Below are 55927 nucleotides of genomic sequence, written 5' to 3' on the forward strand. Positions count from 1 at the left end.
GGGGCCACGCGATGGAGAACCGATACGCACCCACGCCCAGGTCGCGCATGAGCGCGATGTCCTCCCGATAGCGGTGGAAGTGATCATCGGCGACGTCGCCGGTGGAGCCGTCGGCGATCGCGCCGCGACGTCGCGCGAAGGTATCCCAGATGCTGATGCCCCGTCCGCCCTCGTGGACGGCGCCCTCCACCTGGTACGACGCGGTCGCGGTGCCCCACACGAAGTCCGTCGGCAGGTCGGCGCGGCGCATCATGCCTCCTTTGCCGGAGCCAGCCAGTCGCCGTCTCCGTTCTCGGAGAGCGCGATCAACACGTCATCGCGGCGCAGCCCGAGCGCCGCGATCCGGTCCGCGATCAGAGCCGCACCTCGTTGCTTCACCTCCGGGCTATACCCGGTGAAGGCGAGGATCTGAATGAGGATGATGTCGGAGCGTTCCGCATCCGGATACGTGCGGCTGTAGAACAGGTCGCCGGGCTCGTGCACCGTGAAGATCTGGAAGAGGTCGTCGGCCGGCATCTCCCACCCGTCGACGAGAGCGGAGTGGATGGCGGCGCTGAGTTCCGTCCGGCGCAGGGCCAGATGCGTGTGAATGTCGACGCGGACCAAGGGCATGAAGTTCTCTCCTGTGGGGATCGGGTCAGTCGCGGTAGTCGAGCCAATGCGCGCGAGGCGGGAGGAGCGACTCGAGCTCCTCCCAGAGGCCGTCGGGGAGGTCGGCGCTGGCCGCCGCGATCGTCGGCTCGACCCGCTCCGGCTTGCTGATGCCCACAATGGTGGAGGCGAACCGCGGATCACGGGTCGAGAACCGCAGCGCGGCCGTCCGCAGATCGGTCGACCATCGCGTGCACGCGTCCCGCATCGCGGTGATCGCCTTGAGGGTCGCGGGTGGCGCCGGCCGGTAGCCGTAGCCCGTCGCGCGTCCGGAGTCGTCGGCGAGGATGCCACCGCCGAAGACGGCTGCGTTCACGACGCCCACGCCGCGTTCGAGCGCGTCGTCGATGAGGTCGCCCCCGCTCCGGTCGACGAGCGTCCACCGGTTGTGGACGAGGAGCACGTCGAAGACGCCCAGGTCGAGATAGCGCCGCATGTCCTGAACGCGACCCCCCGCGAGCCCGATGTGCGAGACGGCGCCGCTCTCCCGCGCCTCAACGAGAGCGTCGACCGCTCCGCCCAGCGCGGTGAGGTCCGCGAAGTCGTGGAACTCGGGATCGTGCAGGTGGACGAGCGGCAGCGGCCCGGGCAACCCGAGGCGCTCCCGGCTCTCACGCAGCGAGGCGCGCACCCGGTCGCCGGAGTAGTCCCGTCCGTCGGCGTCGACCTTGGTGACGACGACGACGTCGTCGGGTAGTCCGAAGCGGGCGATCGCGGTGCCGATCCGGCGCTCGCTGCGCCCCGCCGAGTAGCCGTTCGCGGTGTCGATCGTGCGGATCTCGCTGCGCAGGACGTCGCCCACCAGCTCGATCGCCTGCTCCTCGGCGACCTCGTATCCAAAGTTCTCGAGCATGCTGCCGAGCGGCCCGCCGCCGAGCGTCACCGACGAGAGCACGAGACCGGTCGATCCAAGCTCCCGATCGGGCAGCCGACCGCTCATCGACGCGCCGAGAGTAGGAGGAGGCCGTCCGGGTCCGTGCTGACGCTCCATCCATCTACAGTGGGCTCGCCCCCCTCGGGGGCCGGATCCAGCTCGATGCCGAGGAATCCGGTGGCGTCGAGCAGCGGACGCGCGGGCAGGAGCTCGGCCCGCGCGAACGTGAAGACCTCGAGCACCAAGTCTCCCGAACGCACGTACGCGATCTCGAAACCCCGCGGGTCGGAGGGCTGATGAATGCCGGCCATGTGCCGCCAGCCGAGACCGCCGTAGTAGGCGAGCGTCCGGTCGAGATCGGCCACCGTCTCGGCGACGTGGTCAAGTCGTGGGCGGTCCGGCACTCCTGCCGCCCAGTCCTCGTCGACCGCGTCTCGATCGAACACCTCGTGATACTGCAGCGCACCCTCCACCAGTTCGAGGAGCGTGCCGTCGGGGTCGTAGAAGAAGGTGATGCGCACACCGCCCTCGGCGTCGATGGGCTCGAGGTGGAACGACACGTCGGCGTCGCGCAACCGGGTGACGAGCGGCTCGAGGGAGGCCACCTTGAACCCGACGTGCCGAAATCCGGCGTGCAGATCATCGGCGACCCACGTGGATTCCGCCGGCTGTTCGACGTGACGCAGCCGGAGCGTTCCCGTGACCAGATCGAGGTCCGCCCCGGACGGGGTCACGGCACTGAGAGGGACCGCGCCGAGGAACCGTGTGTAGAAGTCCACCGAGCGAGCGACGTCTCGGACATTTAGGAGCACGGATCGGATCGTCACGCCAGGGCCCTTCGCCATTGAGGGAGCGCTCGAGTCGGCGTCCTTTCTTACTTTATGATAGTTAGTTCACCGACCGCAACGACTGCGTCGAGAAGGTCCGTCCGATCAGTCCCTGCCGACGACCATGTGCGGGGTCAGGGACTGCTGCAGGGCGAGGGCCGCCGCGCCGACCGCCGCGGCATCGCGCGCCGGATCGGAGAGGACGACTTCAACGCCGTGGATGTCGCGGGTGCGCGCGAACCGCGTGACGACGTCGCGGATGACTTGGAGGTAGATGGGACCCGCCTCGGCAAAGCCCGGGCCCGCTAGGTAAACGCGATCGAGGTCAAGCAGATTGACCACGGAGAGCATCGCCTGCGCCACGTACCGCGCCGAGCCCTCGATCAGGGTCGCGCAGGCGGCGTCGCCCTGCGCGGCGGCGCGTCCGACGGCCGCGAAGTCGCGTCGGACGTCGGCCTCGGCCCCTGACAACTCGAGTCGGGCGGCCAGCGCCGGATCGGCCATAGCGAGGGAGATCACCCGACGCGGGGCGGCGAGCATCTCCAGGCACCCACGGGATCCGCACCAGCACGGAGGCCCGTCTACCTCGACGACCATGTGCCCGATCTCGCCGACGTTCGACGAGGCGCCGCGCGCGAGTGCCCCGTGTTCGACGATGCCGCAACCGAATCCGGTCGCCATGTAGAGGGTCGCGAAGCTCTGCGCCGCCGACAGCCGGCCGACCCAGAACTGCCCAATGGCCGCGCAGGCCGCGTCGTTCTCGCGCACGACCGAGAGCCCGGACGACGCGGCGAGCGCGTCGACCACGGCGAAGGTCTCCCACTCCTCGGCGTTCGTCGTTGACGATTCGACCTCGCTCGAGGTCGGACCGCAGGTCGGCACGGTCGCGGACCAGGTCGTTGCGGGCGGCCGCTTTGGCGTCGCCCTTGGGGATCAGACGCAGGTGGAAGGAGATCGACCGGACGAATTGGATGTCGGACCCGATCAGCAGATCCAGGGTCCAGAGCTGGTTTCGGGATCCGACCGCGAGGTCCTCCGACCGGATCGCGGCGGTTCGGTGCCACCACTCCACGGCTTCCCCGCTGACGGGATCGCGGTCGCTGACCACGGTGGCTGAGAACTCATCCCGAGAGCGGAGCCCAAGGCGGGTGGGTTCGACGTCGGGGAGGTAGTCGATGGGGCGGCTCGGGTTCTGCTGATGCTGCATCACCGCTACGACCTTCCGAGCCGTCAGGGCCTCGACCTCGCCCAGGCGCGCGTCGGTGAGGCCGCGGAGTGTGGAGGCGATCTCCTGCCGCATGAGTCCTCGCCATCCGTCCCGGCCGGCGCCGTACTTGCGAGCCGCGTCCATGAACGCCGCGCCGAGCGGCCATCGAGCGGTGATGTAGTGCCGCTGCACCATCGCATCCATCCCGGTGAGCCGGAGAACGTCGTCGTAGGAGGCGATCGCGTCCGCGGGGACGGTGTCGTCGAGGGACTCGAGGATCCAGAACTCCTGCAGGGCCGAGTCGGCCGGTAACACTCGGGTGAGGGTCTGGATCTCGCCGATGAGGTTGGTGGGTGCGGCGCGGGAGGCGAGGAACAATCCCCACGCCTCGGCTGCGCGGCGCATCGCAGATGCGGACTCGACACCGTGTGCTTGCCCGGTGACCGCGAAGACGACGGAGAGGTAGGGCTCCTCGCCGAGTGGCGCATGCCATGCGATCCCGGGTTCGCGGGAGCTGGATTGCAGCCACCCCATCCCGTCGGCGCCATCCGGGTGGGTGCGCATCGCGGCCAGCTCTCGCGCCGCGCTGGCGCGCTCGGGCTTGGTGCCGGAGCGGGCTGCCGCCTGTATTTGGTCCCAGCGGGCTTGGTCGAACGGCTCGAATCGATCCGTGCCCGCCAGCTGACGCTGCCGCCACCGCCGTCGTCGGACCTGGCGCTCGATCAGAGATCCGCGATGGGTGCGGAGGGTGACGAGGATCACCGTAACGCCCAGGGCCACAGCGATCGCGAGGCCCCAGATACCGAGCACGGGAGTGAGTACCAGCATCGCCAGAAAGGCGATCGCCAGGCCGATGACCCGCCCCTTGGGTTGGGTGCCGCCAAAGAAGCCGCGGTGTGCTCGCTCTCCACCGATCTGGCGATCGACGCCGGAGCTGGTGAGCTCGTCGGCCGGGGTATGGGTGTCGGTCATCGGTCAGTTTTCTCCCGACTCGCCCATGGTGGCGACGGCGTGGTCGCTCGCCGCCTGAGCGACTGACCCGACGGCGCTCCCTGCGGCCATCGCCCCTGCAGCGATGAGGGTCGGGACACCGATCGCGGCACCGGCTCCGGTCGCGGATTCCGCGGCGCCGGTCGCGGCGATGCCGCCAGCTCCCGTGGTGCCGCCCGCCACTGCGCCCCCGCCGCTCGCTCCTGTTGCGGCGCGGGACGCGGCCGCGCTGAGTGACCCACCTCCGGAGGACGCGGCATCGCTGCCCGTAGGCGCACTCCCCCCGCCTCCGCCACCGAAGGCCATCGCCGGCGTCGGGCTCCCACCACTGGAGCTGCGGTAGCGGTCGAGGGCATCGCTCATGCTCGATGGCCCCCAGGAGCCGGGCCGCACGCCCGGGCCTTGGCTTCCTCCGGAGCCGGTCGGGATGATCGGGGCGAACTTCATCAGCAGCAGCGGGCTGGCGCCGGCGATGAACATCGCGATGATCGCGGCGAGCAGCTGCACCAGCTTCTGCAGCGACGCGTCGTTTCCGAGGAAGTCGATGGAGCCGCCAAGCATGTTGAACGCGAATCCGAGCAGGAAGAACAGCAGCGGGTGCGCGGCGAGCACGCCGATCCACAACCCCACCAGTCGCATGCCGAACTGACGCCGTCCCGGATCGATGATCCACACCAGGGCGAGGGGAATGAGAACGCCGGTGAAGTAGAGAGCGACCAGTTGGACGATCAATACGAGCAGCACGAAGAACAAGGCGCAGAGCATGAGGAACATCAGCAGCACCGCGACCGGGACGCCGCCGGCGATGCCCGTGCCGTCAGCGTCGCTGAGCATCTGAGTGAACTGCTTGTTCACCTCATCGACGGTCGAGGTGATGCCCCACGCTGCGAACGAGTCAGAGAGGGCGCCGAAGAAGGTGACCAGCAGCCCGCCGATCGCGGGCCCGAACATCGCCCCGAGAAGAAACAGGGGGAAGTACATTCCGATCGACTCGACGAGGTCGCGCCCGCTCTGCGCTCCTCGCGCGGTGCGGAGGATCTGCGGAATGAGAAGGAGGATCGCGGCGAAGATCGCCGTGGCGAAGGAGATCTCGTAGGCCTTCACGAACCAGTCGACCGTGAGATCCGGCAGCGTCGCGGAGGTCAGCTGCGGAAGAAGCTGCGTGGCGAGCCCTTTCGCGGCGTCGCGGAGGGCCTCGTAGGTGTTGCCCCATGGGTCGGACCAATAGGAGACGGCGCCGGCGGCGCCGTTCACCGCGTCCCCGATTCCGTTCGCCACGTTTCCGACACCTGTCGAGACGCAGGTAAAGAGGTTGTCGCAGTTCGAGCCGTTGTCTGCCATCAGCACCCCCCGGTGAATGGTGTTCCGATCTTGAAGAGGTCCTCGGTGGTGTGGGCAAGGCTCCCGCTCTGTACGCGCCAGCCCCCGTCTTCCCACTCGAGGACGTAGGTCGTAGAGGTCCGCAATTGCGGATTCACGGCACCTCCGATGACGTAGCCGGCACCGATGGACACCGTGACCTTGTCGGGTGCGGCGCTGTCGACGTAGTAGACGCCGGGTGCGGTGGAGACGTAGAAGTCGGTGCCATCGGCGACGGCGCCGCCCGACGGGTTCTGGTTTTGGGTGACGGCGGCACCGAGGTCCTTGAAGTCCGGGCTTGCGTCGCTGGCGATGATCTGCGGCGCCACAGCGTCCGCCTCATCTGCTGTCGCCGTCGGATGACGCAACGTCCAACGGACCACCGCGGCGGCGAACTCGACTGCCCCGTTGGTCGTATGGGGCGCTGTCTTCTGGGCGGCCAACAGCATGGTGTTGTCGCGGTTGCTGCCGCCCAAGCACCCGGTCGGCGCGACACCTGCGGATGGGCTGGCCGTCGCGGTTGCGGTCGGGGTCTTCGAGGGCGACGGGCTCGCCGAGGGGTGCATCGCCACCGTGAGGGTGATGGCCACCGCAACGACGATGACGACGAGGACGACTCCGACGATCCATGGCCAGCGCGGACGACGAGGACGAGTGGGGGCGAGGGTCATGGCTTATGAGAACACAGCGAGGATCGCCCCGACGATCACCGCGAGAGCAGCGAGCAGCCCCAGCGAGATCGCCGCCCACACCGTCTTCTGACGGCCGACCTTGTACTCCATCGGGTTCGTTGCCGCGGAAGCGGTGGCCATAGATGCGATGCCGATGATGAGGAAGATGACGGCGGCGACGATCGCGATTCCCCAGGCTCCGGCAAGGAGTTTCTGCCAGAGGGCGGTGAATTGGACGCCGAAGATCGAGAAGTTCGGCAGCAAACCGTTCAGCGGGTTGTCGATGATGTGGACGATGGCGTGCATTCCTGATCTCCTCTAGTTCTTGGTGCCGGTGGTCGGCTTCGTGGCGATGGGCTGGTTCTGCATGGTCTGCACGATGCCGGCAGCGAGGTGCGTGAACGCATCTCGGGTGGCGGGTGCGAGCTTGGCGAGTGTGATGGGGCCGCGTTCGGCGATGTGCGCATCGAACGGGACCTCGAACACCTGCTCGACGCGGTGCTGCTGCAGCAGCTTCGACAGGCGCTCGTTCAGTTGCGGGTTCTCGGCGCGCCCGTCGATCAGCCGCACGATGGTCGCGGTGTCCGCGAGCCGACGGTTCGCGGTACCACCGGCGCGGAGGTAGTCCAGGAGGGAGATGGCCTCCAGGACTGCTTCGGCGGAGTTCAGGACCGGGATGACGAGCGCATCGGTGGCGGCGAGGGCGCCGTCGAAGGCGCTGCTGGAGGGCTGGTTGCCGGAGTCCATGACGCGGATCGCGTAGAACTCGTCTACCACCGCCGCCGCGTGAAGGACGTCCGTCGCGACGAGCTGCGGGCGAACGCCGGTGGTGCCGATGACGGACGCGAATGAGGTCTGCGGGGCCGTGTAGGAGGCGAGCTGACCTGCGGATCGGATCTGGTCGTGGTCGACGACGAGCTCGCCGATACCGCGAGTCGGGTTGCCCTCGGTGCGGTAGGTGAGGGTGCCGGGGTCGTCGGAGACCTCCATGACGGCGACGGAACCGCCGCGGATGGAGGCCAGGATGCCGCCCAGGATCAGTGAGGTCGGCGTCTTCCCGACGCCGCCTTTCCTGTTCGCGACCAAAATCCCGACCGCGCGCGGCCAGGTCGTCTGCCGGATCACGTCCTCGTCCGCCTTCAACCGCGCAGCACGCGCGAGAGCTGCCAGCTCGGACCTGCCGGGTGCGAGCTTGACGCCGGTGCGGGCGATCAGGCCGCGCACCCCGGTCCGAGCGATCGGCGAGGTGTCCGTGGCGGTGAGGGACGCGACATCGATCTCCTCGATCGATCCCGACGCGGTGTCGACTTCGTCGACTTCGTCGAGCGCCGCATCCGAAGGTTCGACGGGAGGTGCGGGGTCGGCGGGACGCCGCCGGGCGGTGTCCTCTTCGACGTAGGCGGCAGCGCGGGCGGCGCCCCGAAAGGGTGCGGTCGTGCTCATTCGATTCCTTCCTCTTCTCCACGTGAGGTGGCAGTGGTGTTCGACGAAGCGGCTGCTCCGAGCTCTGGGGTGGCTTGCGGGAGGGCGCGGAAGGGGGCGATCGCTCCGCCCTGCACGAGCCAGAAGGCCCCGTCGGCTGCTTCGCGGACGTCCTGCGGTGGGATGACGTACGTGTGTTGTGCTCGGGCGGATCGGAGTTCTTCGCCGGTGGCGGCGCCGGAAGACTCCATCTGCATGACCGTGCCGGCGTACTTGACGACGTCTTCCGGATCCTTGGAGCGCCCGAAGACCAGAGCGGCACCGGAGGTCAGGGCCCGGCGGCGGCGGATCTCGTCGTTGGAGAGCCCAGCTGGAGACTGAGTGGCCAAGACCAGTCCAACGCCGGCGGAGCGCGCGGTCTCGAAAAGGCTCCCCGCAGTGTCCCCGGGGTCGGACGTGTCGGTGACCAGCTGCGGGAACTCATCCACGACCACCAGCACCGGCGACTTGTCGCCGCGCGCCAGGCGGGAGGCGAGGTAGTTGCGAAGATCCAGCAGCAGCAGATCCCCCAGCCGTGCCTGCGCGTCATCGACGGGTGACAGGGGGACCACCGTGACGTCTGCGGTCGGCCTGTCGTACGACCACCCGACGGCGTCGAGATACTTCTCCAACGGCCGGAGCGCGACGAGGAGCGCTTGCAGCGCGCGGGTGCCGGAGGTCTGGTTGCCGGTGCGGTCCACCGGGGCGGTGACCATGTCGAGGTCGTACTGGTCCCGCACCCACGGACCGGGTCGCTTGAGCCGCTCCCGCAGGTCCTCGACCGAGGCGACCGGTGAGGCGTCCTGGACAGCCTGCAGGACGCCGCGGATCTCGTCGAGGTAGTGCTGGTTGGCTCCGTCGGGTGACGGCATCAGGCGCATCAGCTTTGCGGTGATCTGGTCCGCGGTGCCGTTGAAAAGGTTCCAGGCGCCGGCGACCTCTGCCGTCTTGCTGCGCGAGGCAGCGAGGGCGGCGAGGTGAGCCGCGTCCGCTGGGTCGCCCTTGGCGTCCAGGAAGAACACTGGCCACCCGTACTCGAGGGCGCACAGGATCACCGAGTCCAGCAGCACGGTCTTGCCGGAACCGGACTCGGCGATCACGAGCGCTCGCACCGCGGACGATGTCCGCGGCAGCACGAGCAGATCGCCGGCCGGCGAGATCCAGTCTCGGACCTGGCGGCGCTCGAGGAACCGCTCCACAACGGTCGTCACGGTGGGGCGGGTCACGAACGCGAATGCCTCCCCCGCAGGAGTGGTGTGCGGCGCAGTGACCAGCCCCTTACGTGTGCCGGTGATCTTTCCGGTCGCCGGATGAACGGTGACGCCGATCCGCGCGGCCGACACGGCGTCGGCGGCGCGCTTGCGGGCGGCCTCGATCCGCGTCTGCCGGATCACGTCCGAGATCCGACGCGTCCGCACGAGCTCGGCGATCCTTCGCCGGTGCAGCAACCACGCTGCGGGAAGCAGCAGCAGCCCGGAGACGAGGTTGGCGATCGCCCACGGCAGAAGCTGCACGACCAGGTGGAGTCGCCACGCGATTTGCCCGTCGCGGATCCCGGCCACCAGCAGCGTCAGTTCGACCCCGATGAGCGCCAGGACCAGGGCGATGCCGACCGGCGCGGTGACCGGTTGGCGGCGGGACGTCATCCAGAACCTGGCTCGGGTGGCGATCTGCTCCCCCGCCACCCGCGTCACGACCACGGGTATCACCAGCGGAAGCGCCACCATAACCGCGGCGATCACGGCGGCGGCGATGACGACCTTCTCGATCAGGTCCTCGACAGCGCCCTGTCCCTGCGCGGCCGGGGTGGTCTGCTGCGCCCCGGTCACCGGATGCTCCAGCCCAGGTCCGAGCGGCTCGCACGGAGGCTCGCCGGGCGCCTGACGGAGCAGGCGCGGAGCGAGGGGCCGCCCCTGCGGGGCGGAGGGGTTTGACCTTTCCGGCCGGCGATCGTACGTCGCTGCTGCCGCTGCGTGCCCGGCTTTCGCGGCATATCCTCCCGCGCTGCGCTTGGTCCGGTATTCCACGACCGCGCACTTCGCGTTGCTTGCTCCCTCTCGATCTCTGTGCCGGAAGGCAAACAAAACGATCGATCCGAGAGGACCCCACCATGCCCACCACCGACACTCGGCTCCCGTCCCCCGAGGTATGCGCACGCGTCGCGCTCGCCACCGCGGGCCTCGGCGGCAACCGTCACATTGGCGCTGCGATCCGCGACCGCGGCTCCGCCGTCGACCTGGTCGCCGCCGCCTACGACAACGACCCGTTCCTCGAACTCCCCGCCGACATCTCCACGCGCCTGCGCGCTCTGGGCGGCGGCCACACCGTCGCCGCGGTGTTGGAGATCACGATTCAGCGCGGCTACCGCATCCTCACCCCCGGCCACGACGAATGGCCCGCGCAGGTGGAGGTACTCGGCACCGCCGCACCGGTTGCGTTGTGGGCCTCGGGCAGCGGCGCGGCGCTGCACGATCTTCCCGTCGTCGTCACCGGGAGCACCTGCCCGGATCCGTGGCTGCGCCACGACGTCATCGACCTCACCACACGGATCGCCGGCGATGGGTGGACCGTCGCCACGGCCGCGCGCCCGGGAGTGGACAATCTCGCGCACCAGTCCACGCTCGCGATGGACGCGCCTCTGGTCACCGTCGCCACGACCGCCCGCGAAGGCCACGCGCGCGGCGAAGTCGTCATCAGCGAGAACCCGCCCCTGCTGCCGGTCGTCCTCGCCTCGGCGCTGCGGACACCGGTCATCCTTGCGGCCCTCGCCGGCAAGGTCCTCGTCGCCGGCGGTGAGGCGGGGTCCGGTGCAATGCGCACCGGCATTGCCGCGCACGCGCTGGCGCGGCCGCTCGGTGTCGTCGGCGGCAGCGAGGGGCGTGCGGGCGGGAACCGACTGCAGGAGCAGTTCGGAGCGCCACTGATCCAGACGCTGGCCGAGGTCGAGCGACTGGTCTGAACTTCGCATCGCGCTCATGCGATGCCCCGATCCCACAGCTCCGATGATCCGCCCACGGCGCATCATCCGCGCCGACCCACTCGCCGTGCACGTTGAACACCGGCAACGCGACCACCCTCGGACGCAAGTCGCGGAACAGGTGCACATCCGCTTCGCGCAGCACCATCCGCGCTGCATCCTCGGTCCCGAGATACACCACGCGGGTCACCCCCGAGCTCGTGAGCCGTTCAGCGTGATTGCGGAAGATGCCCCGATATCGGTCACTGACCTTCGGGGTCAGCTCCACCTCGATCAACTCGAGCGACCCCTGCTTCATCGCGACACCGTCCGCCTGGTGATCCTGCAGCGACATCGGCCGACGATCCCGCGTCCACCGATACCCGCGCCCCAAAAACCGCGCCGACGTCAACGCCACCGCGAGCTCATGGCGAGTGGTCTGCCGAAACAAGTTCGGCCCCGGTCGCCCCGTCGCATGGTGGCTCGGCCACACGATGAAGTTCCCGTGAGACGACAGCCGGCCACGCTCGACCAGCCCCACCTGATGCATCCGGGCAACCCACCGCTGCGCCTTCCGCAGATGCACCGGAGCCACCTCGACACCACCTCCAGGCACCGCCGGGAGCGCCCACCGGATCGCCTCGGTATCGGCCAACCTCACCGATCGCAGCCACTCCAACATCGCCTCATCGCGAACCGTCAACTGCACCACGCGGAGCTCACTCCCCTCCGGTCCGATCGCCCTCTGCCTGCAAACCACCACTGCTTTTTCTTGTCTGTGCCACCACCCGTCTGTATGTCCCAACCTCTCGTAGACACTCACGGTGGGTGGGAGAGGTTGGGACGCGGCCGCAGGCCGAGACGGGTGGTGGCACAGACAAGAAACCCCCAAAAACTGTCGTTCGCCTAGTCGCCGTCGACGCCTACCCCAACGACAAAAGCAACTTGCCGACAGCGTCACCCCGCCACCCCCAGACGGGGGTAGAACGACACGCCGAGATCCCGAATTCGGCTCAAGTGACGATTGAAAGTTAGTCACCGCAACGACCTCAACAGCGCCGCCTCATCGTCGCCGGCAACCTTCTCGACCCGCGCGAGTAACACGTCAATGGCGACACGGATCAGGGTGTTCTCCGTGATGCGCACGCCCGTGTTGCGCTTGGCACGATTCAAGCGCCGCGCATGCACTGTCAACGCCTCGAGCTGGTCGTCCCGCAGCCGAATGTCCTTCCGCACGAAACCGAGATAGCGCGCTTCAGGCGAGCCAGACGACGACTCCATCCGGGTCTCCGTGGGCACCCGGCGCGGCTTCGGCTCAGCTCGATGCGAGACCTCCGGGGGAGTAGCCGGCACCGCTGCCGGGGTTGATCGTGGCTCATCAGCGGGGAGCCGGCCGAGCAGGCTCGACAGGTCGGCGCGCGCCATCAGGCGTCCCCATTCGCCCACAGAGACATGAGCTCCAGCGCGACGGCGCGGTAGTCATCGATCGCCTTGATCGTCTGCCGCGCCTCGGGGTACTGGGTCACCACCAGCCCCTCGATGGGCGCGTCGGAGTGGATCTTGTAGCGGCGGATCGCGCGCCGAAACCTTGGCAACTGGATCTCATCCACCAGCCGCTCCGCGTCCTCCAGCTGACCCGGGACACGCATGTCGATCTTCGAGAGCAGCACTCGAAACGACGTGCGGGAGGGCTGGACCAGCTCGCGGATCGTGCGGACCATCGGCGGCACGCACAGCGCCTCCGGCTCCGTCGGGATGATCGCGAAGTCTGACGCCGCCAACACCGAGCCGAGGATGTCGCTATCGGTGAGGTTGCCCGGGGTGTCCACGAAGACCAGGTCGTAGGGCAGGTCCCGCATCCGCGACAAGTTCGCCACGGTCGTGTCGGCAGCAAAGTCGAACGGAAGGCGGTCGCCGGCCGCAGCCGCCCACCAGCTCGTCGACTGCTGCGGATCGACATCGATCACGAGCACTCTCGAGTGCTCGGCCGCGACGGCGGCGAGGTTCATGGTGGTGGTGGTCTTTCCGGCGCCACCCTTCTGGTTCGCGATCGCGACGATCCTCATTTGCGCACTTCCAATCTCCCGCAGTGCGGAACTCCCGAACTTCTCCACCACGCGAGTCCCGACGTCCGGAACCTCGCGACATCCGAACTCCGCACCTCACGAAGTCCGAAACTCCCAACCCGACGAAGTTCCGAACGTCCGAGGTTCGGAATCACCACGCGGCAGAGATCAGTCCGTTCACCGGTCGCGCCTGCTGCTCGGTAGCTGGTCATCCTGATTCCCTCCTGCTCTCAAAGGGGACCGATTTCTCGCCCCCTGCTGGTCGACAAAACTGCCCCCTCAGAGGGCTAGAAACTTGCCCGCTGCACGGGCGGCCGAGTCGCCCCCTGCCCCGAGCTGTCCACAGGGAACAGATACGTGTCGCCCCGCGCACGGCGCTGTCTCGCTATCGGCACCTGCAGCTCGTACTCGGCTGCCATGCCGTTGCCGCCATGCCGCACGCGCCTGATCGCGCCCTTGTCCACGAGCTCCTTGACAGCCCGCTTCACGGCGCGGAACGCCGATTCCGATCCGTTCTCGGGAGCCTGGAAGCCGAGGGCGATCGCGGAGAACTCCCGCCGACCGAAATAACGACGAGGGGCGGCGCCAGCCGGATTGTCCTCGTCGTCCCAGCACTCCAGAGCCATATGCAGGAACAGCCGAGCAGCCGTGTTCCCCAGCTCCAGCCGCGCCGCGACGATCACCGCGCCCTTGGCCGCGTAGAGCCCCACATCGACACCTGGGATCTGCTCGAGGCTCCTCACGCCAATTCCCGAATGCCCTGCCTGACGCTGCCCTCAATCCAGGCAACGACTTCGGACCGCTTGTAAAGGACCGTCCTAGGCGTTGGCTTGTAGTAGCGCGGCCCAAGCCCTCGATGCCGAAGCTGCGCGAGCGCGGCGATCGAGACTCCGGTGAGGTCCTGAACCGCAATTGGCGGCAAGTAATCGTCGTCCATCAAACTCTCCTTGTCAAAATGACAGTGATTGCGTGTTATTAATGTCATAGTGACATGGTGCAAGTTTTGTCAAGTCGGCGCGCCTGCGCGCGATACGGTGTCGAAATGGCGGACTATGCGGCAGCGGGCAGCATCGGCTCCCGCATCGCGGCAGCCCGTCGGTCCAGGGGCTATCGATCGGTCGCCGAGCTCGAATCAGCTCTCGCAGGTACCGGTATCTCGCAAGCCGTCCTCGCCAATATCGAGTCAGGCAGGAAGGCCGACCTCGACGTCAGCCAGGTACTGAACATCGCAAGGGTCCTGAAGGTGCCCGTCAGCTTTCTCCTCGCGCCGATGTCACGACCGAACGCCCCCCTAGACCTGCCCGGGCTTGGGCCCATGTTCGAGGGCATGAGCTCCGCCGAATTCGATGCATGGTTGAGCGCCTTGCCTTCCGCCACCTACGTTGCGGGGTCGAGTGACGAACGGGTTGACCGAGCTGAACTGCAGGCGTTCCGAGAGCTTCGTGTCTTGGAACGGGAGCTCTCGCGGCTGGAGACAGTGCAACGAATCGAGTCGACTCACAACGGTGAACTCCAGGACGGAATGAATCGTCGGCGGGCCGCAGCCGAGGTTGAAATCGATCAACTTCGGAAGTTCCTGACTTCGGCAGGGTGGGACATCTGAACCGTGGCCACGATCGAGCCCTATGACACCAATGGCGGCCGACGCTACCGAGTGCGCTACCGCAAGCCGGACAACTCGCAGACTGACAAGCGCGGTTTCAAAACGAAGCGAGAAGCTGAACTTTTCCTCGCTGAGATCGCGATAGGTCGCTCAGCAGGAACGTTCATCGATCCAGCGCTGGCGCGCGCGACCATAGCAACGGTGGGAGACGCTTGGCTCGCGTCCCGATCGGGCCTCAAGCCTTCCTCGTTGGCCGTGATGGAATCGGCTTGGCGACTGCACGTTCGACCCCACTGGGGCTCGGTGCAGATCGGGAAGGTCCGTCGAAGCGACATCGAGGCCTGGGTCGTCGAACTTCGCAGGCCGGACCGCGGTCGACCCCTCTCACCCGCGACGATCCACCGCTGTCACGGCATTCTGTCGGCCGTCCTGGAAGCCGCAGTCCGTGACCGGAAGATCTCGAACAATCCGGCTAGGGGGATCAGGCTGCCGGCTCGTGAGCGCAGGGAACACAATTACCTTTCCCACGAGGAGGTTTTCAGGCTCGCCTCTGAATCGGGATCGAGGGGAACGCTAGTCAAGCTGCTCGCCTACACAGGCCTCCGATGGGGCGAAGCATCCGGACTTCGCGTGAAGGATGTGGACCTGGACAGAAACAGACTCTGGGTTCGCCAGAACGCGGTCTACGTCAAGGGCTTCGTCATCGTCGGCACCCCCAAGACGCATCAACAGCGAATGGTGCCGTTCCCGAGCTTCCTCAGCGATGAGATCACGAGTGCACTCCTTGAACGACGTGACGACGATCTCGTCTTCCCCGGCCGCTTCGGACAGCCCCAAATCACACCGACCAAGCAGGATGGTTCTTGGTTCGAAAGGGCGCTACGTCTGGCGGAGCTATCTCCGATGACGATCCATGACCTTCGGCACACTGCTGCCAGCCTGGCGGTGTCGGCCGGTGCGAACGTGAAGGCAGTGCAGAAAATGCTCGGTCACAAGTCCGCCGCAATGACCCTGGACGTCTACGCCGACCTCTTCGACGATGACCTGAGCGCCGTTGCCGAACGCCTCGATGACGTCGTGCGTTCCTCGATTGTGGGCAAAACGTGGGCACTGGATCATTCGGGCCGTTCCCACGTCGGGTCGAAACGCCTAAAAAGCCCGGAAATCCGGGCTAGTAGCGAGGGCGGGACTCGAACCCGCGACACCACGATTATGAGCCGTGTGCTCTAACCACCTGAGCTACCCCGCCGGGGGAACCCCCACCGCCGCTTGGTGCACCGACAGGGGCTCGCGAGCCCCGAGTCAGGATTGAACTGACGACCCCTTCCTTACCATGGAAGTGCTCTACCACTGAGCTATCGGGGCGCGCCGCGACGCGCGCGGCAACCCGAAGACTCTAGCATCCGGCGACCGGGCGCCCGCCCGCGCGGGGGCCGGCGCCGGATGCCCGACCGGCCCCCGTTCCGACCGTTTCGACAAGGTCCCCGCGCGGCCATAGATTCGAGCGGATGTCTCCCTCGCACGACTGGTGGCGCACCGCCGTCATCTACCAGGTCTACCCGCGCTCGTTCAGCGACTCGACCGGCGACGGCGTCGGCGACCTGGACGGGATCACCGCCCGCCTGGAGGCGATCGCCGAGCTCGGCGCCGACGCGGTCTGGCTCTCGCCGTTCTACGTCTCGCCCCAGCGCGACGCCGGCTACGACGTCGCCGACTACACCGACGTCGACCCGCTCTTCGGCGACCTCGCCGGATTCGACCGCCTGCTCGCCCGGGCGCACGAACTCGGGCTCAGGGTCGTCGTCGACATCGTGCCGAACCACAGCTCGAGCGAGCATCCGTGGTTCCAGGCGGCGCTGAAGGCGGCGCCCGGCTCGCCCGAGCGCGCCCGCTACCTCTTCCGCGACGGCCGAGGCGCGAGCGGCGACGTGCCGCCGAACAACTGGCAGTCGGTGTTCGGCGGACCGGCGTGGACGCGCGTCACCGAGGCCGACGGGCGCCCCGGCCAGTGGTACCTGCACCTGTTCGACACCTCGCAGCCCGACTTCGACTGGACGAACGGCGACGTGCAGACGTTCTTCCTCGGCGTGCTGCGGTTCTGGCTCGACCGCGGCATCGACGGCTTCCGCATCGACGTCGCGCACGGGCTCGTGAAGGCCGCCGGGCTTCCGGACTACACCCCGCCGGCCGACGAGGCCTCGATGGGCGGCGACGACACGGCGCCGATGTGGGGGCAGCCCGGGGTGCACGAGATCTTCCGCGACTGGCGCCGGCAGGTCGCCGAGTACGGTCCGGACCGGGTGCTCATCGGCGAGGCGTGGGTGCGTCCGCTCGACAAGCTCGCCGAGTGGGTGCGGCCCGACGAGCTCCACCAGACCTTCAACTTCAGCTACCTCGAGACACCGTGGGAGGCCGCCGCGCTGCGCGACGTGGTCACGCAGTCGCTCGCCGCGTTCGGGAGCGTGGGCGCGCCCTCCACCTGGGTGCTCTCGAACCACGACGTGATCCGGCACCGCACCCGGCTCGCGCTCACGCCGCCGCCCCCGCAGGGCGAGGGGCTGGGTCCGCGTTCGCCGTGGCATCCGGATGGCGTGGTCGGCCTGCGCCGGGCGCGCGCCGCCACGCTGTTCATGCTCGCGCTGCCGGGGTCGGCGTACCTCTACCAGGGCGAGGAGCTCGGCCTGCCGGAGGTCATCGACCTGCCCGACACGGCGCGCGAGGACCCGACCTTCGCCCGCACCGGCGGCGCCAACTACGGCCGCGACGGCGCCCGCGTGCCGTTGCCGTGGATCGCGGGCGCGCCCTCGCAGGGCTTCGGCCCCGGCGAGGCGAGCTGGCTTCCGCAGCCGTCGACGTGGGCCGCGTACGCCCGCGACGTGCAGGACGGCGAGCCGGGCTCCACGCTCCGGCTCTATCGCGACGCCCTCGGGCTCCGGCGCGAGCACGAGCTCGCGAGGCAGACCCTGCAGTGGATCGCGTGCGACGACCCCGAGACGCTCGCGTTCCGCGTGGGCCGGGTCACGGTGCTCGCGAACCTCGGCACCCGGCCGGTCGCCGCGCCGGACGGTGTCGTCCTGCTGGCGAGCGAGGCTCTCGTCGAGGGCACCGACGGCGCCATCCGCGTGCCGGGCGACACGACGGTCTGGCTGCACGGCTGAGGTGAGCCGGCCGGCGCGCGAGAGCACCGGCCGGCCGACCTCCTAGCCCTGGGCGCGCAGTACCGCCGTCACGGCGATCACGAGGGCGATCAACAGCTCGATGATGCCGATCGCGACGGCCCAGATCGCCAGGCCGCGACCGCGACCGCCGTGCTCCCGGATCTGGAAGACGGCGATCGCGCCGAGCACGATGCCGCCGATCGCGGTGACGAACGACAGCACGAAACCGACGATCGCGAACACGTTGAACGGGCCTGTCGGATGTTCGACGGCCTTCGTGCCTCGCACGCGGGAGAGCGCGTCGACGGATGCGGCGAGGATCAGCACGCCGCCGGTGACGAGGAGGTTCACACCGCTCGGCAGGTTGAGCAGGCCGAGGCCGTTGGTGATCACCGAGATCACGAGCGCGCCGACCGCCGCGTGCATGAGGCGTCCGCGGCCGCCGAAGAGGCTGACGCCGCCGACGACCGCCGCGGCGACGCCGTTCAGCACGTCGTTGCGACCGAAGGCGGCATCCACGGATCCCACCTGGCTCGCGGCGAACAGGCCGGAGATGACGGCGAGGCCCGAACAGACGACGAACGCGATCCAGCGGATGCCGATCACCTTGATGCCGGCGCGACGTGCGGCCTCCTCGTTGCCACCGATCGCGTAGAGCCAGCGGCCGTACTTCGTGCGGTCGAGCACGAAGGTGCCGATCCACAGGATCACCAGGGTGATCGGCACGACGATGGGCACGCCCGTGACGGCGAGGAACGCGGTACCGCGGTTCTGACTGAGCGCGAAGATCACGACCGCGCCGAGCACCGCAATGACGCCGAGCCGGACCCACATGAGCGCGATCGTGCGGTTCGGAACGCCCGCGCGGGTGCGACGGGTTCGATCGACCATCGACGTCGCGAAGGAGATCGCGAGGATGATCAGCAGCATCACCCAGCCCATCCAGACCGGCATGTTGTTGTTCTGGATCGCCAGCACCGCGGGTTCCTGGATGCGGTACAGGCCGCCGGGACCGATGATGATCAGCTGCGCGCCCTGCAGGCCCAGGAACAGGCCCAGGGTGACGACGAACGATGGGATGCCGATGCGCGATCGGAAGAAGCCGATGAACGTGCCGATCGCGAGGCCCGAGGCGAGCGCGATGAGGAAGGCGATGATCCAGTTCAGATGCGCACCGCCGGGATCCGACAGCACCACGAATACCGCCATCGTGACACCGGCGGTGACACCGGCCGACAGGTCGATCTCGCCCAGCAGGATCACGAACGTGAGCGCCATGCCTAGCATGACGAGCGACGCAGCCTGCGTGAGCAGGTTGGCGAAGTTGCGCTCGGTGAAGAAGAACGGGCTCAGGAAGCTGAACAGCACGACGAGCACGATGAAGCCGGCGATCGCGGGAAGCGCTCCCATCTCGCCGCCGCGGAGCCGGCTGAGGTACGCGCGCGCCTGATCGACGATCCCGCCCTCCTGGCCGCTGCCGATGAGGTCGGAGTCGGTGGCCGCGATGGCGGTGGTGTCGAGCGTGGCGGCCGGTGTACCCGGCTCCGGTGTCTCGGGGGTGTGGGTCACGCTCATGCCGCGGCTCCTCTGGCTTGCGTCTTGGCGCCGGTGATGTAGCCCACGACGTCGTCGCGGGTGGTCTTCGCCGTCTCGACCTCGGCGACCATCTGGCCGAGGTAGAGCACGCTGATGTAGTCGGCCACCTCGAAGACGTCGGCCAGGTTGTGGCTGATGATGATGACCGCGACACCCTGCTCGGCGAGTCGGCGCACGAGGTTGAGCACCTGCTCGGTCTGGGCGACCCCGAGGGCGGCGGTCGGCTCGTCGAGGATGACGAGTCGGGCCTTCTTGAGCACCGAACGCGCGATCGCGACCGTCTGACGCTGGCCTCCGGACAGCGACGAGACCTTCTGGCGCACCGACTTCACGGTCCGCACCGAGAGGGAGCGCAGGGTCTCGGACGCCTCCCGCTCCATGCGGCCCTCGTCGAACGTGAGCAGCTCGGTCTCTTCGCGGCCCAGGAACATGTTCTGGACGATGTCGAGGTTGTCGGCCAGAGCGAGGTCCTGGTACACGACCTCGATCCCGAGCGCCGACGCGTCGCGCGGGGTGTGCAGCGTGACGGGCTCGCCGTCGAAGATGATCTGGCCCTCGTCGTAGGGCTGCACGCCGGCGAGGCCCTTGATGAGGGTCGACTTACCGGCACCGTTGTCGCCCACCAGGGCTGTCACCTTGCCCGGATAGGCCTTGAGAGCGACGCCCTTGAGCACGCTCACCGGGCCGAAGCCCTTCTTGACGTCGACCAACTCGATGAGCGGCCGGAGTTCGGATGACTCCGCCATGACGGCGATCTCCCTTTCGGATCAGCCAGGAGGGGCTCCGCCCGGGCGAACCGGTGCGGAGCCCCTCTCGGTGTGTGGGACGGACTCTACTTGACGCCGTACTTGGCGCAGGCGGCCTGCACCTCGGCGGTGCAGATGTCGGACGCCTTCGCGTCACCACCGTCGATGACCTGCTGGACCTTGTCGGCCGTGATCAGGATCGGCGTGACCGCGATGAACGGCTTGCCGTACAGGGAGTCGGCCACGGAGGGCTTCTTCCCCTTCAGCAGCTCGATCGCGAGCTTCGACGCCGCGTCGGCCTCGAGCTTGAACGGCTTGTAGACCGTGGAGGTCTGCTTGCCGAGCAGCACGTTCTGCAGGCCGGCCGTCGACGCGTCCTGACCGGAGACCGGAACCGTGAGGTGGTTCTTGTCGAGGATCGTGATGACGCCCGCGGCGTTGGTGTCGTTGGCGACCCAGACCGCGTCGACCTGGCCGCCGAGCGAGGTCAGCGCCTGCTCGAAGTTCGTCGCGGACTTCTGGCCGTCCCAGATGCCGACCGGCTCGGCCGCCGGCTTGATGCCCGCAGCGCTCATGGCCTTGACCGCACCGTCGTGGAACAGCTTCGCGTTGCCGTCGGTCGGGTCGCCGCCCATGTAGACGACCTTCGCGGTCGCGGCGTCCTTGCCCGCAGCCTTCAGCCCGTCGACGATCGACTGGCCCTCGAGCTCTCCGACCTTCACGTTGTCGAACGACACGTAGTAGTCGGCGAGCATCTTCGGGTCGCTCGCGTCACCGGTGGTGATGGGGCGGTCGTAGGCGATGACCGGGATGCCCTGCTTCTGGGCCTTCTGGGTCACGGCCGTCGCGGCGCCGTTGTAGTCGACGAGGACCATGACGCCGCAGCCCTTGGTGAGCTCCTGCTGCGCGATGGTCGCGTACTTGCCGGTGTCGCCCTGCGCGTTCTGGATGTCGGCGTCGAAGCCGGCGTCCTTGAACGCCTTGGCCAGAGCCGGGCGGTCGCCGTTCTCCCAGCGGGGCGACGAGGCCGAGTCGGGGAGGATGACGCAGGCGCGGGTGGACGCCTTGTCGCCGCCGGATCCGCCGGATCCGCCGCTGGAACAGGCTGCCAACGCGAGCGATGCGACGCTTGCGACGACGGCCACGGCGATGAAGGACTTCTTCATGGCACTCCTTCGTGCTGTGGTGGTGGGGAGGTGCGAAACTTTCGCCCTGCGTCGAGCGCTTAACCCGACGCGTCCCGAACGATACGGCAGCCGGGGCTGACTTGCGAAACGTTCACATGTAACGAATTGCTAACGCAGGCCCCGGAAACGCGGAAGCCGTTTTCCATTCAACTCGCGTTCGCGTCCAACCACGGGATGGGGTCGATCAGCTTCCCGTCGACGTCGAGCTCCAGGTGCAGATGGGGCGCCGTGGTCTCCCCCGTCGCGCCGACCAACCCGACGAAGTCGCCGACCGCGAGCTGCTGACCGACCACGAGCGGCGAGGAGCCCGCCTGCATGTGCTCGTAGATCGCCTTCACCTCATGGCCCTGGTAGTGGCCCACGATGATCGCGTAGTTGCCGTAGGTCCAGCTGCCGCCGGAGCGCTCCGTCACCGTGCCCGCCATGATGGAGTAGATGGGATTGCCGTTGCCGCCGTTCAGGTCGACGCCGCGATGGAAGGGCGCGCAGGTCGGGCATCCGGCCACCGCCCCGCGCGGACCGAACGGGCTCAGGATGGCGACCCTGTACGGGAACGGCCAGCGCACCGGACCGGTGAACGCCCCGCCCACCCCGCCGCGGTACTTCTGGGCGAGCAGCTGCGCCTTGGTCGAGGCCGTGTAGTCGCTCGTGGTGATGGGGATGGTGGCGCCCTCCGCATCGACCTCCGCCTTCTGGTGCGATCCGGCGACGACATGGGCCGCCGGGTCCGCCGACGCCGAGGAGCCCGAGTAGAAGGCGTTCGCCGGCACCGAGAGCCCGACCACCATCGCTCCGACGAAGAGCAGCACGCCGGCGGTGAGGATCCGGTGGGCGATGCCATGACGCGTGCGGCGGCGCGGCTGCGGGGCAGGCGGCGCGGCGGGCGGCGCGGCGGGCGGGGCGGCGGGCGGGGCGGCTCGCACCCGCGCCTCGCGCTCCCGCGCGAGGGCCTCGCGCCGGGTGAGCGGCGCCTGCGACCCCTGGCTCATGACCCGGCTCATCCTAAGCCGGGAGGTCCCAGGCGGTCACCCCCAGCCCGTCGAGCACGGCGGCGAGCTCGGAGGCCAGACCCGGGGCCGCGGCGAGCGTGAAGTCACGGCCGGCAGCGGCATCCCCGCGCCCGGTGACGATGGCCCCGGCCTCCCGGGCGATGAGCGCCCCGGCCGCGTGATCCCACGGGTTGAGGGTGCGCTCGAAGTACGCGTCGACCCGCCCGCACGCGACGAAGCAGAGGTCGAGCGAGGCGACCCCCTGGCGCCGGATGTCGCGCACCCGGGGCAGCAGGGCCGCGACGACCGCCCCCTGCCGCTCGCGCGTGTGCGCGTCGTACGCGAACCCCGTCGCGACGAGCGCCTGCTCCAGGGGTGGTCGCGGCCCCACGACGATCGACCCGTCGTTCAGGCGGGCGCCCCCGCCCCGCTCGGCGTGGAACAGCTCGCCGAGCGGCGGCGCATGCACGGCTCCGGCCAGGGCTGTCCAGGTCGCCGGGTCGGGGTCGCCCTCGACGACGGCGATGCTCACCGCATAGTGCGGGATGCCGTAGAGGTAGTTGACCGTGCCGTCGATCGGGTCGACGACCCAGGTGAGACCGCTCGTGCCGGCGGTGCCGCCGCCCTCCTCGCCGAGGACGGCGTCGTCCGGTCGCGCGTCGGCGATCCGGCCGCGCACCAGGTCCTCGACCTCGCGATCGGCCGCCGTCACGACATCGACGATGCTCGACTTGGTGGCCGCGACCTCGACGCCCTCCGCGCGGCGCCGCGCCGCGAGCGCCCCCGCCTCGAGCGCGATCGACCGCGCGAGCCCGAGCAGCTCGCTCGGCACGCTCAGCCCTCCGCGATCGTCGTGTCGTGCGCGCCGATCCCGTCGACGCCGACCTCGACCCGGTCGCCGGCCTGCAGGTACGGGAACCGGCCGCTCATCGCGACGCCCTGCGGCGTGCCGGTGTCGATGACGTCACCGGGTTCGAGCACCAGGTACTGCGAGAGGTCGTGGACCAGCTGCGCGACGGAGAAGATCATGTCGGCCGTCGTCGAGTCCTGCCGCGGCTCGCCGTTGACGCGCGACCAGATGCGCAGCCCCCGCGGGTCGACCTCGTCGGCGGGGACGACGACCGGACCGAGCGGGTTGGAGGTCGGCATCGACTTGCCCTTGCCCCACTGCGGCCCGCCGCGCTCGCGCTGCCAGACCCGTTCCGACACGTCGTTCGCGACCGTGTACCCGGCGATGTGCGCGAGCGCCTCCTCCGGGCTCGCGAGGTACGACGCCCGCCGGCCGATGACGACGGCGAGTTCGGCCTCCCAGTCCAGCTGGGTCGCGCCGCGCGGCATGACGATCGGGTCGTTCGGCCCCACGAGCGTGTTCGGGTGCTTGAAGAACAGGATCGGGTTCGTCGGCACGGGGCTGCCCGACTCCGCCGCGTGCGCCGCGTAGTTCTGCCCGATGCACAGGATCGCCGTGGGCCGGGCGACGGGCGCGCCCACGCGCATCCCGTCGGCACCGTCGAGCACCGGCAGCGTGCCGGCGGCGAGCGCACTGCGCACGCGTTCGACGCCGCCGTCCCAGAAGTCCCCGTCGAGGTCGGAGGTGAGGGGTCGCAGGTCGTACACGACACCCTCGGAGCGGGCGGCCGGGATCTCGTGGCCGGGGGCGCCGAGGCGGAGCAGTTGCATGGGGCCCAGTCTGGCAGTCACGCGTATCAGCCCCGGGCGACCGGGAACATCTCGCGCAGGCTCAGGCGGGAGTACTCGACGTGGCGCACGAGCGGGTCGGCGGCGCGCGCGGCATCGGTGATGCCCAGCAGCGAGTGCGTCTCGCTGTGCAGCCGCACGAACCCCTCGGCGAAGTTGACGCCGGCCAGCCGGCCCATCTCACCGTTGTTGGACTCGATGAGCTTGCGGGCGAAGAGTCCGGCATACCCCTGACTGGCGAAGCAGTCCATAGCCGCGATCTTGCGATCGACGACCGGCGTGATGTCGATGAAGCAGTCGTTGCGCATGCCGTAGTGACTGAGCGCATCGTTCGCGGTGACCTGGAGCGAGGTCAGGAAGACCTGCTTGACCGCGGTCTCGGGTCTCCCGTCGAGGTTCTGCAGGTAGAAGCCCGCCCGGGCGATCCCGGCGAGGGCCATGGCGCTCGCGGCGGTGTGCGCGTCCATCGTCATGACCGGGTTCTTCGGGTAGTCGCAGATCACGACGTCCGGCTGCTCGCGGGCGACGTGCTCCGCGATCTGCTCGATGACGTCCTCATGGAGCGTCGCCATCGTGTCGTCGTGATCCAGCGTGATCAGGGTGCGGATGCCGACGATCTCGGCGGCCCGCTCGAGCTCGTGCTTCTTGTGGTCGATAATCGCCTGGAGGTCGGCCGAGACGACCGACTCGTCCGGCGTCTCCTTGCGCCATTCCTCCGCGTAGCGGTTGGCGTGGATGCGGCCGCCGTGCGTGAGGATGAGCGCGGTCACGTCGTCGCCCGCCTCCGCATGCCGCGCGAGGGTGCCCCCGCAGTTCGTGATCGTGTCGGCGGGATGGGCGTAGATGGTCAGCAGTTTCACGATGTTGCTCCGTTGTTCGAGGGGGTGATGGGACGGGTTCCGGACCTCAGCGCCAGTCGAAGACGACGCCCATCCAGTCCGTGCCGGGGTCGTGCATGGCGGCGAACATGGTCTCCGCCTCGGTGTACGGCACGACGTGGGTGATGAGGTGGTCGAGCCGCAGGGCGCCCTCGACGATGAGGCGCTGGACCGCCCGCCGGTTGCGCGCGCGGCTCCAGGGCCAGTAGACGCTCGCCTCGTTCATGTCGGCCTCGTAGGTGCCGAGGATCGTCAGCTCGCGACGGAGCAGCTCGTCCTGCAACCGGATCTCGGCGGTGCCCGGGATGCTCGCCACGAGCGAGACCGTGCCGCGCTTCGCCGCCATCTCGAGGGCGGCCTGCAGCGTCGATGGCGCGGGCGCGCACGGGAACACCGTCTCCGCGCCACCCGCGGTGATCTCGCGCACCGCTGCGACGGGATCGCTCGCCGCGGCATCCACACGATGCGTCGCGCCGCTGGTCCGCGCGCGTTCGAGCCGCCGCTCGACGAGATCGACGGCGACGATCGGCTGCATGCCGGCGATGCGCGCCAGCTGGATGACGAGCTGCCCGACGAGGCCGCAGCCGATGACGGCGGCCGACTGGTCGATCTGGGGCTGCGCCCGACGCAGGCCGTGCAGGGCGACGTCGCCGAGCGTGATGAAGCCGGCCTGCTCGCCGGGGATCGCCGGATCGAGGCGGTCGATGTACCACGACGGACTCTGTGCGCCGTCCCGATCCTCGTCGAGGTCGACGAGCCAGTGGCTCTGGTGGAACGCGTTCGTGACCACCCGCTCGCCCACCGCCCACTCGGCGACCTCGCCGCCGACGGCGACGACCTCGCCCACGGCCATGTAGCCGAGCTGGTCCCGCACGAGAGGGCCCGAGTCGGGATGGAGCCGGAAGAAGTTCATCTCCGTGCCCGCGCTCACGTGGGTGAAGTCGTTGCGCACGAGCACCTGCCGCGATCCCGGATCCGGCAGCTCGAACGGCTCGATGTCGATGCGGTGGTCGGAGCGGAAGATCAGCCGCTGCGCTGCGGTGCTCATCGGGGTTCCTCAGGTCTCGTGGTCGGTGCTCAGGCGGCCTGGATGCGGTCGAGGGCGTCGAGCGCTTCGCGGATCATCGCGATCCGATCGGCGATCGAGCCCGCTCCGGTGAGCCAGCTGAGCTTGACGCCGATCCAGGGCTCCGATCCGACCTCGGAGAGCACGGGGGCGAGCAGCTCCTCGGTGAGGAGGGAGGTCGGATCACCGTGCGGGTGCAGGTCCGACCGGCGGAAGGCGTTGTGCACGTCGGCCCACGGGCGATCGAACGACCCGACGCGATCGGATGCACCCGAGACGACGTAGCCCCGGAGCAGCCCCGCCCGGCGGGCCTCGCCCACGTGCTCGATCGCCCGGGTCGCGTCGTGGAACTCGATGGCCGAACGGCCCCAGTTCAGCACGACGCCGACGTCGGCCTGCGCGTCGCGGATCGCGGCCAGCTCGTCACCGAGCGACAGGAACCCCTTCTCCGGATCGTGGCCCGGCACGAGCGCGTCGCTGTGCTCGACGAGCACCTCCGCCCCGCCCCAGTCCCAGCCCGCGAGCTCCCGCAGGGAGCGGGCGAGGGACCCGGCGCTGGCGTGCGACCCCCTCGGCCCGGGGTGCAGTTCGACGCCGCGCACGACGCGGCGGCCCATCCGGTCGTCGAAGCGATGCACGTCGTCGCGCAGCGCGGCGACATCGCGGAGTGCGCGGACACGCCCCGCCTCATCGTCCGAGGCCAGCCCGTAGTGCTCGTCACCCTGCGTGATCGTGAGGAACACCCTCGGGATGTCGGTGAGCACGACATCCAGGCGCGCGGGAAGGTGCGCGAAGAGCCACTCCTCGTCGCGGGGATGCAGGGCCCCCGTCCACGGCATCTCGAAGCCGGCGATGCGGGGGTCCTCCGCGAGGGTTCCGAGATACGCCGCCTCGACATCCGGATCCCATGCCGACGCCGTCGGCGACGCGGCGTACGCGCCGACGACGTAGCCGCGCGTCATCGGGCGGCGTCGGGAAGGGCGACGATCACGTCGGCCTCGATCTCGAAGCCGTTCAGGTCGGCCTGGATCGTCGTGCGGGCCGGATACGGCTCCGCCAGGAACTCCTTCGAGAGCTCGTTCAGGGCCTGCCAGTTCTCCATGTTCTTCAGGTAGACGCCGAGCCGGACCGTGTGCCGGAGCGAGGTGCCGGCGGCGCGGGCGATCGCCTCCAGGTTGCGGAAGGTCTGCCGCAGCTGCTCGGCGAAGTCGCCCTCCCCGACGAGCGCGCCGGCGCTGTCGAACGGCCCCTGGCCCGCGACGAAGAGGAACCCGCCGCTCACGATGCCGGGCGAGTAGGCGCCGGCGGCCTTCGGGGCGTCGGGCGAGGTGACGAGCTGGTTCATGGTTCTCCTTGGATGAGGGGGCTTCAGTGGCGACCGACGACCGGCCAGACGTCGGCGACGACGCCGTCCTCGATCGCGAAGACGTGGGAGTGCATGTTCGAGAGTCCGCAGGCGTGATTGGGGCGGACCCGGATGAGGTCGCCGACCCGCAGGCCCGTGGAGCCGCGCACGAACCCGTGCTCCTCGTGCCCGGTCGCGATCAGGCCCCCGCCGCTCGAGACGATCGTGCCGATGCGTCCGTCGCCGTGCATCGAGCCGTCGGCGCTCATCGCCTTGGTGCCGGCGTCGACGAGCACGGGCTCGCCGCGCTGGACGCTGATGACGCGGCTCTGGACGGTGATCGCCGTGTCGGCCTCGGAGATCGTGCCGATCGCGACCTGGTTCTCATCGCCGTAGACGTAGGTGCCGGGGCGGGCCTCGGTGATCCCGGATGCCGTGGGGGCCGACCGCGCGCCGGCCGTCGACCCGACCGAGACGCTCGTGAGCGGGATCCCGTCGGCGCGGATCGCCTCGGCGACCTCCGCCGTGGTCCGGCCGGCCGCCAGACCGACGGCCGCGCGGCGCTCCGGATCCGCCCCGAGTCCCTGCACGTGACCCTCGTGCGTGTAGACCCCCTCGAGCCGCACGCCGTCGAGCGCGTGGAGGACGCGGGCCAGCGCCACCGCATCGTCAGGTCGCACCCCCATGCGGCCGAGGCCCGTGTCGATCTCGAGCCGGACGTCGACGACCGTCCCGTTCGCGACGGCGGCCGCGGCGAGGCCCGCGATCGCCTCGAGCGAGTCGACGCCGACGATGAGGCGCGTCCGTTCGGCCGCGGCGAGCGCCGCGGCGACGCGATGAGCGCCGACGGGCGGATACGCCCAGAACACATCGGGGATGCCGGCCTCGGCGAGCGCCAGGACCTCGTTCGCCGTCGCGGCCGTCAGGCCCACGGCACCGGCGGCGAGCTGCATCCGGCCGACCTCGAGCACCTTGCTCGTCTTCCAGTGCGGCCGGAGCGCGACGCCGAGCGCGTCGGTGTGGGCGGCCATCTCCGCGATGTTACGACGCAGCGTCGGCAGGTCGACGAGCACGGCGGGCGAGGGCAGATCCTCGATCGGCGCGCCGACGAGGTGGGACCATCCGGTCACGCGGCGGACTCCGTCCGGATCGTGGGCATGCCGAGGTCGAGCGGGTGGTGGCAGGCGCGGGAGCGTCCGTCGCCCACCGGTTCGAGCGGGGGCACCACTTCGGCGCACACCTCGGTCGCGCGCCAGCACCGGGTGCGGAAGCGGCATCCGGAGGGCGGGTTCGAGGCCGACGGCAGCTCGCCCTGCAGGCGGATCCGCTCGCGGTGCTCGTCCGGCGAGGACGGCGGCGTCGCCGACACGAGCGCGGCCGTGTAGGGGTGCAGCGGATGGTCGAGCACCTCGTCGGCGGGGCCGGTCTCCACGACGACGCCGAGATACATCACCGCGATCCTGTCCGTCACGTGCCGGATCACGTCGAGGTCGTGGCTGATCATGATGTAGGCGAGCCCCTGCTGGCGTCGCAGGTCCATGAGCAGGTTCAGCACCTGCGCCTGCACCGAGACGTCGAGCGCGGAGACGGGCTCGTCGAGCACGAGCAGCTCGGGGTCCAGCGCGAGCGCGCGCGCGATGCCGATCCGCTGCCGCTGGCCGCCGGAGAACTCGTGCGGGTACCGGCTCGCGAACTGGGCGGGCAGGCCCACCCGCTCCAGGAGCTCCACGACGCGCGCCGGCCCGGTGACGCGATCCCACGCCCCGAACGCGCGGAGCGGTTCGGCGATGATCGACTCGACCGTCATCCGCGGGTTCAGCGACGACATCGGATCCTGGAAGACGAACTGCACCTTCTCGTTGAAGGCGCGCCGCGCAGCCGCGTCCGGATGGGTGACGTCGGCGCCCCGGTAGCTGATGCGCCCCTCGGTCGGATCCTCCAGGTGCACGATGGCGCGGCCGGTCGTCGACTTGCCGCAGCCGGACTCGCCGATGATCCCGAGCGCCTCGTTCGTGTCGATCGAGAGGCTCACGCCGTCCACGGCCCGGATGACGCGCTTGCGGCCGCTGAATCCGCGCTGGCTGAAGTGCACCTTGAGATCGTCCACGCGCAGCAGCTCGCTCATGCGATCACCTCCTGAGGCTCGTCCCGGTAGTGGCAGGCGCTGAGCCTGCCGTCGACGCTCGGTTCGAGCGCCGGTCGCTGCGTGACGCAGCGCTCCGACTTATAAGGCGACGCGCAGCGCGGTGCGAACGGACAGCCGGCCGGCAGATCGGACATGAGCGGCGGGCGGCCGGGAATCGCGACCAGCGGCTCGCCGCGACGGTGGGCCCCCGGTCTGCTGTGGATGAGCGCCGCCGAGTACGGATGACGGCTGTCGGCGAACAGCTCCCGCGTTCCGGCGATCTCGACGACGCCGCCCGCGTACATCACGACGACGCGCGAGGCGACCTGGGAGATGACGCCGAGATCGTGCGTGATGAGCACGACCGCGACGCCGAGCTCGTCGCGCGCCCGCATCAGCGCGTCGAGCACCTGCGCCTGGATCGTGGCGTCGAGCGCGGTGGTCGGCTCGTCGGCGAGGATCACCTCGGGGTCGTTGACGAGAGCCATCGCGATGACGGCTCTCTGCCGCATGCCGCCCGACCATTGGTGGGGATACTGCTTCGCGCGGTTCTGCGCATCGGGCACCCCGACGAGCCGGAGCATCGCGAGCGACTTCTCCCGGGCCTCGGCGCGACCGGCGCGCGGGTGGTGGATGCGATAGGCCTCGTCGATCTGCCGCCCGACCTGCACCACGGGGTCGAGTGTCGTCATCGGGTCCTGGAACACCATGCCGATCCTGCGCCCGCGGACCTTGCGCAGTTCCGCCGGCCGGAGTCCGGCGAGGTCCGCGCCGTCGAAGCCGATCCGCGCAGCCGTGAGCCGCGCCTTCGGGGGCAGCAGCTGGAGGATCGACAGGGCCGTCATCGACTTGCCGGAGCCGGACTCGCCGACGATGCCGATGATCTCGCCCGCCGCCACATCGAACGTCACGTCGCGCAGGATGCGCACGTAGTCGTCGCCGGTCTTCAGATCGAGCGTCACGCCCTCGAGAGAGAGCACGGGGGCGGCGGTCATGCGTTCCTCCTGGTGTCGATCGCGTCGCGGACGCCATCGCCGATCGCCATCGTCGAGAGCACGGTCGCGAAGATCGCGATGCCGGGCGGCAGCCACAGCCACGGCATCGATGAGAGCACCGTGATCGACTTCGAGTCGTTCAGCATGTTGCCCCAGCTCGCCTGGGGCGGCTGCACGCCGGCGCCGAGGAAGGAGACGGCCGCCTCGGAGAGCACGGCGTCCGCGACGAGGATCGTGGCTGCGACGACCACGGCGGGCAGGACGCCGGGGATGAGGTGCCGGACGACGATGTACGCGGTCCGCGAGCCGAGGACGCGGGCGGCTTGGACGAACTCCTGCTCCCGCAGGCTCAGCACGACACCGCGTGCGATGCGTGCCGACTGCGGCCAGAGCAGCGCGGCGAAGACGATGATCAGCATCGGAACGCTCGGCCCGAGGATGCCGGCGAAGACGATGATGACGAGCACCGGGGGCACCGAGAGCAGGATGTCGATGATGCGGCTGATGACCGCATCGGCGACCCCGCCGAACCAGCCCGACAGGGTGCCGACCAGCGTGCCGACGACGACCGCCAGGAGGGCGGCGAGGAAGCCCACGGTGAGGGAGACGCGACCGCCCGCGAACACGCGCGCGAGCTGGTCGCGGCCGATGGCGTCGGTGCCCAGCCAGTGCGCGGCCGAGGGCGCGCTCCTCGCGGTGATGAGCTCGCCGACATCCGGGCTGTACGGGCTGAGCATCGGGCCGAAGACGACGGCGAGCACCATGACGAGCAGCACGACGGCGCCCGCGACCGCCGCCGGGTTGCGCACGTACCGGCGCAGGGCCAACCGCCCGGGCGGCACGAGGCCGCGGCGCGACGACCGGATCGGGGCCGCCGACGGCCCGGACGGCAGGTTCGTCGTCGTCATCGCGCGGTCCTCACCCTCGGGTCGACCACGGTGTACAGCACGTCGGCGAGCAGGTTGCAGATGAGCACGAGCACGGCGACGTAGAGCCCGAAGCCGGTGATGACGGGGTAGTCGCGGACGATCAGGGCGTTGACCGCCATCTGACCCATGCCGGGCCAGGAGAAGATCTGCTCGACGACCACGGCCCCCGAGAGGAACGCCGGGATGTACAGCGCGAGGACGGTGACAAGCGGGATGAGACTGTTCCGGAAGGCGTGCATCGTCGCGCGGAACGGGCCGGCGCCCTTCGCGACGATCGCGCGGATGTAGTCCTGGCCGAGCTGCTCGAGCATCCCGCTGCGGATGTACCGGGTGAAGGCCGCTGCCACCGCGAGCGCCAGTACGGAGACCGGCAGGATCAGGTGGTACAGCAGGTCGCCGACGTCGCTCTCCCCGGAGAAGTACATGCCCGCGGAGGGCAGCACGCGCAGCTTCACCGCGAAGACGTAGATGCCGAGCATGGCGAGGAAGAAGCTCGGGATCGCGAGGGCGATGACACTGACCGTGCCGGCCGCCGCATCGACGAACGTGTCGCGGCGGACCGCGGCGATGATCCCGACGGGGATCGCGATGAGCAGCCCGAGCACGAGTGCGCTGCCCATGAGCAGCACGGTCGGGCCCAGGCGGTCGAGCAGGAGCTGCCCGACCGCCTGGTGCGTCGAGAACGAGTAGCCGAGGTCCCCCTTCAGCAGCGAGCCGAACCACAGCACGAACTGCACCGGCACCGGCTTGTCGAGCCCCAGCTGCTCCCGGGCCGCCTTGACCAGCTCCTCGCGCTGCCCGGGGGCGGCGTCGATGGGCACGAGGGTCTCGGCGGGATCACCGGGGGCGAGCCGGACGAGGACGAAGAGCCCGACCGCGATGATCAGGAACACTCCGACGCTCGATACGAGCCGGATGGCGAGGGACCTCAGCATGTCGCTATCTCAGCCGCCGATCTTCCACTTGTACGCGTCGGCGAACGCGTTGGTGAAGTCACCGTATGCCGTGAAGTTCTGCAGCTTCGAGCTCGCGGCCCACACGGTCTGCGGGTCGTAGAGCCAGATCTCGGCGACGTCCTTGTTCTCGATCTTCGCCGCCTGCTTCCAGATCGGCGCGCTGTCCGCCTTCGCGACCGTGCCCGCCGCCTTGCTGGCGAGCGCGTCGAAGTCGGGGTTGGAGTAGTAGCCGACGTTGCCGCCCGCGGGGTACGCGTTCGAGGTCAGGAGGAACGCCAGCGAGGTCGCCGGATCCATCGTGTACGTGCCGCCGCCCGAGAAGGTGAAGTCGTACGCCTTGCTCTTGATGTCGGCGAGCTGCGTGGCACCGTCGACCTGCTTGGCCTTGATGTTCACCCCGATCGCCTGCCACTCCTGCAGGATGACGTTGATGGCCTGATCGCGGTCGGCCGTGCCGGCGACCCACTCGAAGGAATAGGTCTTCGAGAAGTCGAAGCCGGATGCCTGCAGCATCGACTTGGCCTTGGCCTCGTCGAAGGCGTAGGTGTCGAGGTCGCTCGGGAGGGCCCATTTGGTGAGGAAGCTGCTGTTGACCAGATCGGCCTTGCCTCCGTAGATCGTCTTGATGAGGGTCTTGCGATCGATCGCCGTGAGAAGCGCCCGCCGCACTGCCGCGGGGAACTTCTCATCGTTCGAAACGATCCGCAGGAACCCGGCCGACGGTGCCGAGGAGACCTTGACGCCCGACATCGCCTGCACCGTGGCGAGGTCGGCGGGGGCCACCTGGGCGAGGTCGAGCTCGCCGGTCTGCAGCTGCGCCTCGGCGACGTCGGACGTCAGCATCTTCAGGTAGAGCTTGTCGATGCCGACCGGCTCGCGGAAGTGCGGGTTCTTCTTGAGGTCCACCTCCTGATCCGGCGTGAACTTCGTCATCGTGTACGGCCCCATGCCCACGTTCGGCAGGTTGAAGAACTCGTTCGTCAGCAGCCCCGCCTTGTCGGCCGAGCCGAGCACGTGCTGGGGCAGGATGAACAGGTTCGGGCCGACGATCGAGGCGAGGAAGCCGGGGGCCGCCTTCGCGAACTTGATGACGACGGTGTTCTTGTCCGGCGCCGTGATGCCGCTGAGGCTCGTCGCCGTACCGGCCTTGAGGTCGGCGTAACCCTCGACGTTCGCGAACTTCGTGGCCCACGCACTGCCGACCTTGGGGTCGGCGTAGGTGGTGAACGTCCACACGACGTCGTCCGCCGAGAACGCCTTGCCGTCGCTCCACTTCAGGTTCTTGCGCAGGTGGAAGGTCCAGGTCATCCCGTCGTCCGACATCTTCCACGAGGACGCGAGCCGCGGCTCGAACTTGAAGTCCGAGGTCGCCTGCACGAGATTGTCGAAGATCAGCTCGTCGGTCAGAACCTCGGCACCCTGCGAACCCTTCAGCGGGTTGAAGGACTGCGGGTGCTGATAGAGGTTGAGGGTGGCCGACGTCGGCCCGCTGTGCGTCGGCGTCTTACCGGCCGGGCTGCAGCCCGCGAGCAGAGTCGCGGAGACCGCGGCCAGCGCGATCGCGCTGACGATGATCCGTGATCGCATGATGCTCCTTCGTGTTGTCGTGTTTCTGGTGCGGTTCTTCATTGAACGGCGTGGCTCACGCCACGACGGGGGTGGTGAGGGAGCCCAGTCCCTGCACCTCGGCGACCATCACGTCGCCGGGCCGGAGGAACACGCCGGTCGTCGCGCCGACGCCGGCGGGTGTGCCCGTGAGGATGACGTCGCCGGGGCGCAGGGTCATCAGCCGGGAGCAGAAAGAGACGAGCGCCGCGACGCTGTGGACCATGTCGCGCGACGTGCCGTCCTGCCAGCTCTCGCCGTTGACGGTCAGGGTCAGGCGCAGATCCTGCGGGTCCGGCACCTCGTCGGCGGTCACGAGGTAGGGGCCGATCGGCGCGGAGCCGTCGAGCCACTTGCCCTCGAGCCAGTCGAAGAAGTTCGTGCCCTCGTAGTCGTCGCGTTCGGCGCCGAGTTCGAGGCTCCGGGCGGAGATGTCGTTGCTCGTCGAGTAGCCGGCGACGGCATCCAGTGCCTCGTCCTCGGCGATGTCGCGCCCCTCCCGGCCGATCCAGACCGCGATCTCGACCTCCCAGTCGAGCTGCGTCGTGATCGGGTTCAGTCGCACGGGCTCGTCGGGGCCGATCACCGCGGTGTCCGGCTTGAGGAAGAGCCGGGGCGTGGCGATCCGGCGCTCGCGCTCGGCGCTGCCGCTCTCCGTCACGTGGGACTGGTAGTTCGCGGCGACGCACAGCACCTTGCCGGGATGCAGCACGGGCGCGAGGATCCGGGCACCGGCGACCGGCCGGCGCGCGACCTCGGCGGTCTCCCGGGTGCCGGCGACGACTCCGGAGAGGTCGCCGTCGCCCGTCACGACGATCTCGTCGCCGTCGACGTAGCCGTGGCGGATCGCGCCGCCGTCATCGAGAGTGAGCCACTTGGTCATCGGTCGTCCTTCCGGGTCACCAGGTCAGGGGGGTGGCGTCGCCGGTGGCCGCCGAGGCGGCGATCGCGTCGAGCGCACGGGAGAGGGTCACGAGGTCGGCCGGTGCCGGCACCCGCACCGACCCGTCGATGGCCCGGGCGAATCGCCGGAGGTGCGCGACGACCGAGCTCTCGCCGACGAACGGCACGGTGCTCGTCGCGTTCGTCGTCGCGAGCCCGATCGCGGGCTTGGCGAGGTCGACGATCAGCGAACCGTGCGTGCCGAGAAGACGCAGCCGGGCGCGGAGCGAACGCGGGGATGCCTCGCCCGCCCCGGCGCGCGACACGTGAGCCGACACGACGACCTCGCGGTCGGTCCTGCCGAGGAAGGTCCAGGCGTCGCCCGCCCCGGTCGCCGTCGCCTGCAGGGTGAGGTCCGCGGGTCCCGTCGTCTGGCGGGTCAGCTCGACCAGGTACACGCCGAGATTGCGGAGCTCGCCGTCCGGGCTGCGGTCGCCGCCGCCCGAGACGAGATCCGCGTGCACGGCCCTGAGCAGCCCGATCTCGGCGCCGCGGACGGCCGTGAGGGCGCGAGTGAATCCGGGGTGCGACGACAGGTGGTGGCCCGCCATGACGATGCCGTCGCCGGCCACCGCCGCCAGCTCCTCGACCTGCGCCGTGGCGTCGAGCGTGGGCTTGTCGAGCAGGATGGGCATGCCCCGCTCGGCCGCGAACCGCGCGAAGGCGATCCGCTCGGCGCCGCGCAGGCAGACGACCGCGCCGGCGGCCGCCGTCGACGGCTCCTCGGACACCTCGAGATCGACGCCGAGGTCGCCGGCCAGGGAGCGCGCGCGGGCGAGCGCCGCCGCGTCGACGGTCGGCGGGGTCCACACCCCGACCGCCTCGAGCCCGGCCGCCGCGAACGCGGGCGTCCACATCTCGGCCTGGTGATGCTGAGCGCCCGAGCCGACGGTGCCGGCGACGAGCACGGGCGTCGCGGTCATCGTGCGGCTCCGATCCGGATCGTGCGGCCGGTGGCGAGCGATTCCTCCGAGGCGACGGCGAGGTCGACCGCGTGCACGGCGGCCTCGACGGGCGGCACGACGGCACCGGTCCCGCGGATCGCCGCGGCGAAGCTCTCGAGCTCGCGCCGGAACACGCGCCCGCCCGGACCGTCGACACCCCAGGCGGTGAGTCCGTCGTCGGTCCAGGCGAGCACACCTTCGGCATCCCATTCGCGGGCGAGCACGCCATCGGTGCCCACCACGACGAGCTCCAGGTACGAGGCCGAGCGCGGACGCTCGCCGCGGCTGACCTCGCAGATCGCCGAGGCCCCCGAGGCGAATCCGAGCTTGATGACCAGGTAGTCGTGGATGCGCAGCGCCTCGCTCGTCGCGTGCTGCCCGGCCGAGAAGACGCTCGTCGCCTCCTCGCCGATCCACCAGCCGGCGAGGTCGACCAGGTGGATGCCGTTGTGCAGCGAGTGACCGCCCGAGAGCGCGGGGTCGAGAACCCAGTGCTGCCAGCCCGGCCAGATCCAGCCGCCGTTCATCGCGATGCGCACGAAGCGCGGCGTGCCGATCGCTCCCGCGTCGATGGCCTCGCGGATGGCGAGGCTCTGGTCGCTGAAGCGGTGGCTGTGGCCGACCGCGAGCTGCAGGCCGCGGGATGCCGCCTCCCTCGCCAGCGCCCGCGCCCCCTCGCCGGTCATCGCGAGCGGCTTCTCCATCAGCAGGTGCCGCCCGGCCGCGAGCACCTGCCGGCCCAGCTGCTCGTGGGTCAGGTTGGGCGTGCAGACGATGACCGCCTCGACGGCGGGGTCGGCCAGCAGCGCCGCGACGTCCGCGGCCGCGATCACCCCTTCCTGGCGGGCGACCTCGCCGGCACGCGCACGATCGAGGTCGGTCACCGCCACGAGCCGTGCGACGTCCGTGGCACGCAGCGCCGCCATGTGCGAGACGGCGATGCCGCCGACACCGACGATGCCGACGCCGACTGTCTTCGACTCAGACATCCGATCCCCTTCTGATGAGTCGTCCGGGTCGCGCCGTCGTCGGCCGCCCCTCGCGGAGCACCGCGACGCCGTTCACGAACACGTGGTCGATGCCCACGGAGGGACTCGCCGGGTGTCCGAACGTCGCGGTGGAGTCGAAGCGCTCGTCGTCGAGGACGACGATGTCGGCGCGGGCGCCCGGCGCGATGCCGCTGCGGAGGCCGGCACGCGCGGCGGGGGCGCTCGTCATACGGCGCACGACCTCGCCGACCGGGACCCCGCGGTCCCGCAGCCGGCGGTAGCCCGCCGGAAAGGCCCCCCACGAGCGCGGGTGCGGCGCGGACGCGGTGTGCGAGGCGTCGAGCGCCGTGCCGTCGGAGCCGATGCTGAGCCAGGGTCGTTCGAACGCGGCGTCCACGTCCTGCCAGCGCCCGCTCTCGACCGCGACGTCGACGCGGCACTCGTTCGCGACGAGCAGGTGGACGAGCCAGTCGAAGGGGTCGCCGGGGGCGTCGCGCAGGTCGTGGCCCACGGCATCCGGAGTCGCCGTCGCCTTCATGACGATGATGTGCTCCGGCGACCGGCCGTGGTCGCGCAGGAGCCCGGCGATCCGCTCGGGATCGGTGCGGCAGGCGGCCAGCACGGCCGCCGGACCGAGGGCGCGCAGCTCGCTCGGCAGCAGCTGCAGTGCGGTGGTGTGGCCGTGCACGTACGGGTAGAGGTCCGCGGCGACGTCCTGACCGCGGCGCAGCTCCTCGACGTGGTCGAGGACGGCCGCGAAGTCGCCGTCGTCGCCGACCGCCCTCAGGTGCGAGATCTGCAGGCGCGCACCCGCGCGACCCGCCGGCCCCGCGACCTCGTCGATCGCCGCGGACTCCAGGCGCGGCACGTACTCGCGCAGATGCGCCGACATGAGACCGTCGTGGCGCGCGACCACGACGGCGACCCGGTCGAGCTCGGCCGCGGTCGCCGACTCCCCCGGCGCGTACATGAGCCCGACGCTGGCGCCGACCACCCCGGCCTCGAACGCCGCCTCCAGCTCGGCCTCGAGCGCGTCGAGCTCGGCATCGTCGAGCGGCCGGGCGGCCGTCCCCGCGACCGCGAACCGGGCGGAGCCGTGCCCCACCTGCGCGGCGACGTTCGTCGCCGTCTCCGCCTCGTCGAGCGCACGCAGCCAGCCGGCGACATCGGACCACGCCCAGGGCACGTCGGGCGTCACGTCGATCGTCGCGATGATGCCGGCCAGCCCCTCCGGGTCGGCGTTGCCGGGCGCCGGGCTCATCCCGCAGTTGCCGACGACCTCGGTCGTGACCCCCTGCGTGACCCGGCTCGCGTTGCCGGGATACGCGAGCAGCGTGATGTCGGAGTGGCAGTGGACATCGACGAAGCCGGGCGCGACGATCCGTCCGGCGCAGTCGACGAGGGCGGCGTCGTATCCGCCGGCCGGCCGCTCCCCCAAGGGCACGACCGCCTCGACGCGTCCGCCCGAGAGCAGCACGTCGGCGCTGCGCGCCTCGGCACCGGACCCGTCGGCGACGGATCCGCCGACGAGAGCGGTGCGGGCGGCGGTCGAGGTCATCGTCAGACGCGTCCCCGCAGCAGGGCGAACTCGCCGTTCCTGGCCATCTCGCCGAGCACCTCGTCCGCCTGCTGGAGTGTCCGGTCGATGTCGGCCTCGGTGTGCGCGAGGGAGATGTGGTTGCGCTTGAGCGACATCGGGTACATGAAGGACCCCTTGTCGATCATCCGGCGGTGGAACGTCGCGTAGGCCTCGTCGTCGTTGCGGAGCAGGTCGCGGTAGCCGCGCACCTCGCCCTCCAGGAAGTACGCGATGAAGACCGAGCCGACGCCGGTGATGACGGCGGGGATGCTGTGGTCGCGCGTGATGCGCCGCAGGCCGTCGCGCATCCGGTCGCCGAGGCGCCGCACATGGCCGTAGAAGTCGACCTCGGGATCGCGCAGCACGCTGATCGTCGCGATCGCCGCCGCCATCGACATCGAGTTGCCGTTGAAGGTGCCCGCCAGCATGACGGGGCCGCCGGAGGAGGAGAAGCTGCTCATCAGCTCCGCCGATCCGGCGAGACCGGCGACGGGGTAGCCGTTGCCCATCGACTTGCCGAACGTCGTGAGGTCGGGGGTCACCCCGCACAGCTCCTGGTAGCCGCCGAGCGCGTGCCGGAACCCGGTGATGACCTCGTCGAAGATCAGCACGCTGCCCGTGCGCCGGGTGAGCTCGCGCAGCCCCTCCAGGAACGCCTGCTCGGGCAGGAGCGCGCCCACGTTGTGCGGCACGGGCTCGAGGATCACGGCCGCGATCTCGCCGGGGTGCTCGGCGAACAGGGCCTCGACCGAGGCCAGATCGTTGAACTCGGCGACGAGCGTGTGCTCGAGGGCGTCGGGCAGGATGCCGGCCGAGTTCGGGTCCATGCCCCACGCCGTCTCCGGCGTCGAGATGACGTTGCGGGCGATGGCGTCGTAGGAGCCGTGGAAGCAGCCCTGGAACTTGACGATGTAGGAGCGCCCGGTCACGCCGCGGGCGAGACGGATGGCCTGGAACACCGATTCCGACCCGCTCATCGTCGAGATGACGACCTCGGCGCTCGGGATGGACTCGGTCACGAGTCGCGCCGCCTCGACCTCGAGCTCGGTCGTGCCGAGCCCGACCAGGTCGATGTCCTGGATCGCTGCGGTGACGGCGGCGTTGACGCGCTCGTCGACGTGGCCGAGCAGGATCGCGCCGAAGGCGGCGTGGTAGTCGATGTAGTCGCGGCCGTCGAGATCGGTGATGGTGGCGCCGTGCGCCGAGCGCCACGCCCAGGGGGCGCCGATGCGCCGCGTCGCGGAGTTCACGCCGCCCGGGATGATGCGCTCGGCCTCCTCGGCCAGCGCACGGGAGTTCAGGGTGTGGGTCATCGGCGAGGGTCCTCCAGGCCCAGGAGCGCGAGCGTGTCGCGGTGGATGATGCTGTCGACGGTCTCGTCGAGCACGTGCGGCAGGTCGCCGGCGCGCATCGCCGCCACCCGGCGCAGCAGGTCCTGAGCCTCGGCGGGCGTCCAGAGCGGGTAGTCGGAGCCGAACAGGAGCTTCGGGACGGTGCCCCACTCCTGCGCGTTCACGAGAGCGAGGTAGGCGTCCATCGGCCGCGACGGCACCCCCGACACGTCGGCGAACACGCGCTCGTGCTTGCGGAGCACGACGTTCGCGTCGCGCTGCCACGGATGACCCATGTGCGCCATCACCTGGGTGAGCCCCGGATGCCGGCGCGCCACCTCCTCGATCACGAGCGGCTGGCTGACGCGCAGGCTCCCGATCGGGCTCGGCGTCGCGCCCATGTGCCACAGGGCGACCATGTTGTTCGCCTCGAGCCGGCGGTAGAACTCGTCGAACTCGGGTGCGAGCGGGTCCATGAGCGAGAGCACGGGGTAGAGCTTCACGCCCCGGAACCCGAGCTCGATCGCCTCGTCGAGCTGCTCGCGCCAATCCGGATCGAGCGGATCCATCGACGAGAACGCGATCGTCGGCGTCGTCATGCGCCCGACGAAGTCGGCGACGAAACGGTTGGGGGTGCGCACCCCGGCGTGGGACGCGGCGAGGCCGAACACGACGGCGACGTCGACGCCGCCCTCCTGCATCACGCGATCGAAGGACTCGGGGGTGACGACCGGGTAGGGCGCGCCGCCGTAGGCGGGTTCCCAATGGTCCTTGTGCTCGTCGCCCCAGTGCTCGGGCTGGAGACAGTGGCTGTGGATGTCGACGATCATCGGTGACGCTTCGCCCCTTCGCGATCCTGCATACCGGCATGATGTCAGAATCACGCGCGACATGAAACATCGTTCCATGTAACGATCGCGCGACGCGACGTGGAACGCGCCGGCCCGGAGCCGGCTCAGGCCGGGAGATCGGGCAGAGCCGTCACGAATCCCGGGGCGGCGACGATCTCCGCGGCGCTCGCCCGGAGAACGGGCAGGATCCGGCGCTGATCGCGCGGCGTCAGCTCCCCGGTGGGGCCGGACACGGAGATCGAGACGTGCACGCCGGGCAGCAGCACGGCCATGCAGCTGACGCCGCGGTTGCGCTCCTCGTCGTCGAGACTCACGCCGGAGGCGCGGATGCGCTCGAGCTCGGCGTCCAGCTGGGCGCGCGTCGTGATGGTCTGCGGCGTCCAGCTCTCGTACGGCTCCGTCTCGGGCACCGAAGCGGCGACCTGATCGAGCGGAAGGGCGGAGAGCAGCATCTTGCCGAGCCCGGTGCAATAGGTGTCGTCGAGCATGCCGCTCGCCGCGAACCGGAGAGCGCGCTGCGGCTCCTCGACATGCAGGTGCAGGACGGAGCGGCCGCGCAGGACGCCGAGGTTGGCGGTGAATCCGACCTCCTCGGCGAGGCGCCGCATGACCGGGGCCGCGATCTCGGCCACGCTCGGCGGGCGGTAGGCCTGGGCGATCTCATGCACGACGTGGCCGATCGCGAAGGTGGGCGGATCGCCGTAGCGACGCACGAACCCCTCCTCCTGCATGACGGCCAGCAGGCGCACGAGCGTCGACTTCGGCACGTCGAGCTCCTGGGCGAGTTGCGAGAGCGTGAGGGGGTGCTCGGCCCCCGCCAGCACCCGCAGCACGGCCAGTGCGCGGCTGAGACCCTGCGAGTGATACGAACCGGCCTGCTCCACATCCGCATGGTGTCACACCGAGACCACGACATGGAACGGCGTTCCGTGGATCTCGGTGCCGCGGAACCGGAGGCGAGGCGCCGCACGGCAGCCGACGACCGCGCGGTGCCCAGCCCGCTTGACATGGAACGTCGTTTTACATCACTCTGCCGAGATGGATCGCCCGGCGTCGCGCCTCGTCGTGGGCGCGGCGCAATTCGGCCAGTCGTACGGCCGCAGCGGCAAGCCGGCACCGACCGACGCGGAGGTCGCCGACATCCTGCGCCTGGCCGTCGAGCTGGAGTGCGCGGCGGTCGACACGGCACGCGCGTACGGCGACAGCGAAGCCGCGATCGGCCGGGCACGGCGATCCGGAGCGGGCGGCGCGCTGCCGGTGGTCACCAAGATCCGCCCCCTCACCGACCACTCCGAGACCCTCGGCATCGAGACCGCCGTGCGGGCCAGCCTCACCGAGTCGCTCTCGCACGTGGGCGCGTTCCACCTGGATGCCGTGCTGCTGCACCGAACGGCCGACCTGCGCCGTGCCGGTGGGGCCGCGATCCACGCTCTCCGAGCCGCGCGGGCGCACGGCCTGCTGGGCCGCTGGGGCGTGTCGGTCGCCGACCCGGACGAGCTCGCCGAGGCGCTGGCCGTGCCGGACCTGGGCTACATCCAGCTCCCGTTCAACGTCGTCGACCGGCGGTGGCTGACGGCGTCGGTGCAGGACGCGCTCGCCGCGCGGCCCGACGTCACGATCGTGGCGCGGTCCGCGTTCCTGCAGGGCATCCTCCTGGACCCCGATGACGCGACCTGGCCCCGCGACGCCCGCCCGGATGCCGCCGCCGTGCGCGCCTCCCTCGCGCGGATGGCGGCGGAGACGGGGCGCACCTTCGCCGGACTGTGCCTGGGCTATGCGCTCGCGCAGCCGTGGATCGACGCCGTCGTCGTCGGCATCCGCTCGCGGGCGCAGCTCGCGCACATCGCGGACGAATTCGCCCGGGGCTCCCTGCCGGAGAGCGACTGCCGCCGGCTGGAGGCCTCGATCCCCGCCGGCTCCCCCGATCTCGTGAGCCCCGCGCTCTGGCCGCCCCGACGAGAGGACTCGACATGATCAATCCCTGGCGCTTCGACCTGACCGGCAAGGTGGCTTGGATCGCGGGCGGCGGCGGGCAGCTCGGCGCGGAGGTCGCGAGAGCGCTCGCCGAGCACGGCGCCCGCGTCGTGATCGCCGACCGTCGGCTCAGCGAGGCGCAGCGCGTCGCGGCGGAGCTCGACGACGCCGGCCTGCTCGCCGAGGGCCTTGAGCTCGACGTGGCCGACGACGGGGCCCCCGACCGGCAGGCGGCCGACATCGCGGCACGGCACGGCGGCCTGGACATCGCGGTGAACCTCTGCGCGACGCACTCGGGCCTGACCTACGAGGAGCTCGACGCCGAGGGGCTCACGGCCGGGTTGTCGGTCACGCTCCAGGGCGCGTTCTGGTTCGGTCGCGCCGCCGAGCGAGTGATGGTCGCCGCGCCCGCCGACCGGGGCGGACGGATCATCCAGTTCGGCTCCATGTACGGCCAGGTGAGCCCCGACCCGTCGGCGTATCCGGACGGCGTGCCGGTCAACCCGGTCGAGTACGGGATGGCGAAGGCGGGCGTCGCCCAGCTCGTGCGCTACCAGGCCGTGCGACTCGCGCCGCGCGGGATCACCGTGAACGCCGTGATCCCGGGGCCCTTCCCGAACCCGGCGGGCCAGGGCGGCGAGACCGAGTTCATGAAGCGCCTGGTCGCCCACGTGCCCATGGGGCGAGTCGGGCGCGCGAGCGAGATCACCGGTGCCGTGGTGTTCCTGGCCTCACCGTCGGCGAGCTTCGTGACCGGCGCGCAGCTCGTGGTCGACGGCGGCTGGACGGCCTGGTGACGGCTGCTGCCGCGACGCAGGCCCTCCGCGATGGTGGCGAGTGAGGGATTCGAACCCCCGAAGTCGTAGACAGCTGATTTACAGTCAGATCCCTTTGGCCGCTTGGGTAACTCGCCATGTGCGCGAGGCACCGCACAAGGATACAAGGATCGCGCGATCCCGCCGACCACGGCTGCGCGGCGCAACCGAGCGCGGTTTCGCCATTCGATCGAATCCGCGCGGAGCGGATCAGATGGCAAAGTGCCCATCCGATGCCGGACGCGGCGGGGATCAGCGGTCGGCGGCCGTGCGGTAGCCTTCCGCGGCGCGCGCCACCGCGTCGATGTACGTCGTCGCGTCGTTGTACGACGTGATCGCGCGGCGCCAGCCGGCCTCGGTGTCGAGACCCGTCGAGGCCCGGCAGAGGTAGTTCGCGCTCGCCATCACGGCGTCGTCGATGTTCTGCGGATCCTCGCGCCCGTCGGCGTTCGCGTCGGTGTGCCAGTTGCGCCAGGTCTGCGGGATCAGCTGCATCGGCCCGACCGCGCGGTCGGCCTTCGTGTCGCCGTCGATCGCGCCCTGGTCGCTGTCCGGGATGCGGGCCACCCCGTCGCCGTCGAGCGCCGGCCCGAAGATGGGCGGGGTCGCCGTGCCGTCGGCGCCGATCGTGGAGCCGCCGTGCCGGCCGTGGTCGCTCTCCACGCGACCGATGCCGGCGAGGGTCGTCCACGAGAGACCGCAGGCCGGCATGGCGCTCGCCTTGGTCATGGCGGCGCCGGCATAGGCGGCGAGCGCGCGCCGCGGGATGCCGGTCGCCTTCGCCGTCCTGGCCACCCACGCGGGCTCGGCGAGACCCGCGATCCCGTACGGTCCGGGTGTGACGGCGGCGACCGGCGGATCGGCCGGCGGCGCCCAGCGCGGGGCGGGCGTCTCGTCCGGCACGAGCACCGTGCCGCCGCCGGCTCGCGGGGTCAGGGCCAGCACGAGCAGCACGATCACGACGACGCCGGCCGCCCCGCCGAGCACACCGGCGATGATCCGTCCGCGGGCCGCCACGAGGATCGGTTCTAGCATGGCCGGATGGCAGATTCCTCGTTCGACATCGTGAGCAAGGTCGACCCGATGGAGACCCAGAATGCGCTGAACCAGGCGCAGAAGGAGATCGCGCAGCGCTACGACTTCAAGAACGTCGGCGCCTCGATCGACGCCTCCGGCGAGAAGTTCGTGCTGAAGGCCTCCAGCGAGGAGCGCGTCAAAGCGGTGCTCGACGTGTTCGAGTCCAAGCTCATCAAGCGCGGCATCTCGCTGCGCTCGCTCGACGCGGGGGCGCCGTTCGCGAGCGGCAAGGAGTACCGGATCGAGGCATCCATCAAGGAGGGCATCTCGAGCGACGACGCCAAGAAGATCTCCAAGATCATCCGCGACGAGGGCCCCAAGTCGATCAAGAGCCAGATCCAGGGCGATGAGCTGCGCGTGCAGTCCAAGAGCCGCGACGACCTGCAAGCGACGATCGCGCTGCTCAAGGGCAAGGACCTCGACGTCGCCCTGCAGTTCGTCAACTTCCGCTGACCCCGGGTTCGCTTCCGACTCCATAACCGATCGACCGTTTGCCATCGGTTGCGGGGCGCGCGGGCCGAATCGGATGGCAAACCGCCGATCGGACCCAGGGAGCCCGGCATACTGAGCCCGTGCAGCTCCAGATCGACGGCGGCACGCTCGCCTTCATCATCACGATCGCCGCGATCGTCGTGGATGCCGGGATCCGTATCGGCGCGCTCATCGTCGTGCCGCGCAACCGGCGGCCGCAGACGGCCGTGGCCTGGCTGCTCGCGATCTACCTCATCCCGTACATCGGGCTGCTCGTCTTCCTCGTGCTGGGCCGCGCGCGGCTGCCGCGGGCGCGACGGCGCAAGCAGCGGGAGATCAACGCGTACATCCTCGACACGACCGAGGGCATCGAGCGGGTGCGCACCGATCCGCCGTGGCCGTCGTGGCTGGAGCCGGTGGTCCAGCTCAACCGGAACCTCGGCTCCATGCCGCTGGTCGGCGGCAACGCGGCGACGCTGTACGACCACGACCAGGAGGCCCTCGACGCGATGGTCGCCGAGATCGCTGCGGCGACGACGACCGTGCACGCCGAGTTCTATATCCTCTCGCTCGACGACACCACTCGACCGTTCTTCGACGCCCTCGGCGCCGCTCGGGAACGCGGCGTCACCGTGCGGGTGCTGCTCGACCACCTCGGCAACTCGGGCTACCCCGGCTTCGGCCCGGCCAAGCGCCGGCTGACGGAGCTCGGCGTGCAGTGGCACCTCATGCTGCCGTTCCAGCCGCTGCGCGGACGCATCCAGCGCCCCGACTTGCGCAACCACCGCAAGCTCCTCGTCATCGACGGGCAGATCGCGTTCACCGGCTCGCAGAACGTCATCGAGGAGCCCTACCAGAAGCGCAAGAACCGCAAGAAGGGGCTGCGCTGGCGGGATCTCATGGCCCGCTTCGAGGGACCGGTCGTGGCCGGCATCGACGCGCTCTTCGTCACCGACTGGTACTCCGAGACGAACGAGCTGCTCACCCGCGAGGCCGCGCCGGCCCGCACCGTCGGCGACGGCGATCTCGACTGCCAGGTCGTGCCCTCCGGCCCGGGGTTCAGCGACGAGAACAACCTCAAGATGTTCAACTCGCTCGTCTACGCCGCGCAGAAGCGCATCAACCTCGTGAGCCCGTACTTCGTACCCGACGGCTCGATGCTCTACGCGCTGACGACCGCGGCGCAGTCGGGCATCGAGGTGCAGCTGTTCGTCTCCCAGATCAGCGACCAGTTCGGGGTGTACCACGCGCAGCGCAGCTACTACGACGAGCTGCTGAAGTCGGGCGTGCGCATCTTCCTGTACCGCGCCCCGACGATCCTGCACGCGAAGTCGATCACGGTGGATGACGAGCTCTCGGTGATCGGATCGAGCAACTTCGACATGCGCTCCTTCTCGCTCGACCTCGAGATCTCGGTCATGGTGCGCGGGCGCGCGTTCCTCGAGCGGCTGCGGGCGATCGAGGACGACTTCCGCGCGAACAGCACCGAGCTGACGCTCGAGGTGTGGCGCCGCCGCGGTCGCTGGACGAGCGTGCTCGACAACGTCATGCGGCTCACGGCGGTGCTGCAGTGAGCGCGGGGTTCGGGCGGCTGGTGCTCGGCGGCTCGATCGTGGACGATCCGTACGCCGACGGCCTGGAGGAGATCGCGCGGTTCGAGGTCATCTCGGACGACGGGCCGCGATACCGCATCGACCGCCGCGAACCGGACGACCCCGTCTGGGACGGGCCGAGTTGGGGAGTCACTCGGATCCAGCCCGCCCCGGACGCGGTGGTCGGGACGATCATCCGCCGCGGCCTCCACCGTCTGCAGTACCAGTACGAATTCCGCAAGACCGGTGCGCACGTTGCCGGCGGAGCCGACGCGATGCTCGTTAACGCCGTGTTCGGGTTGATCGGAGAGCTCTGACACGACGGACCGTGCCCGTCTCCGTCCGGGGGCGCCCTGGCCGTCGCCCCGGTCCTGGTGCCGTGTCAAACACGCCTCACAGTGAGGCGGAGCTCACATGCGGTTTCGAAAGGGGTGCGGAGGCACGCGGCCGAGTCAGTGGCGTCTCGACACGTCCGCTCCGCGGGCTGTTCGACGGCCGGAAGCGGCAACGGATCCGGCGGAGGTCATTCGCCGCGGGAGACGCGCACCATCTCGTCGCGGGGCACGACCTTGATGCGCGCGCGTCCCTCGGGCTCGCCGAGGGCGATCTCGTGCGCGTCGAGCGCGTGCCAGCCGTCGAGGTCCGTGTACCGCACGCCGCGCTCGTCGAGCAGGGCGACGATCGACTCCTCCGAGGGCGACGCCGGGCTCCACCACGAGGCCTGATCGCGCACGAGGTGCTCGATCGTCTCCATCGCGTCGGACTTCGTGTGACCGATCAGCCCGACCGGGCCGCGCTTGATCCAGCCCGTCGCGTAGACGCCCGGCACGATGCGGTCGTCGTCGCCGAGCACCTGGCCCTCGTGGTTCGGGATGACGCCGTGCCGCTCGTCGAACGGGATGCCGTCGAGGGGCGATCCGAAGTAGCCGACCGCGCGGTACACGGCCTGCACCTCCACCTCGCGGAACTCGCCCGTGCCGCGGACGCCGCCCGCGCCATCCGGTTCGGTGCGCTCGTACCGGAACGCCGCGACCCGGCCGTCGGGGCCGGCGACGACCTCCGTCGGCTTCGCGAAGAAGTGCAGGTGCAGGCGCCGCGAGGCCCGCCCGGTCTCCCGCTGGCGCCACTGCGTGAACACCCGGTCGATCACGAGGATCTGCTTGTTCGACTCGATCGCCGCCCGTGAGGCCTCGTCGTAGTCGAAGTCCTCGTCGTGCACGATCATGTCGACGTCGCGCAGCTCGCCGAGCTCGCGCAGCTCGAGCGGCGTGAACTTGACCTGCATCGGGCCGCGGCGGCCGAACACGTGCACGTCGGTGACCGGCGAGGCGGTGAGACCCTCGTACACGTTCGCCGGGATCTCGGTCGGCAGCAGGTCCTCCGGGTGCTTCGCCAGGATGCGCGCGACGTCGAGCGCGACGTTGCCGTTGCCGATCACCGCGACCGACTGCGCATCGAGCGGCCACTCCCGCGGGTAGTCGGGGTGGCCGTCGTACCAGCTCACGAACTCGGCGGCGCCGTAGCTGCCGGGCAGGTCGATGCCCGGGATGCCGAGGTCGGCATCCCGCACCGCGCCGGTCGCGAAGATGACGGCGTTGTAGTGGTGCTTGAGGTCGTCGAGGGTGAGGTCGGTGCCGAACCGCACATTGCCGAAGATCCGGATGTCGCCGCGGTCGAGCACGTCGCGCAGCGCGGTGATGATGCCCTTGATGCGCGGGTGGTCGGGTGCGACGCCGTAGCGCACCAGCCCGTACGGCGCGGGGAGGTGATCGAAGAGGTCGATCGAGACGTCGAACGACCTCTCGTGCTTGAGCAGGATGTCGGCGGCGTAGATGCCGGCGGGCCCGGCTCCCACGATGGCCAGGCGGAGCTTGCTCAACGGGTTCCTCTCGGTCGGGACGCGCGCGGCGCGCTACGCGGATCGCTCCACGATCGCCTCGGCGAACTTCGTCAGCGCCTTCTTCACCGGCCCGTCGGGCAGCGGGTCGAGGGCCTGGACGGCGAGCGCCGACCAGCGGCGCGCCTCGGTCAGGGTAGCGCGGGTCACGTCGTGCTCGCGGAGAGCGGTCACGATGCGCGCGAGTTCCGCGTCGTCGGCGTCAGCCGAACCCTCGATGCGGGCGAGCAGGGCGGCGGCCTCGTCGTCCGACGCGGCGGCATCGCGTAGGTAGAGCAGCGGCAGGGTGGGCACGCCGGCGCGCAGGTCGGTCCCCGCCGCCTTGCCGGTCTCGTCCGAGGACGGCGAGAGGTCGATGACGTCGTCGATGAGCTGGAAGGCGACGCCGATCCGCTCGCCGAACAGCTCGACGGGCTCCTGGAAGCTCTCGGGCGCCTGTGAGAAGATCACGCCCAGGAACGCCGCGAGCGCGATGAGCGAGCCCGTCTTGTCGGCGAGCACCTGCAGGTAGTGCGCGATCGGATCCTCGCCGGCGCGGGGGCCGATCGTCTCGTGCAGCTGCCCGAGGCACAGCCGCTCGAACGTGTCCGCCTGCGCCTCGAGGCCGCGCTCGCCGAGGCTCGCGATGAGCTTCGACGCCCGGGCGAAGAGCAGGTCGCCGGTCAGGATCGCGACGGAGTTGCCCCACTTCGACTGGGCGCTCGGCACCCCTCGACGCAGCTGCGCCTCATCCATGACGTCGTCGTGGTACAGCGAGGCCAGGTGGGTGATCTCGACCGCGCGTGCGGCGGTGATCACGGCCGCGTTGGCACCCTCGCCGAGTTGCGCCGTGAGCAGCACGAGGGTGGGACGCACCCGCTTTCCGCCGGCCTCGATCAGGTAGCGGCTCGTGACATCCGCCATGTCGTCGGCGAACGCGACCTCGGCGAGCAGGCCCGACTCGACCTCGTCCAGCCCGCGCTCGATCGCGTCGGCGAACTGGCGCTCCTCGCTCGAGGCGAACAGCTTCTCGCCGAGTCCGAGCGACGAGCTGAGCGTGTTGCTGCGGCGCGCGAGCGGGGTCGGGGTCACGAGGGGTCCTTCGACGGCGTTGCGGCGGCGGGTCTGCGACGGGGTGCGGTGCGCTGGGCGGTGCGCGCCAGGATCGCCTCGTCGGCGGGCTTGTGGCCGCGGTGCAGGGCGACGACGCCGGCGGTGAGGTTGCGGTAGGCGACGCGCGTGAATCCGACCCCGCGCATCCACTGGCTCAGGGTGTGCTGGTCGGGCCAGTCGCGGATCGACTCGGCCAGGTAGTCGTACGCCTCGGGGTCCGTGCTGGTCGCGCGCACCACGAGCGGCATCACGAACCGCATGTACGCGCCGTACCCGGTGCGGAACAGCGCGCGCGGCGGCTTGCTGAATTCGCAGATCACGACGCGGCCGCCCGGGCGCAGCACCCGGTGCATCTCGGCGAGCGCCACCTGCGGGCGTGCGATGTTGCGCAGCCCGAAGCTCACGGTGACCGCGTCGAACGAGCCGTCGTCGAACGGCAGCTTCTCCGCGTCGGCCTCGACGAATTCGATCTCCGGATGGCGCTTGCGCCCCTCCGCGATCATGCCGGCCGAGAAGTCCAGGGCCACCACCTCGGCGCCGCCGCGCGCGATCGCCGCGGACGACGTGCCGGTGCCCGCGGCGATGTCGAGCACGCGCTCGCCGGCCTGCGGGTCGATGGCCCGCACCGTCGCGATCCGCCAGAGTCCGGAGTTGCCGAGCGAGAGCACGGCGTTGGTGCGGTCGTAGCCCCGCGCCACCTCGTCGAACATGCCCGAGACGGCGCCCGGCTGCTTGTCCATCTCGGCCCTCGCCACGGGTTTCAGCCTACTGATTCCGCCTGACCGCCCGTCGGGTCGGCGCCCGCCCGTGCGCTCGCGCCGGACCCTGTCAGCCCGGGATACGTAGGCTGGGACCGTGCGCGTCATCACCCGGCAGATCGATGCGCCGTCCTCGCTCGTGCCGCTGCTGGATCCGTCGCGGCCGCTGCTGTTCGTCCGGCGCGGCGAGGGCATCGGCGGCATCGGCGAGGCGCTGCGCCTCGAGTTCTCGGGACCCGATCGCATCCGCGACGCGGCCGCGGCCTGGCGTCGCATCGCCGCGGACGCGCAGATCGACGATCCGGTCGGGCTCTCCGGCAGCGGGCTCGTCGCGTTCGGCGCCTTCACGTTCGCCGCCGGGTCGGACCGGCCGAGCGTGCTCATCGTGCCGCGCGTGATCGTGGGACGCCGTGACGGCGTCGGCTGGATCACCCGCGTGCAGGTCGACGAGGGCGACGACGCCGACGACCGGGTCGCGGCCGCCCCGTTCGGCCCCGAGTACCGCATCCCGCTGCGCCCGGGGGCGACGCCGCCGGACCGGTACCGCGAGATCGTCGCGGAGGCCGTGCGCCGCATCCACGCCGGCGACGCTGCGAAGGTCGTGCTCGCACGCGACCTGGTCGGCCACATTCCCGTCGATGCCGACCTGCGCCGGGTGGTCGGCGAGCTCGCCCTCGGCTACCCCGACACCTGGACGTTCGCCATCGACGGCTTGCTCGGCTCCAGCCCCGAGACGCTGGTGCGCGTCGGGCACGGCACGGTGACGGCACGTGTGCTCGCCGGGTCGGCGGCCCGCGGCGTCGACGCGGCGAGCGATCAGGCCGCGGCCCTCGCCCTCGCGACCTCGACCAAGGACCTCGACGAGCACCGCTTCGCCGTGCAGAGCGTGCTCGCCTCCCTGGAGGGCCACGTGCGCGGTGTCGCCGCGAGCGAGGTGCCCTACGCGCTCAAGCTGCCGAACCTCTGGCACCTCGCCACCGACGTCGAGGCGGGCCTGGCCGACGGCTCGAGCGTGCTCGACCTGGCCGCCGCCCTGCACCCGACCGCGGCGATCGCGGGCACCCCGACCGACGCGGCCGTCGCGGCGATCGCGGAGCTCGAGGGCATCGACCGCCGCCGCTACAGCGGCCCGGTCGGCTGGATCGACGCGGCCGGCAACGGCAAGTGGGCGATCGCGCTGCGCAGCGCCGAGGTGGATGCCGCCGGCGGCGTCACCGCGTACGCGGGCGCCGGCATCGTCGCCGACTCCGATCCCGAGCACGAACTGGCCGAGACGCGGCTGAAGTTCCGCCCCATCGTGGAGGCCTTCGGCTGACTGGCCGAAAACGCATAGTCGCGGGCACGCGCACTGGGCGTTTTCGGCTAGGGGAGGAGCCGGGCGCGTTCCGCGGCGACGTCGTAGTCCGGGCGCGGCCAGTGCAGGTCGAGGCCGCGGAGGGCATCCGTCAGCAATCGCTGCACCGCGAGTCGTGCGAACTTGTGGTCGGCCGGCACCACGTACCAGGGCGCATCCGGCGTCGACGTGCGCCGGATCGCGATCTCATACTCTTCCATGTACCGGCCCCACAGCTCCCGTTCATCGACGTCGCCGGGGCTGTACTTCCACTGCTTCGTCGGGTCGTCGAGCCGCGCGAGCAGACGATCGCGCTGCTCCTGCGGCGAGATGTGCAGCATGACCTTGACGATCGTGGTGCCGGCCGCCACGAGCTCCGCCTCGAAGTCGACGATCGCCGCATAGCGCGCCTCGATCACCTCGGGCGACGCGAGCGCGTGCACGCGATGGATGAGCACGTCCTCGTAGTGCGAGCGGTCGAAGACGCCCAGCATCCCGGGGGCCGGCAGTTCGCGCCGGATCCGCCAGAGCACGTCATGCGCCTTCTCCTCGTCGGTCGGCGCCTTGAACGCGTGCAGCGCGACCCCCTGCACGTCGACGGAACCCACGACGTGGCTGACGACGCCACCCTTGCCGGCCGTGTCCATCGCCTGAAGCACCAGCAGCACGCTGCGGCGGTCGCCGTTCAGGCCGGCGGCGAACAGCCTCTCCTGCAGCTCGGCGAGCTCGGCCGCGCCCTTCGCGAGCGCCCTCCTTCCCGCCTTCTTGCCGCCGTCGAACCCGGGGGTGGATGCCGGATCCACGTCCGCGAGGGCGAACTGCGGTCCGGCGGCGGTCAGCGGTGCGTGGTGGGCCATGCCCGCACGCTATGCGCACAATGGTCGGAATGGGTACCGCATCCGCCCGCTCCCGAGAGTCCCAGGGGACGTCGGCGAGGCCATCGACCGGCAGCGTGCTCGTCGGCCTCGCCACCGGGCTCGGACCGCTGCACCTGATCGTGGTCGGCCTGACGATCTCGGTGGCGGTGTGGGCGTGGTTCGCGATGATCATCGGGTCGGGGCCCGACTGGGACACGTTCGGCTGGACGTTCTTCCTCACCAGCGTCGCCGGCGGACTGCTCCAGATCATCGCGGTGTTCTGGATCGACGGCACCGGCAGCCTGCGCGAGCGGCTGACCGTCCGGGTGGCGGAGGGACCTCGCGGGGTCCCGCTGCTGCTGCTCGTGCCCGCCGTCGTGTACGCGATCGTCTTCTTCGCCTCGGCGCGCCCCGACATCCCCGCCGACGGGTTCGAATACGGCTGGAGCGTCTACCAGGCGATCGGGGTCCTCCTGATGCTCTCCGTCGTCGGCGCCGCCCTCGGCGGCGGGGTCGCGTTCATCATCATGGTGCCGATCGGGATCCTCGTCGCGGCGGTGCTCCCGCGCACTCAGGCTGAGCGAGACGGCACCAGCCGCAGCACCGCGTTCGGCACCATGACCCCGCTCAACCTGGTCGCCGGCGTCGCCATTCTGGCCGGCGCGGTGTCGTTCGCCATCGCGATGCAGTTCGTGCTGGCCGCGGGATCCGGGTCGACCCGCGCCGACATGGCACGTCAGTTCGTCGCGCTCGTCAGCCTCCGCGGCGGGCTCCTGCCGACGATCTGGGCGCTCGCGAGCATCGCCCTGATCGTGGTGGGCGCCGTCGTCAGCAACCGTGAGCAGGACGCTGGGCTGCGCCGCGCCGCACGCGCCGTCAGTGGGCCAGCGGCACCTCGATCAGGGTCCGGGTCGCACCCGCATCGGTGAGGGCGGGCATCAGGTCACCGCGGGTCTCGACCCGGCGGAACTCCCAGCCGTAGGCCGCGGCGAGCGCCGCCGTGTCCACGCTCTGCGGGGTGCGCATGACGCGCGCGTAGAGCGCGGGGTCGGCCGACGCGACCTCGAGCGTGTCGAAGATCGAGCCCCCGCCGTCGTCGCCGACGATGAGCTGCAGGCGGCCCTCGATCTCCGCCCCGCCGGAGCCGAGCAGCGACCCGGCGTCGTGCAGCAGGGCGAGGTCGCCCAGCAGCACCCGGATCACGCCGCGGTCGGCGGTCGCGAGCGCGATGCCCGAGGCGGTCGCGATGGTGCCGTCGATGCCGCCGAGACCGCGGTTCGCGTGCACGCGGATCCGCTTGCCGGCGGCGATCCGGTCGAGTTCGCGGATCAGCCGCGACGCCGCCACGACGAGCCGGTCGTGCGGCCAGGTGGCATCCCACACCGACCGTGCCAGCAGACGCCGCGTGACCGGCTCGCGCAGCTGGGCCAGCTGGTCGCGCGCCCACCGCGCCCGTTCGAGCGCGTCGTCGGTGAGCGCGGCACCGAGCGGCTCGTCCGCGCTCTCGTCGAGGATGCGGCGGGATGCCGTCACCCAGCGCCCGATCCACGAGCGGCCCGCCGCGAGACCGGCCTCGTCGGGGACGACCGTGACGGCATCCGCGAACCGCGTCACGACCCGCCCGGGGTCGTAATCGTCGCGGCCGGGGGTGCGCACGACGACCGTCTCGACGCCGGGCCGCTGGATGAGGGCGGGCACCTCGCGGCTGAGCGTCGGATGCCCGAAGACCACCACCCGCTCGACCCGGTCGCCGAAGTTGCCGGCGTCGATGAGCTCCCGATACGCCGCGACGAGGTTCGGGCCGAACCGGGCGCCGCTCGACACCTCGGCCAGCAGCGGCGCGCCCAGCTCGCGCGCGACCTCCTCGGCCCGCTCGCCCGCGCGGTTGCCGGCGACGACCACCGTGCCGGGCGCGGGGCGCAGTTCGACGGTCTCGCCCGAGCGGGTGGGAGCGGTCCACGTACCCGGCTCGACCTCCGGGAGCCGCGCGTCGCCGGAGAGCGGCTCGCGGAACGCCAGATTCAGCTGCACGGGACCCGCGCCGTCGGCCGACGACGCGGCCGCGAGCGCCTCGCGCGCCAGCTCGGGGGCGCCCTGAGCGCCCGCAGGCGGCGGCACATCCCATGACCGGCGCACCGCCGACCCGAAGATGCCGTCCTGGATCGTCGCCTGATTCGCGCCGATGCCGCGCAGCTCCTCCGGGCGGTCGGCGGTCAGCAGCAGCAACGGGATGCCGGCGTGCGACGCCTCGAGCACCGCCGGATGGAGGTTGGCCACCGCCGTGCCCGACGTCGTGATCACCGCGACCGGGATGCCCGACTCCGCGGCGATGCCGAGCGCGAGGAAGCCCGCCGAGCGCTCGTCGATGCGCACGTGCAGCCGCAGCAGCTCGGCGCGCTCCAGCTGCGCGGCGGCGAGCGCGAGGGCCTGCGAGCGCGAACCCGGGCTGAGCACGACGTCGCGCACGCCGAGACGCACGAATTCGGCGAGCAGCGCGACGGCGAACTCGCTGGACGGGGCGGCGCTCACCCGGCGGGCTTCGTGTCGTCCGGGTTGCCCGCGGTCGGGTCGTCGCGCTCGGCGAGGCGGCGCTCGAGGTCGCGGATGCGCTGCGCCTGCTCCTGCTCCCGCGCGATCCGGCTCAGGAAGTCGGGATCGTCATCCGGGGCCCGCGGGCCCGAGCGCGGGGATGCCGCCGAGGGTCCCTCCGCCGCATAGCGACCGTGGTTGCGCGGCTCGAGCCGCTCGCGCCCGACGAAGAACCAGAGCAACGGCCCGACGATGAACAGCAGCAGCGAGATCAGCACCCATGCCCACTTGGGCAGCCCGCGCACCCGTGACGAATCGATGAGCGAGATGTCGACGATCGCGACGACCGTCAGCACCAGGTCGATGATCCCGGGGAGCAGGCGGAGCATGCTCGGATCCTACGCGCCGAGCCCGTGCACAGCGGCGGATCGTAGGATGCCGGGGTGCGCGCATGGATCCTGTACTCGGCCGTGCGCGTGGGGCTGTTCGCGGTGCTGTTCGCGGTGGTCTACGCGCTCACGGCACAGCTGTGGAGCTTCGCCTGGGCGGTCGCGGCCGTCGTCGCCGCCCTCCTGGCGTTCTGCATCTCGTACATCTTCTTCGGGCGGTTGCGCGCGCGAGCCCTTACCGAGCTCGCCGCGTCGCGCCGGCCCCGCGAGGCTCCGGCCGGCTCCGACGAGAACGCCGAGGACACGGTCATCGACCGCGACGCGTAGGCGGCCCTGGAGCTCACTCAGGCGGGCGCGAACAGCAGCGCCGCGCCCAGCCCCAGCCCGAACAACAGCGCCGTCAGCAGGGTGAGCTGCAGCGCCGTCACGAGCTCGCGCGGCGTCGTGCCGAACAGCACGATCACGATCGCCGGCAGTGCGACGATGAGCGTGAAGTACACGTAGCCGGCATTCAGGTAGAACAGCGTGAAGAAGATCAGCACCACGAACGGCACGAGCATCAGCACCAC

Annotated in this window: 56 protein-coding genes, 3 tRNA genes and 1 pseudogene (1 of these 60 cut by a window edge); 12 read left to right on the plus strand and 48 right to left on the minus strand. The window is 70.4% G+C overall.

Annotated features, from left to right (window positions below; translation table 11 throughout):
* From ABD285_RS02035 to ABD285_RS02080, 10 genes are all read right to left on the minus strand, one after another.
* Window positions 1-250, minus strand: a 250-nt coding sequence (locus ABD285_RS02035; RefSeq protein ID WP_344199874.1) for a family 1 glycosylhydrolase, incomplete at its 3' end; no start/stop codon positions are given.
* Entirely contained in the window at window positions 250-612 is a 363-nt protein-coding gene (locus ABD285_RS02040; RefSeq protein ID WP_284253626.1) for a tautomerase family protein, read from the minus strand. The genes ABD285_RS02035 and ABD285_RS02040, both read right to left, overlap by 1 nt.
* Before the next feature lie 25 nt (window positions 613-637).
* The gene (locus tag ABD285_RS02045; RefSeq protein WP_344199877.1) at window positions 638-1591 is read right to left on the minus strand and encodes an aldo/keto reductase; all 954 of its coding nucleotides are present in this window, start codon (window positions 1589-1591) and stop codon (window positions 638-640) included.
* Window positions 1588-2352, minus strand: coding sequence for a VOC family protein (locus tag ABD285_RS02050; protein WP_344199880.1), 765 nt, complete (start codon window positions 2350-2352; stop codon window positions 1588-1590). The genes ABD285_RS02045 and ABD285_RS02050 overlap by 4 nt, the downstream gene beginning before the upstream one ends.
* A gap of 105 nt (window positions 2353-2457) precedes the next feature.
* Window positions 2458-3234, minus strand: a complete 777-nt coding sequence (locus ABD285_RS02055) for an ROK family protein (protein WP_344199883.1) — start codon at window positions 3232-3234, stop codon at window positions 2458-2460.
* A 1300-nt stretch (window positions 3235-4534) separates the two neighbouring features.
* Window positions 4535-5986 (minus strand): hypothetical protein, encoded by a 1452-nt coding sequence (locus ABD285_RS02060; RefSeq protein ID WP_344199886.1) that lies wholly within the window; start codon window positions 5984-5986, stop codon window positions 4535-4537.
* Complete coding sequence (locus tag ABD285_RS02065) at window positions 5890-6579, minus strand: hypothetical protein (RefSeq protein WP_344199889.1); 690 nt, start codon at window positions 6577-6579, stop codon at window positions 5890-5892. The genes ABD285_RS02060 and ABD285_RS02065 overlap by 97 nt, the downstream gene beginning before the upstream one ends.
* Window positions 6580-6582: 3 nt before the next feature.
* On the minus strand, window positions 6583-6885 hold the full coding sequence (locus ABD285_RS02070) for a hypothetical protein (protein WP_284253632.1): 303 nt from the start codon (window positions 6883-6885) through the stop codon (window positions 6583-6585).
* A 12-nt stretch (window positions 6886-6897) separates the two neighbouring features.
* Entirely contained in the window at window positions 6898-8022 is a 1125-nt protein-coding gene (locus tag ABD285_RS02075; protein WP_344199892.1) for a MinD/ParA family ATP-binding protein, read from the minus strand.
* A complete protein-coding gene (locus ABD285_RS02080) occupies window positions 8019-9869 on the minus strand; it encodes a type IV secretory system conjugative DNA transfer family protein (protein WP_344199895.1) in 1851 nt (616 codons plus the stop codon). Before ABD285_RS02080 ends, ABD285_RS02075 begins: the two co-directional genes overlap by 4 nt.
* Before the next feature lie 281 nt (window positions 9870-10150).
* Between ABD285_RS02080 and ABD285_RS02085 the strand changes: the two genes are divergently transcribed.
* Window positions 10151-10999 (plus strand): DNA-processing protein DprA, encoded by an 849-nt coding sequence (locus ABD285_RS02085; RefSeq protein WP_284253639.1) that lies wholly within the window; start codon window positions 10151-10153, stop codon window positions 10997-10999.
* Between the two features lie 1032 nt (window positions 11000-12031).
* On the opposite strand, the gene ABD285_RS02090 is transcribed toward ABD285_RS02085, so the two are convergent.
* The 4 genes from ABD285_RS02090 to ABD285_RS02105 form a co-directional block, all read right to left on the minus strand.
* The gene (locus ABD285_RS02090) at window positions 12032-12421 is read right to left on the minus strand and encodes a hypothetical protein (protein ID WP_344199900.1); all 390 of its coding nucleotides are present in this window, start codon (window positions 12419-12421) and stop codon (window positions 12032-12034) included.
* The gene (locus ABD285_RS02095) at window positions 12421-13062 is read right to left on the minus strand and encodes a ParA family protein (RefSeq protein WP_284253641.1); all 642 of its coding nucleotides are present in this window, start codon (window positions 13060-13062) and stop codon (window positions 12421-12423) included. The genes ABD285_RS02090 and ABD285_RS02095 overlap by 1 nt, the downstream gene beginning before the upstream one ends.
* Before the next feature lie 287 nt (window positions 13063-13349).
* Entirely contained in the window at window positions 13350-13805 is a 456-nt protein-coding gene (locus ABD285_RS02100; RefSeq protein WP_284253642.1) for a hypothetical protein, read from the minus strand.
* Window positions 13802-13999: a helix-turn-helix transcriptional regulator gene (locus ABD285_RS02105; protein ID WP_284253643.1), complete on the minus strand. Its 198-nt coding sequence runs from the start codon at window positions 13997-13999 to the stop codon at window positions 13802-13804. The genes ABD285_RS02100 and ABD285_RS02105 overlap by 4 nt, the downstream gene beginning before the upstream one ends.
* A gap of 105 nt (window positions 14000-14104) precedes the next feature.
* On the opposite strand from ABD285_RS02105, the gene ABD285_RS02110 reads away from it, so the two are divergent.
* Window positions 14105-14665: a helix-turn-helix domain-containing protein gene (locus ABD285_RS02110; RefSeq protein ID WP_344199906.1), complete on the plus strand. Its 561-nt coding sequence runs from the start codon at window positions 14105-14107 to the stop codon at window positions 14663-14665.
* Between the two features lie 51 nt (window positions 14666-14716).
* Window positions 14717-15688: pseudogene (locus tag ABD285_RS02115) on the plus strand (tyrosine-type recombinase/integrase); the annotation flags it as partial.
* 152 nt (window positions 15689-15840) lie between these two features.
* Here the strand turns inward: ABD285_RS02115 and ABD285_RS02120 are convergent.
* A tRNA-Met gene (locus tag ABD285_RS02120) sits at window positions 15841-15914 on the minus strand.
* Between the two features lie 44 nt (window positions 15915-15958).
* A tRNA-Thr gene (locus ABD285_RS02125) sits at window positions 15959-16030 on the minus strand.
* A 143-nt stretch (window positions 16031-16173) separates the two neighbouring features.
* On the opposite strand from ABD285_RS02125, the gene ABD285_RS02130 reads away from it, so the two are divergent.
* Window positions 16174-17823, plus strand: a complete 1650-nt coding sequence (locus tag ABD285_RS02130) for a glycoside hydrolase family 13 protein (RefSeq protein WP_284253645.1) — start codon at window positions 16174-16176, stop codon at window positions 17821-17823.
* A 42-nt stretch (window positions 17824-17865) separates the two neighbouring features.
* Here the strand turns inward: ABD285_RS02130 and ABD285_RS02135 are convergent, their stop codons facing one another.
* The 23 genes from ABD285_RS02135 to ABD285_RS02245 form a co-directional block, all read right to left on the minus strand.
* On the minus strand, window positions 17866-19398 hold the full coding sequence (locus ABD285_RS02135; protein ID WP_284253646.1) for an ABC transporter permease subunit: 1533 nt from the start codon (window positions 19396-19398) through the stop codon (window positions 17866-17868).
* Window positions 19395-20165, minus strand: coding sequence for an ATP-binding cassette domain-containing protein (locus ABD285_RS02140; protein WP_284253647.1), 771 nt, complete (start codon window positions 20163-20165; stop codon window positions 19395-19397). The genes ABD285_RS02135 and ABD285_RS02140 overlap by 4 nt, the downstream gene beginning before the upstream one ends.
* A gap of 86 nt (window positions 20166-20251) precedes the next feature.
* On the minus strand, window positions 20252-21331 hold the full coding sequence (locus ABD285_RS02145) for a sugar ABC transporter substrate-binding protein (protein WP_284253648.1): 1080 nt from the start codon (window positions 21329-21331) through the stop codon (window positions 20252-20254).
* 167 nt (window positions 21332-21498) lie between these two features.
* Window positions 21499-22341 (minus strand): M23 family metallopeptidase, encoded by an 843-nt coding sequence (locus ABD285_RS02150; protein ID WP_284253649.1) that lies wholly within the window; start codon window positions 22339-22341, stop codon window positions 21499-21501.
* A 13-nt stretch (window positions 22342-22354) separates the two neighbouring features.
* Complete coding sequence (locus tag ABD285_RS02155) at window positions 22355-23179, minus strand: inositol monophosphatase family protein (RefSeq protein ID WP_284255636.1); 825 nt, start codon at window positions 23177-23179, stop codon at window positions 22355-22357.
* Complete coding sequence (locus tag ABD285_RS02160; protein WP_284253651.1) at window positions 23176-24021, minus strand: fumarylacetoacetate hydrolase family protein; 846 nt, start codon at window positions 24019-24021, stop codon at window positions 23176-23178. Before ABD285_RS02160 ends, ABD285_RS02155 begins: the two co-directional genes overlap by 4 nt.
* A gap of 26 nt (window positions 24022-24047) precedes the next feature.
* Window positions 24048-24899, minus strand: coding sequence for a PIG-L deacetylase family protein (locus tag ABD285_RS02165; RefSeq protein WP_284253652.1), 852 nt, complete (start codon window positions 24897-24899; stop codon window positions 24048-24050).
* Window positions 24900-24945: 46 nt separating this feature from the next.
* The gene (locus tag ABD285_RS02170; RefSeq protein ID WP_284253653.1) at window positions 24946-25965 is read right to left on the minus strand and encodes a zinc-dependent alcohol dehydrogenase; all 1020 of its coding nucleotides are present in this window, start codon (window positions 25963-25965) and stop codon (window positions 24946-24948) included.
* A gap of 29 nt (window positions 25966-25994) precedes the next feature.
* Window positions 25995-26945, minus strand: a complete 951-nt coding sequence (locus ABD285_RS02175) for a DUF4862 family protein (RefSeq protein ID WP_344199915.1) — start codon at window positions 26943-26945, stop codon at window positions 25995-25997.
* Window positions 26942-27328, minus strand: coding sequence for a RidA family protein (locus tag ABD285_RS02180; protein WP_284253656.1), 387 nt, complete (start codon window positions 27326-27328; stop codon window positions 26942-26944). The genes ABD285_RS02175 and ABD285_RS02180 overlap by 4 nt, the downstream gene beginning before the upstream one ends.
* Window positions 27329-27351: 23 nt before the next feature.
* A complete protein-coding gene (locus ABD285_RS02185) occupies window positions 27352-28458 on the minus strand; it encodes an alanine racemase (RefSeq protein WP_284253657.1) in 1107 nt (368 codons plus the stop codon).
* Window positions 28455-29453 carry an ABC transporter ATP-binding protein gene (locus ABD285_RS02190; protein WP_284253658.1) on the minus strand — a complete coding sequence of 333 codons (999 nt, stop codon included), beginning with the start codon at window positions 29451-29453 and terminating at the stop codon, window positions 28455-28457. Before ABD285_RS02190 ends, ABD285_RS02185 begins: the two co-directional genes overlap by 4 nt.
* Window positions 29450-30448 carry an ABC transporter ATP-binding protein gene (locus ABD285_RS02195; protein WP_284253659.1) on the minus strand — a complete coding sequence of 333 codons (999 nt, stop codon included), beginning with the start codon at window positions 30446-30448 and terminating at the stop codon, window positions 29450-29452. Before ABD285_RS02195 ends, ABD285_RS02190 begins: the two co-directional genes overlap by 4 nt.
* Window positions 30445-31356 (minus strand): ABC transporter permease, encoded by a 912-nt coding sequence (locus ABD285_RS02200; protein WP_284253660.1) that lies wholly within the window; start codon window positions 31354-31356, stop codon window positions 30445-30447. The genes ABD285_RS02195 and ABD285_RS02200 overlap by 4 nt, the downstream gene beginning before the upstream one ends.
* Complete coding sequence (locus tag ABD285_RS02205; protein ID WP_344199923.1) at window positions 31353-32312, minus strand: ABC transporter permease; 960 nt, start codon at window positions 32310-32312, stop codon at window positions 31353-31355. The genes ABD285_RS02200 and ABD285_RS02205 overlap by 4 nt, the downstream gene beginning before the upstream one ends.
* 9 nt (window positions 32313-32321) lie before the next feature.
* Complete coding sequence (locus ABD285_RS02210; protein WP_344199926.1) at window positions 32322-33920, minus strand: ABC transporter substrate-binding protein; 1599 nt, start codon at window positions 33918-33920, stop codon at window positions 32322-32324.
* A 55-nt stretch (window positions 33921-33975) separates the two neighbouring features.
* A complete protein-coding gene (locus ABD285_RS02215) occupies window positions 33976-34821 on the minus strand; it encodes a fumarylacetoacetate hydrolase family protein (protein WP_344199929.1) in 846 nt (281 codons plus the stop codon).
* A 16-nt stretch (window positions 34822-34837) separates the two neighbouring features.
* Window positions 34838-35803, minus strand: coding sequence for a Gfo/Idh/MocA family oxidoreductase (locus ABD285_RS02220; protein WP_344199932.1), 966 nt, complete (start codon window positions 35801-35803; stop codon window positions 34838-34840).
* Complete coding sequence (locus ABD285_RS02225) at window positions 35800-36813, minus strand: Gfo/Idh/MocA family protein (RefSeq protein ID WP_344199934.1); 1014 nt, start codon at window positions 36811-36813, stop codon at window positions 35800-35802. Before ABD285_RS02225 ends, ABD285_RS02220 begins: the two co-directional genes overlap by 4 nt.
* On the minus strand, window positions 36806-38371 hold the full coding sequence (locus ABD285_RS02230) for an N-acyl-D-amino-acid deacylase family protein (RefSeq protein WP_344199937.1): 1566 nt from the start codon (window positions 38369-38371) through the stop codon (window positions 36806-36808). Before ABD285_RS02230 ends, ABD285_RS02225 begins: the two co-directional genes overlap by 8 nt.
* Before the next feature lie 2 nt (window positions 38372-38373).
* Window positions 38374-39705 carry an aspartate aminotransferase family protein gene (locus ABD285_RS02235; protein ID WP_344199940.1) on the minus strand — a complete coding sequence of 444 codons (1332 nt, stop codon included), beginning with the start codon at window positions 39703-39705 and terminating at the stop codon, window positions 38374-38376.
* Window positions 39702-40553: an amidohydrolase family protein gene (locus ABD285_RS02240; protein WP_284253669.1), complete on the minus strand. Its 852-nt coding sequence runs from the start codon at window positions 40551-40553 to the stop codon at window positions 39702-39704. The genes ABD285_RS02235 and ABD285_RS02240 overlap by 4 nt, the downstream gene beginning before the upstream one ends.
* A gap of 125 nt (window positions 40554-40678) precedes the next feature.
* On the minus strand, window positions 40679-41458 hold the full coding sequence (locus ABD285_RS02245; protein ID WP_284253670.1) for an IclR family transcriptional regulator: 780 nt from the start codon (window positions 41456-41458) through the stop codon (window positions 40679-40681).
* Between the two features lie 154 nt (window positions 41459-41612).
* Here ABD285_RS02245 and ABD285_RS02250 point away from each other — a divergent pair, with 154 nt between their 5' ends.
* Both ABD285_RS02250 and ABD285_RS02255 read left to right on the plus strand, forming a co-directional pair.
* Window positions 41613-42548 (plus strand): aldo/keto reductase, encoded by a 936-nt coding sequence (locus ABD285_RS02250; RefSeq protein ID WP_284253671.1) that lies wholly within the window; start codon window positions 41613-41615, stop codon window positions 42546-42548.
* Window positions 42545-43345 carry an SDR family NAD(P)-dependent oxidoreductase gene (locus ABD285_RS02255; protein WP_284253673.1) on the plus strand — a complete coding sequence of 267 codons (801 nt, stop codon included), beginning with the start codon at window positions 42545-42547 and terminating at the stop codon, window positions 43343-43345. The genes ABD285_RS02250 and ABD285_RS02255 overlap by 4 nt, the downstream gene beginning before the upstream one ends.
* Before the next feature lie 31 nt (window positions 43346-43376).
* On the opposite strand, the gene ABD285_RS02260 is transcribed toward ABD285_RS02255, so the two are convergent.
* Window positions 43377-43461: transfer RNA gene (locus tag ABD285_RS02260), tRNA-Tyr, on the minus strand.
* A gap of 154 nt (window positions 43462-43615) precedes the next feature.
* Window positions 43616-44398 (minus strand): lytic transglycosylase domain-containing protein, encoded by a 783-nt coding sequence (locus ABD285_RS02265; protein WP_284253674.1) that lies wholly within the window; start codon window positions 44396-44398, stop codon window positions 43616-43618.
* A gap of 6 nt (window positions 44399-44404) precedes the next feature.
* Between ABD285_RS02265 and ABD285_RS02270 the strand changes: the two genes are divergently transcribed.
* The 3 genes from ABD285_RS02270 (at window position 44405) to ABD285_RS02280 (ending at window position 46820) form a co-directional block, all read left to right on the plus strand.
* Window positions 44405-44893: a YajQ family cyclic di-GMP-binding protein gene (locus ABD285_RS02270; RefSeq protein ID WP_284253675.1), complete on the plus strand. Its 489-nt coding sequence runs from the start codon at window positions 44405-44407 to the stop codon at window positions 44891-44893.
* Between the two features lie 131 nt (window positions 44894-45024).
* The gene (gene cls / locus ABD285_RS02275; protein WP_425564956.1) at window positions 45025-46485 is read left to right on the plus strand and encodes a cardiolipin synthase; all 1461 of its coding nucleotides are present in this window, start codon (window positions 45025-45027) and stop codon (window positions 46483-46485) included.
* Window positions 46482-46820, plus strand: coding sequence for a hypothetical protein (locus ABD285_RS02280; RefSeq protein WP_284253677.1), 339 nt, complete (start codon window positions 46482-46484; stop codon window positions 46818-46820). The genes cls and ABD285_RS02280 overlap by 4 nt, the downstream gene beginning before the upstream one ends.
* 206 nt (window positions 46821-47026) lie before the next feature.
* Here the strand turns inward: ABD285_RS02280 and ABD285_RS02285 are convergent, their stop codons facing one another.
* The 3 genes from ABD285_RS02285 to ABD285_RS02295 are packed head-to-tail and all read right to left on the minus strand — an operon-like array spanning window position 47027 to window position 50247.
* Entirely contained in the window at window positions 47027-48382 is a 1356-nt protein-coding gene (locus tag ABD285_RS02285; protein WP_284253678.1) for an FAD-dependent oxidoreductase, read from the minus strand.
* Between the two features lie 33 nt (window positions 48383-48415).
* Window positions 48416-49471 (minus strand): polyprenyl synthetase family protein, encoded by a 1056-nt coding sequence (locus tag ABD285_RS02290; protein ID WP_284253679.1) that lies wholly within the window; start codon window positions 49469-49471, stop codon window positions 48416-48418.
* Entirely contained in the window at window positions 49468-50247 is a 780-nt protein-coding gene (locus ABD285_RS02295) for a class I SAM-dependent methyltransferase (protein WP_344199952.1), read from the minus strand. The genes ABD285_RS02290 and ABD285_RS02295 overlap by 4 nt, the downstream gene beginning before the upstream one ends.
* Before the next feature lie 100 nt (window positions 50248-50347).
* Here ABD285_RS02295 and ABD285_RS02300 point away from each other — a divergent pair, with 100 nt between their 5' ends.
* On the plus strand, window positions 50348-51565 hold the full coding sequence (locus ABD285_RS02300; protein WP_284253680.1) for an isochorismate synthase: 1218 nt from the start codon (window positions 50348-50350) through the stop codon (window positions 51563-51565).
* Window positions 51566-51612: 47 nt separating this feature from the next.
* Here ABD285_RS02300 and ABD285_RS02305 read toward each other — a convergent pair whose 3' ends face one another.
* On the minus strand, window positions 51613-52440 hold the full coding sequence (locus ABD285_RS02305; RefSeq protein WP_344199955.1) for a PPK2 family polyphosphate kinase: 828 nt from the start codon (window positions 52438-52440) through the stop codon (window positions 51613-51615).
* A 29-nt stretch (window positions 52441-52469) separates the two neighbouring features.
* Here ABD285_RS02305 and ABD285_RS02310 point away from each other — a divergent pair, with 29 nt between their 5' ends.
* Window positions 52470-53369, plus strand: coding sequence for a hypothetical protein (locus ABD285_RS02310; protein ID WP_284253681.1), 900 nt, complete (start codon window positions 52470-52472; stop codon window positions 53367-53369).
* Here ABD285_RS02310 and menD read toward each other — a convergent pair.
* Both menD and ABD285_RS02320 read right to left on the minus strand, forming a co-directional pair.
* Window positions 53317-54969 carry a 2-succinyl-5-enolpyruvyl-6-hydroxy-3-cyclohexene-1-carboxylic-acid synthase gene (gene menD, locus ABD285_RS02315; protein ID WP_344199958.1) on the minus strand — a complete coding sequence of 551 codons (1653 nt, stop codon included), beginning with the start codon at window positions 54967-54969 and terminating at the stop codon, window positions 53317-53319. The two genes, ABD285_RS02310 and menD, sit on opposite strands and share 53 nt — an antisense overlap.
* Window positions 54966-55358 carry a PLD nuclease N-terminal domain-containing protein gene (locus ABD285_RS02320; protein ID WP_284253682.1) on the minus strand — a complete coding sequence of 131 codons (393 nt, stop codon included), beginning with the start codon at window positions 55356-55358 and terminating at the stop codon, window positions 54966-54968. The genes menD and ABD285_RS02320 overlap by 4 nt, the downstream gene beginning before the upstream one ends.
* Window positions 55359-55412: 54 nt before the next feature.
* Here ABD285_RS02320 and ABD285_RS02325 point away from each other — a divergent pair, with 54 nt between their 5' ends.
* Complete coding sequence (locus ABD285_RS02325; protein WP_284253683.1) at window positions 55413-55685, plus strand: DUF4229 domain-containing protein; 273 nt, start codon at window positions 55413-55415, stop codon at window positions 55683-55685.
* Window positions 55686-55702: 17 nt separating this feature from the next.
* On the opposite strand, the gene ABD285_RS02330 is transcribed toward ABD285_RS02325, so the two are convergent.
* Window positions 55703-55927, minus strand: partial view of a 1,4-dihydroxy-2-naphthoate polyprenyltransferase gene (locus tag ABD285_RS02330; protein ID WP_425564923.1) — the final stretch only. It continues 864 nt past the right edge of the window; only the last 225 of its 1089 coding nucleotides appear in the window; its start codon lies off the right edge, out of view — the gene reads right to left on this strand; it ends in the stop codon at window positions 55703-55705.

The organism is Pseudolysinimonas kribbensis, assembly GCF_039531715.1.
Taxonomy (GTDB): domain Bacteria; phylum Actinomycetota; class Actinomycetes; order Actinomycetales; family Microbacteriaceae; genus Pseudolysinimonas; species Pseudolysinimonas kribbensis.

Bases quoted from the DNA above. Each gene is read 5' to 3' on its own strand.
- ABD285_RS02040 (WP_284253626.1), bottom strand. From the start codon at position 612: ATGCCCTTGGTCCGCGTCGACATTCACACGCATCTGGCCCTGCGCCGG.
- ABD285_RS02045 (WP_344199877.1), bottom strand. From the start codon at position 1,591: ATGAGCGGTCGGCTGCCCGATCGGGAGCTTGGATCGACCGGTCTCGTG.
- ABD285_RS02065 (WP_344199889.1), bottom strand. From the start codon at position 6,579: ATGACCCTCGCCCCCACTCGTCCTCGTCGTCCGCGCTGGCCATGGATC.
- ABD285_RS02070 (WP_284253632.1), bottom strand. From the start codon at position 6,885: ATGCACGCCATCGTCCACATCATCGACAACCCGCTGAACGGTTTGCTG.
- ABD285_RS02075 (WP_344199892.1), bottom strand. From the start codon at position 8,022: ATGAGCACGACCGCACCCTTTCGGGGCGCCGCCCGCGCTGCCGCCTAC.
- ABD285_RS02085 (WP_284253639.1), top strand. From the start codon at position 10,151: ATGCCCACCACCGACACTCGGCTCCCGTCCCCCGAGGTATGCGCACGC.
- ABD285_RS02090 (WP_344199900.1), bottom strand. From the start codon at position 12,421: ATGGCGCGCGCCGACCTGTCGAGCCTGCTCGGCCGGCTCCCCGCTGAT.
- ABD285_RS02095 (WP_284253641.1), bottom strand. From the start codon at position 13,062: ATGAGGATCGTCGCGATCGCGAACCAGAAGGGTGGCGCCGGAAAGACC.
- ABD285_RS02105 (WP_284253643.1), bottom strand. From the start codon at position 13,999: ATGGACGACGATTACTTGCCGCCAATTGCGGTTCAGGACCTCACCGGA.
- ABD285_RS02110 (WP_344199906.1), top strand. From the start codon at position 14,105: ATGGCGGACTATGCGGCAGCGGGCAGCATCGGCTCCCGCATCGCGGCA.
- ABD285_RS02130 (WP_284253645.1), top strand. From the start codon at position 16,174: ATGTCTCCCTCGCACGACTGGTGGCGCACCGCCGTCATCTACCAGGTC.
- ABD285_RS02135 (WP_284253646.1), bottom strand. From the start codon at position 19,398: ATGAGCGTGACCCACACCCCCGAGACACCGGAGCCGGGTACACCGGCC.
- ABD285_RS02140 (WP_284253647.1), bottom strand. From the start codon at position 20,165: ATGGCGGAGTCATCCGAACTCCGGCCGCTCATCGAGTTGGTCGACGTC.
- ABD285_RS02145 (WP_284253648.1), bottom strand. From the start codon at position 21,331: ATGAAGAAGTCCTTCATCGCCGTGGCCGTCGTCGCAAGCGTCGCATCG.
- ABD285_RS02150 (WP_284253649.1), bottom strand. From the start codon at position 22,341: ATGAGCCAGGGGTCGCAGGCGCCGCTCACCCGGCGCGAGGCCCTCGCG.
- ABD285_RS02160 (WP_284253651.1), bottom strand. From the start codon at position 24,021: ATGCAACTGCTCCGCCTCGGCGCCCCCGGCCACGAGATCCCGGCCGCC.
- ABD285_RS02170 (WP_284253653.1), bottom strand. From the start codon at position 25,965: ATGAGCACCGCAGCGCAGCGGCTGATCTTCCGCTCCGACCACCGCATC.
- ABD285_RS02175 (WP_344199915.1), bottom strand. From the start codon at position 26,945: ATGACGCGCGGCTACGTCGTCGGCGCGTACGCCGCGTCGCCGACGGCG.
- ABD285_RS02180 (WP_284253656.1), bottom strand. From the start codon at position 27,328: ATGAACCAGCTCGTCACCTCGCCCGACGCCCCGAAGGCCGCCGGCGCC.
- ABD285_RS02190 (WP_284253658.1), bottom strand. From the start codon at position 29,453: ATGAGCGAGCTGCTGCGCGTGGACGATCTCAAGGTGCACTTCAGCCAG.
- ABD285_RS02195 (WP_284253659.1), bottom strand. From the start codon at position 30,448: ATGACCGCCGCCCCCGTGCTCTCTCTCGAGGGCGTGACGCTCGATCTG.
- ABD285_RS02200 (WP_284253660.1), bottom strand. From the start codon at position 31,356: ATGACGACGACGAACCTGCCGTCCGGGCCGTCGGCGGCCCCGATCCGG.
- ABD285_RS02205 (WP_344199923.1), bottom strand. From the start codon at position 32,312: ATGCTGAGGTCCCTCGCCATCCGGCTCGTATCGAGCGTCGGAGTGTTC.
- ABD285_RS02210 (WP_344199926.1), bottom strand. From the start codon at position 33,920: ATGCGATCACGGATCATCGTCAGCGCGATCGCGCTGGCCGCGGTCTCC.
- ABD285_RS02215 (WP_344199929.1), bottom strand. From the start codon at position 34,821: ATGACCAAGTGGCTCACTCTCGATGACGGCGGCGCGATCCGCCACGGC.
- ABD285_RS02220 (WP_344199932.1), bottom strand. From the start codon at position 35,803: ATGACCGCGACGCCCGTGCTCGTCGCCGGCACCGTCGGCTCGGGCGCT.
- ABD285_RS02225 (WP_344199934.1), bottom strand. From the start codon at position 36,813: ATGTCTGAGTCGAAGACAGTCGGCGTCGGCATCGTCGGTGTCGGCGGC.
- ABD285_RS02230 (WP_344199937.1), bottom strand. From the start codon at position 38,371: ATGACCTCGACCGCCGCCCGCACCGCTCTCGTCGGCGGATCCGTCGCC.
- ABD285_RS02235 (WP_344199940.1), bottom strand. From the start codon at position 39,705: ATGACCCACACCCTGAACTCCCGTGCGCTGGCCGAGGAGGCCGAGCGC.
- ABD285_RS02240 (WP_284253669.1), bottom strand. From the start codon at position 40,553: ATGATCGTCGACATCCACAGCCACTGTCTCCAGCCCGAGCACTGGGGC.
- ABD285_RS02250 (WP_284253671.1), top strand. From the start codon at position 41,613: ATGGATCGCCCGGCGTCGCGCCTCGTCGTGGGCGCGGCGCAATTCGGC.
- ABD285_RS02255 (WP_284253673.1), top strand. From the start codon at position 42,545: ATGATCAATCCCTGGCGCTTCGACCTGACCGGCAAGGTGGCTTGGATC.
- ABD285_RS02265 (WP_284253674.1), bottom strand. From the start codon at position 44,398: ATGCTAGAACCGATCCTCGTGGCGGCCCGCGGACGGATCATCGCCGGT.
- ABD285_RS02270 (WP_284253675.1), top strand. From the start codon at position 44,405: ATGGCAGATTCCTCGTTCGACATCGTGAGCAAGGTCGACCCGATGGAG.
- ABD285_RS02305 (WP_344199955.1), bottom strand. From the start codon at position 52,440: ATGGCCCACCACGCACCGCTGACCGCCGCCGGACCGCAGTTCGCCCTC.
- ABD285_RS02310 (WP_284253681.1), top strand. From the start codon at position 52,470: ATGGGTACCGCATCCGCCCGCTCCCGAGAGTCCCAGGGGACGTCGGCG.
- ABD285_RS02320 (WP_284253682.1), bottom strand. From the start codon at position 55,358: ATGCTCCGCCTGCTCCCCGGGATCATCGACCTGGTGCTGACGGTCGTC.